The organism is Enterococcus sp. 12C11_DIV0727, assembly GCF_002148425.2.
GTDB lineage: Bacteria > Bacillota > Bacilli > Lactobacillales > Enterococcaceae > Enterococcus_L > Enterococcus_L lemimoniae.
Map to the genome: position 1 here is coordinate 173,015 of NZ_CP147248.1, position 57,671 is coordinate 230,685.

Annotated in this window: 58 protein-coding genes, 1 pseudogene and 1 riboswitch (1 of these 60 cut by a window edge); of the genes and pseudogenes, 45 read left to right on the top strand and 14 right to left on the bottom strand. The window is 37.5% G+C overall.

What is annotated here, in order from left to right; genetic code table 11:
* The first annotated feature begins 109 nt into the window (after positions 1 to 109).
* From A5866_RS00855 to scrK, 7 genes and pseudogenes are all read left to right on the top strand, one after another.
* A complete protein-coding gene (locus tag A5866_RS00855; protein WP_086281648.1) occupies positions 110 to 976 on the top strand; it encodes a class II fructose-bisphosphate aldolase in 867 nt (288 codons plus the stop codon).
* A 408-nt stretch (positions 977 to 1,384) separates the two neighbouring features.
* Positions 1,385 to 2,665: a UDP-N-acetylglucosamine 1-carboxyvinyltransferase gene (locus tag A5866_RS00860; RefSeq protein WP_086444640.1), complete on the top strand. Its 1,281-nt coding sequence runs from the start codon at positions 1,385 to 1,387 to the stop codon at positions 2,663 to 2,665.
* Positions 2,662 to 3,954 (top strand): transcription termination factor Rho, encoded by a 1,293-nt coding sequence (gene rho, locus A5866_RS00865; protein WP_086281646.1) that lies wholly within the window; start codon positions 2,662 to 2,664, stop codon positions 3,952 to 3,954. Before A5866_RS00860 ends, rho begins: the two co-directional genes overlap by 4 nt.
* Before the next feature lie 98 nt (positions 3,955 to 4,052).
* Positions 4,053 to 4,322, top strand: coding sequence for a type B 50S ribosomal protein L31 (locus tag A5866_RS00870; protein ID WP_069654216.1), 270 nt, complete (start codon positions 4,053 to 4,055; stop codon positions 4,320 to 4,322).
* A gap of 198 nt (positions 4,323 to 4,520) precedes the next feature.
* Positions 4,521 to 7,151, top strand: coding sequence for an HAD-IC family P-type ATPase (locus tag A5866_RS00875; protein WP_086281645.1), 2,631 nt, complete (start codon positions 4,521 to 4,523; stop codon positions 7,149 to 7,151).
* Positions 7,152 to 7,463: 312 nt separating this feature from the next.
* Complete coding sequence (locus tag A5866_RS00880) at positions 7,464 to 8,504, top strand: aldose epimerase family protein (protein WP_176332566.1); 1,041 nt, start codon at positions 7,464 to 7,466, stop codon at positions 8,502 to 8,504.
* Between the two features lie 54 nt (positions 8,505 to 8,558).
* Positions 8,559 to 9,433 (top strand): annotated as a pseudogene (scrK, locus tag A5866_RS00885) (fructokinase ScrK).
* A gap of 85 nt (positions 9,434 to 9,518) precedes the next feature.
* Here scrK and A5866_RS00890 read toward each other — a convergent pair.
* Positions 9,519 to 9,965: a VOC family protein gene (locus A5866_RS00890; RefSeq protein ID WP_086444639.1), complete on the bottom strand. Its 447-nt coding sequence runs from the start codon at positions 9,963 to 9,965 to the stop codon at positions 9,519 to 9,521.
* Between the two features lie 84 nt (positions 9,966 to 10,049).
* Between A5866_RS00890 and A5866_RS00895 the strand changes: the two genes are divergently transcribed.
* The 3 genes from A5866_RS00895 to A5866_RS00905 all read left to right on the top strand — a co-directional run bounded on the left by A5866_RS00895 (position 10,050) and on the right by A5866_RS00905 (position 12,067).
* Positions 10,050 to 10,991 carry a helix-turn-helix transcriptional regulator gene (locus tag A5866_RS00895; RefSeq protein WP_086444638.1) on the top strand — a complete coding sequence of 314 codons (942 nt, stop codon included), beginning with the start codon at positions 10,050 to 10,052 and terminating at the stop codon, positions 10,989 to 10,991.
* A 124-nt stretch (positions 10,992 to 11,115) separates the two neighbouring features.
* Complete coding sequence (locus A5866_RS00900) at positions 11,116 to 11,715, top strand: alpha/beta hydrolase (protein ID WP_086444637.1); 600 nt, start codon at positions 11,116 to 11,118, stop codon at positions 11,713 to 11,715.
* Positions 11,716 to 11,812: 97 nt separating this feature from the next.
* Positions 11,813 to 12,067 carry a YtxH domain-containing protein gene (locus A5866_RS00905; RefSeq protein ID WP_086281640.1) on the top strand — a complete coding sequence of 85 codons (255 nt, stop codon included), beginning with the start codon at positions 11,813 to 11,815 and terminating at the stop codon, positions 12,065 to 12,067.
* 107 nt (positions 12,068 to 12,174) lie between these two features.
* Here the strand turns inward: A5866_RS00905 and spxB are convergent, their stop codons facing one another.
* A complete protein-coding gene (gene spxB / locus A5866_RS00910; protein WP_086444636.1) occupies positions 12,175 to 13,902 on the bottom strand; it encodes a pyruvate oxidase in 1,728 nt (575 codons plus the stop codon).
* Positions 13,903 to 14,062: 160 nt separating this feature from the next.
* Here spxB and A5866_RS00915 point away from each other — a divergent pair, with 160 nt between their 5' ends.
* Positions 14,063 to 14,881 carry a ZIP family metal transporter gene (locus A5866_RS00915; RefSeq protein WP_086445528.1) on the top strand — a complete coding sequence of 273 codons (819 nt, stop codon included), beginning with the start codon at positions 14,063 to 14,065 and terminating at the stop codon, positions 14,879 to 14,881.
* A 53-nt stretch (positions 14,882 to 14,934) separates the two neighbouring features.
* On the opposite strand, the gene A5866_RS00920 is transcribed toward A5866_RS00915, so the two are convergent.
* Entirely contained in the window at positions 14,935 to 15,393 is a 459-nt protein-coding gene (locus A5866_RS00920) for an S-ribosylhomocysteine lyase (RefSeq protein WP_086444635.1), read from the bottom strand.
* A gap of 93 nt (positions 15,394 to 15,486) precedes the next feature.
* The gene (locus A5866_RS00925; protein ID WP_086444634.1) at positions 15,487 to 17,133 is read right to left on the bottom strand and encodes an alpha-keto acid decarboxylase family protein; all 1,647 of its coding nucleotides are present in this window, start codon (positions 17,131 to 17,133) and stop codon (positions 15,487 to 15,489) included.
* A 235-nt stretch (positions 17,134 to 17,368) separates the two neighbouring features.
* On the opposite strand from A5866_RS00925, the gene A5866_RS00930 reads away from it, so the two are divergent.
* From A5866_RS00930 to A5866_RS00960, 7 genes are all read left to right on the top strand, one after another.
* A complete protein-coding gene (locus A5866_RS00930; RefSeq protein ID WP_086444633.1) occupies positions 17,369 to 18,424 on the top strand; it encodes an aspartate-semialdehyde dehydrogenase in 1,056 nt (351 codons plus the stop codon).
* A gap of 663 nt (positions 18,425 to 19,087) precedes the next feature.
* Positions 19,088 to 19,960 carry a 4-hydroxy-tetrahydrodipicolinate synthase gene (dapA, locus tag A5866_RS00935; RefSeq protein WP_086281635.1) on the top strand — a complete coding sequence of 291 codons (873 nt, stop codon included), beginning with the start codon at positions 19,088 to 19,090 and terminating at the stop codon, positions 19,958 to 19,960.
* 31 nt (positions 19,961 to 19,991) lie between these two features.
* The gene (locus A5866_RS00940) at positions 19,992 to 21,680 is read left to right on the top strand and encodes a ribonuclease J (RefSeq protein WP_086281632.1); all 1,689 of its coding nucleotides are present in this window, start codon (positions 19,992 to 19,994) and stop codon (positions 21,678 to 21,680) included.
* A 242-nt stretch (positions 21,681 to 21,922) separates the two neighbouring features.
* Entirely contained in the window at positions 21,923 to 23,104 is a 1,182-nt protein-coding gene (locus A5866_RS00945; protein ID WP_086281630.1) for an AI-2E family transporter, read from the top strand.
* 161 nt (positions 23,105 to 23,265) lie between these two features.
* On the top strand, positions 23,266 to 23,829 hold the full coding sequence (gene amaP / locus A5866_RS00950; protein WP_086281628.1) for an alkaline shock response membrane anchor protein AmaP: 564 nt from the start codon (positions 23,266 to 23,268) through the stop codon (positions 23,827 to 23,829).
* A 12-nt stretch (positions 23,830 to 23,841) separates the two neighbouring features.
* The gene (locus A5866_RS00955) at positions 23,842 to 24,075 is read left to right on the top strand and encodes a DUF2273 domain-containing protein (protein WP_086281626.1); all 234 of its coding nucleotides are present in this window, start codon (positions 23,842 to 23,844) and stop codon (positions 24,073 to 24,075) included.
* A gap of 25 nt (positions 24,076 to 24,100) precedes the next feature.
* Positions 24,101 to 24,523: an Asp23/Gls24 family envelope stress response protein gene (locus A5866_RS00960; RefSeq protein ID WP_086444632.1), complete on the top strand. Its 423-nt coding sequence runs from the start codon at positions 24,101 to 24,103 to the stop codon at positions 24,521 to 24,523.
* A gap of 166 nt (positions 24,524 to 24,689) precedes the next feature.
* On the opposite strand, the gene A5866_RS00965 is transcribed toward A5866_RS00960, so the two are convergent.
* Positions 24,690 to 25,148: a methylated-DNA--[protein]-cysteine S-methyltransferase gene (locus A5866_RS00965; protein ID WP_086444631.1), complete on the bottom strand. Its 459-nt coding sequence runs from the start codon at positions 25,146 to 25,148 to the stop codon at positions 24,690 to 24,692.
* A gap of 90 nt (positions 25,149 to 25,238) precedes the next feature.
* Between A5866_RS00965 and A5866_RS00970 the strand changes: the two genes are divergently transcribed.
* The 8 genes from A5866_RS00970 (at position 25,239) to A5866_RS01005 (ending at position 32,061) form a co-directional block, all read left to right on the top strand.
* Positions 25,239 to 26,618: a bifunctional metallophosphatase/5'-nucleotidase gene (locus tag A5866_RS00970; protein WP_086444630.1), complete on the top strand. Its 1,380-nt coding sequence runs from the start codon at positions 25,239 to 25,241 to the stop codon at positions 26,616 to 26,618.
* A 34-nt stretch (positions 26,619 to 26,652) separates the two neighbouring features.
* On the top strand, positions 26,653 to 27,312 hold the full coding sequence (locus A5866_RS00975; protein ID WP_086444629.1) for a YutD family protein: 660 nt from the start codon (positions 26,653 to 26,655) through the stop codon (positions 27,310 to 27,312).
* Positions 27,313 to 27,318: 6 nt separating this feature from the next.
* Positions 27,319 to 28,089 (top strand): TIGR01457 family HAD-type hydrolase, encoded by a 771-nt coding sequence (locus tag A5866_RS00980; RefSeq protein WP_086444628.1) that lies wholly within the window; start codon positions 27,319 to 27,321, stop codon positions 28,087 to 28,089.
* Position 28,090: 1 nt separating this feature from the next.
* Positions 28,091 to 28,738 (top strand): TIGR01906 family membrane protein, encoded by a 648-nt coding sequence (locus A5866_RS00985; RefSeq protein WP_086444627.1) that lies wholly within the window; start codon positions 28,091 to 28,093, stop codon positions 28,736 to 28,738.
* A 184-nt stretch (positions 28,739 to 28,922) separates the two neighbouring features.
* A complete protein-coding gene (locus tag A5866_RS00990) occupies positions 28,923 to 29,558 on the top strand; it encodes a MarR family winged helix-turn-helix transcriptional regulator (protein WP_086444626.1) in 636 nt (211 codons plus the stop codon).
* A 223-nt stretch (positions 29,559 to 29,781) separates the two neighbouring features.
* On the top strand, positions 29,782 to 30,351 hold the full coding sequence (locus tag A5866_RS00995; protein WP_086444625.1) for a DUF1836 domain-containing protein: 570 nt from the start codon (positions 29,782 to 29,784) through the stop codon (positions 30,349 to 30,351).
* On the top strand, positions 30,344 to 31,201 hold the full coding sequence (locus A5866_RS01000) for a DegV family protein (RefSeq protein WP_086444624.1): 858 nt from the start codon (positions 30,344 to 30,346) through the stop codon (positions 31,199 to 31,201). The genes A5866_RS00995 and A5866_RS01000 overlap by 8 nt, the downstream gene beginning before the upstream one ends.
* Positions 31,202 to 31,392: 191 nt before the next feature.
* Complete coding sequence (locus A5866_RS01005; RefSeq protein WP_086444623.1) at positions 31,393 to 32,061, top strand: MIP/aquaporin family protein; 669 nt, start codon at positions 31,393 to 31,395, stop codon at positions 32,059 to 32,061.
* 58 nt (positions 32,062 to 32,119) lie between these two features.
* Here the strand turns inward: A5866_RS01005 and A5866_RS01010 are convergent, their stop codons facing one another.
* On the bottom strand, positions 32,120 to 32,887 hold the full coding sequence (locus A5866_RS01010; protein WP_086444622.1) for an SDR family NAD(P)-dependent oxidoreductase: 768 nt from the start codon (positions 32,885 to 32,887) through the stop codon (positions 32,120 to 32,122).
* 98 nt (positions 32,888 to 32,985) lie between these two features.
* On the opposite strand from A5866_RS01010, the gene A5866_RS01015 reads away from it, so the two are divergent.
* Entirely contained in the window at positions 32,986 to 33,351 is a 366-nt protein-coding gene (locus A5866_RS01015) for a MerR family transcriptional regulator (RefSeq protein ID WP_086444621.1), read from the top strand.
* 49 nt (positions 33,352 to 33,400) lie between these two features.
* Here A5866_RS01015 and A5866_RS01020 read toward each other — a convergent pair whose 3' ends face one another.
* Complete coding sequence (locus A5866_RS01020; protein WP_086444620.1) at positions 33,401 to 34,360, bottom strand: S66 family peptidase; 960 nt, start codon at positions 34,358 to 34,360, stop codon at positions 33,401 to 33,403.
* Between the two features lie 185 nt (positions 34,361 to 34,545).
* Here A5866_RS01020 and yycF point away from each other — a divergent pair, with 185 nt between their 5' ends.
* The 7 genes from yycF to A5866_RS01055 all read left to right on the top strand — a co-directional run bounded on the left by yycF (position 34,546) and on the right by A5866_RS01055 (position 42,442).
* Positions 34,546 to 35,250 (top strand): response regulator YycF, encoded by a 705-nt coding sequence (yycF, locus tag A5866_RS01025; RefSeq protein ID WP_086281602.1) that lies wholly within the window; start codon positions 34,546 to 34,548, stop codon positions 35,248 to 35,250.
* 6 nt (positions 35,251 to 35,256) lie between these two features.
* Positions 35,257 to 37,086 carry a cell wall metabolism sensor histidine kinase WalK gene (gene walK, locus A5866_RS01030; protein WP_086281600.1) on the top strand — a complete coding sequence of 610 codons (1,830 nt, stop codon included), beginning with the start codon at positions 35,257 to 35,259 and terminating at the stop codon, positions 37,084 to 37,086.
* A complete protein-coding gene (locus tag A5866_RS01035; protein WP_086444619.1) occupies positions 37,083 to 38,390 on the top strand; it encodes a YycH family regulatory protein in 1,308 nt (435 codons plus the stop codon). Before walK ends, A5866_RS01035 begins: the two co-directional genes overlap by 4 nt.
* The gene (locus A5866_RS01040) at positions 38,390 to 39,271 is read left to right on the top strand and encodes a two-component system regulatory protein YycI (RefSeq protein WP_086281598.1); all 882 of its coding nucleotides are present in this window, start codon (positions 38,390 to 38,392) and stop codon (positions 39,269 to 39,271) included. Before A5866_RS01035 ends, A5866_RS01040 begins: the two co-directional genes overlap by 1 nt.
* Before the next feature lie 53 nt (positions 39,272 to 39,324).
* The gene (locus A5866_RS01045; protein ID WP_086444618.1) at positions 39,325 to 40,131 is read left to right on the top strand and encodes an MBL fold metallo-hydrolase; all 807 of its coding nucleotides are present in this window, start codon (positions 39,325 to 39,327) and stop codon (positions 40,129 to 40,131) included.
* 552 nt (positions 40,132 to 40,683) lie between these two features.
* A complete protein-coding gene (locus tag A5866_RS01050) occupies positions 40,684 to 41,586 on the top strand; it encodes a permease (RefSeq protein ID WP_086444617.1) in 903 nt (300 codons plus the stop codon).
* Positions 41,587 to 41,599: 13 nt separating this feature from the next.
* Positions 41,600 to 42,442, top strand: a complete 843-nt coding sequence (locus A5866_RS01055; RefSeq protein ID WP_086281592.1) for a TIGR03943 family putative permease subunit — start codon at positions 41,600 to 41,602, stop codon at positions 42,440 to 42,442.
* 161 nt (positions 42,443 to 42,603) lie between these two features.
* On the opposite strand, the gene A5866_RS01060 is transcribed toward A5866_RS01055, so the two are convergent.
* The 3 genes from A5866_RS01060 to A5866_RS01070 all read right to left on the bottom strand — a co-directional run bounded on the left by A5866_RS01060 (position 42,604) and on the right by A5866_RS01070 (position 44,402).
* On the bottom strand, positions 42,604 to 43,035 hold the full coding sequence (locus A5866_RS01060) for a GNAT family N-acetyltransferase (protein ID WP_086281590.1): 432 nt from the start codon (positions 43,033 to 43,035) through the stop codon (positions 42,604 to 42,606).
* An 81-nt stretch (positions 43,036 to 43,116) separates the two neighbouring features.
* Complete coding sequence (locus A5866_RS01065; protein ID WP_086281588.1) at positions 43,117 to 43,593, bottom strand: threonine/serine exporter family protein; 477 nt, start codon at positions 43,591 to 43,593, stop codon at positions 43,117 to 43,119.
* Between the two features lie 56 nt (positions 43,594 to 43,649).
* On the bottom strand, positions 43,650 to 44,402 hold the full coding sequence (locus A5866_RS01070; RefSeq protein WP_086281585.1) for a threonine/serine exporter family protein: 753 nt from the start codon (positions 44,400 to 44,402) through the stop codon (positions 43,650 to 43,652).
* Positions 44,403 to 44,617: 215 nt separating this feature from the next.
* Here A5866_RS01070 and A5866_RS01075 point away from each other — a divergent pair, with 215 nt between their 5' ends.
* The 6 genes from A5866_RS01075 (at position 44,618) to argF (ending at position 49,914) form a co-directional block, all read left to right on the top strand.
* Complete coding sequence (locus A5866_RS01075; protein ID WP_086281583.1) at positions 44,618 to 45,316, top strand: DUF554 domain-containing protein; 699 nt, start codon at positions 44,618 to 44,620, stop codon at positions 45,314 to 45,316.
* Positions 45,317 to 45,395: 79 nt separating this feature from the next.
* Positions 45,396 to 45,785, top strand: a complete 390-nt coding sequence (locus A5866_RS01080; RefSeq protein WP_086281581.1) for a GyrI-like domain-containing protein — start codon at positions 45,396 to 45,398, stop codon at positions 45,783 to 45,785.
* Positions 45,786 to 45,964: 179 nt separating this feature from the next.
* Positions 45,965 to 46,996: an N-acetyl-gamma-glutamyl-phosphate reductase gene (gene argC / locus A5866_RS01085; RefSeq protein ID WP_086444616.1), complete on the top strand. Its 1,032-nt coding sequence runs from the start codon at positions 45,965 to 45,967 to the stop codon at positions 46,994 to 46,996.
* Positions 46,997 to 47,048: 52 nt separating this feature from the next.
* Positions 47,049 to 47,801, top strand: a complete 753-nt coding sequence (gene argB / locus A5866_RS01090) for an acetylglutamate kinase (RefSeq protein ID WP_086281576.1) — start codon at positions 47,049 to 47,051, stop codon at positions 47,799 to 47,801.
* Positions 47,798 to 48,949, top strand: coding sequence for an acetylornithine transaminase (locus tag A5866_RS01095; protein ID WP_086281574.1), 1,152 nt, complete (start codon positions 47,798 to 47,800; stop codon positions 48,947 to 48,949). The genes argB and A5866_RS01095 overlap by 4 nt, the downstream gene beginning before the upstream one ends.
* A 29-nt stretch (positions 48,950 to 48,978) precedes the next feature.
* The gene (argF, locus tag A5866_RS01100; RefSeq protein WP_086281572.1) at positions 48,979 to 49,914 is read left to right on the top strand and encodes an ornithine carbamoyltransferase; all 936 of its coding nucleotides are present in this window, start codon (positions 48,979 to 48,981) and stop codon (positions 49,912 to 49,914) included.
* Between the two features lie 36 nt (positions 49,915 to 49,950).
* Here argF and A5866_RS01105 read toward each other — a convergent pair whose 3' ends face one another.
* A complete protein-coding gene (locus tag A5866_RS01105; protein ID WP_086444615.1) occupies positions 49,951 to 50,571 on the bottom strand; it encodes a class I SAM-dependent methyltransferase in 621 nt (206 codons plus the stop codon).
* Between the two features lie 255 nt (positions 50,572 to 50,826).
* Here A5866_RS01105 and A5866_RS01110 point away from each other — a divergent pair, with 255 nt between their 5' ends.
* The 4 genes from A5866_RS01110 (at position 50,827) to A5866_RS01125 (ending at position 53,030) form a co-directional block, all read left to right on the top strand.
* Positions 50,827 to 51,096 carry an IreB family regulatory phosphoprotein gene (locus tag A5866_RS01110; RefSeq protein ID WP_010760982.1) on the top strand — a complete coding sequence of 90 codons (270 nt, stop codon included), beginning with the start codon at positions 50,827 to 50,829 and terminating at the stop codon, positions 51,094 to 51,096.
* The gene (gene ruvX, locus A5866_RS01115) at positions 51,093 to 51,521 is read left to right on the top strand and encodes a Holliday junction resolvase RuvX (protein ID WP_086281568.1); all 429 of its coding nucleotides are present in this window, start codon (positions 51,093 to 51,095) and stop codon (positions 51,519 to 51,521) included. Before A5866_RS01110 ends, ruvX begins: the two co-directional genes overlap by 4 nt.
* A gap of 45 nt (positions 51,522 to 51,566) precedes the next feature.
* Positions 51,567 to 51,875, top strand: a complete 309-nt coding sequence (locus tag A5866_RS01120; RefSeq protein WP_010760984.1) for a DUF1292 domain-containing protein — start codon at positions 51,567 to 51,569, stop codon at positions 51,873 to 51,875.
* Between the two features lie 369 nt (positions 51,876 to 52,244).
* Positions 52,245 to 53,030: a hypothetical protein gene (locus tag A5866_RS01125; RefSeq protein WP_086444614.1), complete on the top strand. Its 786-nt coding sequence runs from the start codon at positions 52,245 to 52,247 to the stop codon at positions 53,028 to 53,030.
* A gap of 73 nt (positions 53,031 to 53,103) precedes the next feature.
* Here the strand turns inward: A5866_RS01125 and A5866_RS01130 are convergent, their stop codons facing one another.
* From A5866_RS01130 to rnhC, 3 genes are all read right to left on the bottom strand, one after another.
* Positions 53,104 to 54,285: an FtsW/RodA/SpoVE family cell cycle protein gene (locus A5866_RS01130; RefSeq protein ID WP_086281563.1), complete on the bottom strand. Its 1,182-nt coding sequence runs from the start codon at positions 54,283 to 54,285 to the stop codon at positions 53,104 to 53,106.
* On the bottom strand, positions 54,282 to 55,463 hold the full coding sequence (locus A5866_RS01135; RefSeq protein WP_086281561.1) for an FtsW/RodA/SpoVE family cell cycle protein: 1,182 nt from the start codon (positions 55,461 to 55,463) through the stop codon (positions 54,282 to 54,284). The genes A5866_RS01130 and A5866_RS01135 overlap by 4 nt, the downstream gene beginning before the upstream one ends.
* 276 nt (positions 55,464 to 55,739) lie before the next feature.
* A riboswitch (M-box (ykoK) riboswitch) is annotated at positions 55,740 to 55,909 on the bottom strand.
* Between the two features lie 255 nt (positions 55,910 to 56,164).
* Positions 56,165 to 57,094 carry a ribonuclease HIII gene (gene rnhC / locus A5866_RS01140; protein ID WP_086444613.1) on the bottom strand — a complete coding sequence of 310 codons (930 nt, stop codon included), beginning with the start codon at positions 57,092 to 57,094 and terminating at the stop codon, positions 56,165 to 56,167.
* A gap of 330 nt (positions 57,095 to 57,424) precedes the next feature.
* On the opposite strand from rnhC, the gene rimP reads away from it, so the two are divergent.
* Positions 57,425 to 57,671, top strand: partial view of a ribosome maturation factor RimP gene (rimP, locus tag A5866_RS01145; protein WP_086281557.1) — the 5' portion only. 227 nt of this gene lie beyond the right edge of the window; the window shows 247 of its 474 coding nt (coding positions 1–247); its start codon is at positions 57,425 to 57,427; its stop codon lies beyond the right edge, outside the window.

Sequence of the window (57,671 nt, forward strand, 5' to 3'; positions counted from 1 at the left end):
AAAAGTCAATTTTAGTAGAAAAGTACTAAAAAGTCTGCTAAAATGTAACTGTTGGTTAAGGATGTCCTTAACAAATAAAGTTTTTTTAAAACTTAGGAGGAATTTTATTATGCCATTAGTATCAGGAACAGAATTTCTTAAAGCAGCTCGCAAAGGCGGCTACGGTGTCGGAGGATTCAACACAAACAACCTAGAATGGACAAAAGCGATTCTTGAAGCAGCAGAAGCTAAAAAAGCGCCAGTTTTGATCCAAACTTCTATGGGTGCGGCTAAATACATGGGCGGATACCAAGTATGTTACGATTTAGTAAAAGACTTGATCGATTCAATGGGCATTACTGTACCAGTAGCGCTTCATTTAGATCACGGTGAATACAAAGATGCATTAGAATGTATCGAAATCGGCTACACTTCAGTTATGTTTGATGGTTCTCATTTACCATTTGAAGAAAACATCGAAAAAGCCAAAGACGTTGTTGCTAAAGCACACGCTAAAGGTGTTTCTGTAGAATGTGAAGTTGGTTCAATCGGCGGCGAAGAAGACGGAATCATTGGTTCTGGCGAATTAGCTGACGTTCAAGAATGTGTACAAATGGTTGCTACAGGTATTGACTACCTAGCATGCGGAATCGGTAACATCCACGGTTCATACCCAGACAACTGGACTGGTTTAGCATTTGACCACTTACAAGAAATCGCTGACGCTGTTGGTGACATTCCATTAGTATTACACGGTGGATCAGGTATTCCTTTAGAACAAGTTCAAAAAGCAATCTCAATGGGCGTTTCTAAAATCAACGTTAACACTGAGTGTCAAGAAGTATTTGCAGCTGCAACTCGTAAATACATCGAAGAAGGCAAAGATCTTGAAGGTAAAGGATTTGACCCTCGTAAATTATTAGCACCAGGAACAAAAGCTGTTACTGAATTAGTTGAACAACGTATCGAATGGTTCGGTTCTGCTAACAAAGCATAATTTAGTTCTAGACTAGTAAAAAAGAGGCCGAGATAAAAGCGTTTAGATCCGAGAAATAAGAAGAAATTCACGGAAATTGCTCTTGAAATTTTTGTGAATTTCAGCTTATTTCCGAAGGAGCTGCTTTTTTCTCGCCGTTTATTCGGATTTAGAGAGTGAAACAAAACTGATCTTTAGTTTTGTCCGCTCTCTTTTTTTTATTTTAAGATTTTTGTTGCTCAGCGATTTTTATAGGCAAGTTTCCTTTTATTTACCGCTAAAATGATATAAAAACGAATAAATGATGAAAAACAAGCAAATGCGAATGGCTGTTGGCTTTTTTATTGTTCCTTAATATGTTAGAATAGTTTGGGTATATTACAAAAAAAATAAAACTTTTTGTTTTACATAGATAGGTGAGAATAATAAATGAAAAAAATCGTAATCAATGGTAATCGTCCATTAACAGGAGAAGTATCTATCAGCGGAGCAAAAAACAGTGCAGTAGCATTGATTCCCGCAGCGATCTTAGCTGATTCACCAGTAACATTAGATGGTGTACCTGATATTCAAGATGTTCATTCATTAATTGAAATTTTAGAAATCATGGGTGCTAAAACAACCTTTACTGACAATACACTCGTTATCGATCCAACCGAAATCGTTTCTGTTCCGATGCCAAAAGGCAAAATCAATAGCTTACGTGCTTCATATTACTTTATGGGCTCATTATTAGGAAAGTTTGGCGAAGGTGTTGTTGGCTTACCTGGTGGCTGTTATTTAGGGCCTCGTCCAATTGATCTTCATATCAAAGGCTTTGAAGCTCTTGGTGCAAAAGTAACGAATGAACATGGTGCGATGTACTTAAGAGCTGAAGAGGGACTTCAGGGAACAAGAATTTTCATGGATATGGTTTCAATTGGCGCAACAATCAATGTGATGCTAGCAGCTGTTAAGGCAGAGGGCAAAACGATCATTGAAAATGCTGCTCGTGAACCAGAAATCATTGATGTTGCAACGTTGTTAAATAATATGGGTGCCAACATCCGTGGTGCTGGAACCGATATTATCCGCATCGAAGGTGTTGAGACGCTGCATGGCTGCCGCCATTCGATTATTCCGGATCGAATCGAAGCAGGGACTTATTTAGCTCTGGCTGCTGCAATGGGTGAAGGAGTAAAAGTTCGTAATGTCATTTACGAACATCTAGAAAGTTTCATTGCTAAATTACAAGAAATGGGCGTTAAGATGACGATCGAAGAAGATATGATCGAAGTTCATCCATCTCATGATTTGAAGATGACAACCGTTAAGACCTATCCTTATCCAGGTTTTGCAACTGATTTACAACAACCAATCACACCTTTGATGATGAAAGCTAAAGGGACTGGCGAAGTGATTGATAGTATCTATGCACAACGAACAAAACATATTCCTGAACTTGTGCGGATGGGTGCAGATGCGTCGATCGAAGGTAATATGATCGTCATCAATGGACCAACGCAGCTCCATGGTGCCGAAGTAGTAGCTTCAGATCTTAGAGCAGGTGCTTGTTTAGTGATTGCTGGCTTGATGGCTACAGGGACTACAACAATTTATAATGTAGAATACATTTTACGTGGTTATGACCACATTATTGAAAAATTAACGGCACTTGGTGCAGATATTCAAATGATCGAAACGGAAGAAGAAATCGAGGTGGCTAAATGAGTGACTATTTAACGATGGCGGAGCTTGAAAATAGTACATTGAAAGATATCTATTCTTATGCTAAAGAATTCAAGATCCCTTATTATAGTCAAATGAATAAAAAAGAACTCTCTCTAGCTGTTATTCGCGCACAAGCTGAGAAACAAGGATTTTTCTTCATGGAAGGAATCCTTGATATTGTTTCTCAGGATGGCTATGGTTTTTTACGACCAATCAATTACGGACCGAGTGCAGAAGATATCTATATCTCATCTTCTCAAATTCGTCGTTTTGGCTTACGAAATGGTGATAAAGTTGCAGGAAAAGCACGTCCACCTAAAGAGTCTGAACGTTATTATGGGTTGATGCATGTTGAAAGTGTCAACGGGAAAGATCCAGAAGAAGCAAAAGAACGCCCGCATTTTCCAGCCTTAACACCGCTTTACCCCGAAAAACAAATCAAATTAGAAACAACTCCTGGTAGATTATCGACACGCATGATCGATATTTTTTCTCCTGTTGGTTTTGGTCAACGCGGTTTGATCGTAGCACCACCTAAAGCAGGGAAGACAAGTGTCTTAAAAGAAATTGCCAATGGTATTTCAGAAAATTATCCTGATGTAGAATTGATCCTTCTTTTGATTGATGAACGACCAGAAGAAGTCACTGATTTAGAACGTAGTGTCAATGGTGACGTAGTTTCTTCAACTTTTGATCAGCAACCACAAAATCATACACGAGTTTCCGAATTGGTTTTAGAACGAGCGATGCGTTTGGTTGAAGACAAACGCGATGTGGTGATTTTGATGGATAGTATTACGCGTTTAGCGCGTGCGTATAACTTAGTGATCCCAGCTAGTGGACGTACACTTAGCGGCGGGATCGATCCAGCAGCGTTTTACAAACCAAAACGTTTCTTCGGTGCTGCTAGAAATATCGAAGAGGGCGGCAGTTTAACGATTCTTGCTACAGCTTTAGTGGATACAGGAAGTCGTATGGATGATGTTATTTTCGAAGAATTTAAAGGAACGGGTAATATGGAGTTGCACTTATCTCGTGACTTAGCAGATCGCCGTATTTTCCCTGCAATCGATATCAAAAAATCGGGTACACGTAAAGAAGATTTATTAATGTCTGCTGAACAGTTAGAAGAAACATGGAAATTACGTAACCATATGACGGGTGATTCTTTAGAATATACCGAGCAATTCGTCAAATTCTTACGCAAAACAAAAAACAACCAGAAATTCTTTGAAGAATTTCATGATGTTTCCTTTGGGAGACAAGCCAAAAAAAATGTTAAAAGATAATTGCATCGATAAACGAATCATGCTATTATAGTACTGTTGTATATCGACAAATAAACTCTGATGCAGCAAATGGATCAGGGCAAAGGAGCGAAAAGACTATGAAACAAGATATCCATCCAGAATATCACCCAGTAATTTTTATGGACTCAACTACAGGCTTTAAGTTTTTATCAGGTTCTACTAAGCACTCTGATGAAACAGCTGAGTGGGAAGACGGAAACACTTACCCAGTAATCCGTGTCGAAGTTACATCTGACTCTCATCCATTCTATACTGGACGTCAAAAATTTACACAAGCAGACGGACGTGTGGACCGTTTCAACAAAAAGTATGGTATCAAAGATGCCAACGCCAACCCAGAAGGTTAATTCAAACAGCAATGTTGATAAGACTCAACTCATTTATGAGTGGGGTCTTATTTTTTATGGACCTATTTCAATGAGTTGCGGTCAATGAGTGAAGAGATTTTAGCATTTTCGTTAAGACAAGGGCTTTTTGTTATGAATTATTCCTCTAGTTTTGTACACTTTAATAAAGTATTTCGACACTATTGAGGAGGAGATGTTATGAACTGGTATCAAATGACAACCGAGCAAGTGTTAACGACACTAAAATCAGGTTTAAATGGACTCGACAGAACTCTGAGAAAAAAGAAACAAGAAGAAGGCAGTAATACACTCTCAAAAGAAAAAGAAACAAGCAAGCTGCAAAAATTTCTTCATCATTTTCATGATTTGTTGATTTATGTATTGCTTGTATCAGCTATCTTAAAAGGGGTCAGTAGTCAGTTTATTGATATGTCGATTATTTTATTGGTGGTAGTCATTAATGCGATTATCGGTTATGTCCAAGAAGCGAAAGCATCCGATTCTTTAGAAAGTCTCACTTCAATGATGAGTTCAGAAGCAGTTGTATTAGTGGAAGGTGAAAAAGAAACGGTTAAAGCAGAAACTTTAGTTCCAGGCGATATTGTCTATTTAAGTCCAGGTGATATTGTGCCAGCAGATCTTCGCGTAATTGAAGCCTATAATTTAGTGATTGATGAAGCGATGTTAACTGGTGAGTCAACGCCTGTTGAGAAAAATAATCAAACACTTCAAGAAGATGCAGATTTAGGTGATCACACCAATATGGCTTATTCAGGTACCTTGATCAATAGTGGAACGGGTAAAGGGATCGTGGTTCAAATTGGTGATCAAACTGAGATTGGAAAGATCAATCAGCATTTGAAAAATGTAGGTAGTAACGAGACACCATTGATCAAAAAGATGAAACAGTTAAATAAACAAATCTTTCTATTTTTAATAGCTTTGATCATTTTTCTGGTCCTGTTCAGTTTATTTTTCCGGGATCTATCGGCTAGTGAATTACTTTCTTCAATGATTGCTTTAGCTGTTTCAGCTGTGCCGGAAGGATTACCGGCTGTATTATCTATTATTTTATCAGTCGGTGTCACCAGAATGGCCCGTCAACACGCGATCATCAAAAAGATGCCAGCTGTTGAAACATTAGGCAGCATGGGCGTCATCTGTTCTGATAAAACTGGAACGCTGACAAAAAATGAGATGGAAGTTGTAGCACTTGTTACATCAAAAGAAACGATCGATACCACCGTCAATGGTGCTGAATCAGAGACTATGCGTCAAGTTGAACAAGATAAGTCCTTGAGAAAAATGGCAGAAATCGCTTCGTATTGTAATGATACAAAAATTACGTATAAAAATGGCGTGAGAGAAGTGATCGGCAATCCAACTGAAGGTGCTTTACTGGATTGGGCTAATCATATGGCTCTTGTAGAAGAAGAGCATGATATTAGTAAAATTCCGTTTGATTCAACGTATAAATATATGGCGACACTAGTAGATATTCAAGGTAAACGTTACATTTATTTAAAAGGTGCGCCAGATGTTTTGCTAAATATGGTCGATTATCAACTTTCTGATGATAATACGGAAACGTTTGATGAAGACTATTGGCAGCAAAAAATCAGCCAACAAGCAAGAAAAGGACAACGAATTTTAGCGGCTGCTTTTAAAGAAGTCACGCAAGCACAAACAACACTTGCCCACGAAGATTTACACAGTGGCATGATCCTGGCTGGTTTATTTGGGATCATCGATCCTCCAAAAAAAGAAGCGATCGAAGCCGTTCGAATCAGTCAACAAGCAGGTATTTCAGTAAAAATGATTACAGGTGATCACAAAGATACTGCAGTGGCCATAGCCAAAGAAATTGGTCTTGAAAACTATCAAAATGCTTTAGTAGGCCAAGACATTGAACAGCTTAGTGATGAAGAATTAGCAAAGGTTGTTCTATCGAACGATGTGTATGCTAGAACAACACCAGAGCATAAACTACGTTTAGTTAACGCTATTCAAAGCAATGGGCAAATTGTCGGGATGACTGGAGATGGCGTCAATGACGCTCCAGCGCTTAAACAAGCAGATATTGGTATCGCTATGGGAATCAAAGGAACAGAGGTAACGAAAGATGCGGCTGATATGGTTTTAGCAGATGATAACTTCGCAACGATCACTGTTGCGATTAGAGAAGGTCGACGCGTTTACGAGAATTTGAAAAAAACAATTTATTTTTCTTTACCAACGGCTTTTGCGCAAGGTCTGTTAGTAGTTGTTTCCTTGTTATTAGATAGACCACTACCGTTGACCTCTGTCCAAATTTTATGGCTGAATATGGTGACTACAATCACATTGTCCTTTGCTTTAGGGTTTGAACCGTTAGCAAAAAATGGCATGAATCAGCCACCTCGTGATCCAAAGGAAAACATTTTAGATCGATATGCTGTTTTTCGTATCGTTTACGTCTCACTTTTATTAGCTGCTTTAGGTTTTTTAGTCAATGGATTTTTAGAAGGTCGCCATGCATCAGAAGCAGTTATGCAAACGACATTGATTACTACAATCGTGTTTGGTCAAGTTTTCTATATGATTAATTGTCGGGAAATTTATCGATTTTCGATCAATAAAAGTATATTGGCAAATAAAGTATTGTGGTTGTCCTTGCTAATTCTAGTCATTTTGCAAGCTTTGTTGATCTATACACCGATCATACATCTAGCACTCGGAACAGCAACGATCGGTTGGCCGTATATAAAATTGGCCTTACTTTCTGGAGTTGTTGTGTTTATAGTTGTCGAGCTTGAAAAATTGATTACACGAAAATTAAAAAAATCATAACATTTAACGAAGCTAAGCTGAAGTGTTTAGCGCCCAGCGAACTGTGACTATTGTTTATTCAGGTATAGAGAGCGAAGCAAAACTGATCTTTAGTTTTGTTTCGCTCTTTTCTATTGTTTGTTTAAAAATAAAAAAAGTCATCTAGGGTTTTAGGGGAGGAAAGTTATTAGTTGTTATAAGTGCAACGTGACAAAAAAATTGTAAATCTAAACAAAAGTCGTTTAAAATGAAGCTTAAAGAAATTAATGCTGTGAAAGATGATAAAATAGTTTTAGTTACTCAATTGAAAAATTGATTTCAAACGAAAGAGAGATGACAGTATTGAATATTAGTAATCAAAAATTTGGAGAAAACGCTATTTTGTATTCGCTTACGAATGATAATGGTTTGACGATGAAAGTCACGAACTTAGGTGCTAGAATCGTTGAGTTGATCGTACCAGTTAAGGGAGAGCAACGCAATATTATTTTAGGCTTTGATTCTGCGGAAGAATATGTGGCGAAAGATATGTATTTTGGCGCAACGATTGGGCGGGTTGCGGGAAGAATCAAGCATGGCTCGTTTTCAATAGATGAGCATAACTATCAGTTACCGATTTCTCCAGAAAATGGTCATACTTTGCATGGTGGTTCAAAAAGCTTTGAGTCAAGGATTTGGGAAGCGGAGATAGCAGAAACCAATGAACAAGTTTCTGTATTATTTTCTTATCTGAGTACTGATGGAGAGAATGGTTTTCCAGGAGAATTACAAGCACGTGTGACGTATACACTAACTAATAATAATGAATGGATTCTAGATTACTATGCTAAAACAGATCAACCAACGCTTTATAACCCAACGAATCATGTTTATTTCAATTTAACTGGGGATGTCACGCAACCCGTTGATCAACATTCGCTATTTGTTGATGCCGACCGATTCGCTGTAGTTGCTAACGATACAACCGTTACGGGTGAACTGAGCTCAGTTACAGGAACGCCTTTTGATTTTAGAAAGCCGCAGAGCATGAAGCAGGTATTTCAGACAGCCTATGAGCAAAATCGTTTAGTAGGTGGATTGGATCATCCGTTTATTTTGAATCAGACTGGTTTTGATCAGGCACAAGCAATGATTATAGCACCACAAAAGGACCTGACGGTTGAAATGTACACGGATCGCCCGGCAGTTGTGATTTTTACAGCACAATTTGGTGATAATGGGCCAGAGGTTCGAGGGCAAAAATTAGTCAGTCATGGTGGGATTACGTTGGAAACCCAAGTTAGCCCAGGAGCTGTTGAATTTGAAGGATTTGGTGATATTCTATTACGTCCAGAAAACCCCTATCAAAGTCGAACCCTATTTAAAATTAAGTAAAAGTATCAAGTTCATACTCAATTGAAGGATAAACTATATTTAGGAGTGACCAAAATGACAGAGAAGTTTTTAGGAAGTATTGAAGCAGGCGGCACAAAATTTGTATGCGGCATAGGGAATGACCAACTTGATATTATTGAAAGAGTCAGCTTTCCGACGACAACACCTGAGGAAACGATGGCTTTGGTGATTGTTTTTTTAAGAAATACCCCTTAAAAGCAATTGGGATCGGATCTTTTGGACCAATCGATATTCATAAAGATTCAGCAACTTATGGTCAGATTACGTCTACTCCGAAATTAGCTTGGCAGGATTATGATATTGTTGGTGCCATGAAAAAAGAATTTAATATACCGATTGCTTTTACAACGGATGTCAATGCAGCAGCTTATGGAGAATATGTGGCGGGCGCTGGTAAGGGATTATCTAGTTGTGTCTATTATACAATTGGGACTGGCGTAGGTGCTGGTGCCATTCAAACCGGTTCTTTTATCGAAGGGTTTAGTCACCCTGAAATGGGACATATGATCGTAAAACGTCATCCAGATGATTCATTTGAAGGAAGCTGTCCATTTCATCGTGATTGTTTAGAAGGGATGGCGGCAGGTCCTACAATCGAAAAAAGGGCTGGGAAAAAAGGACAAGAAGTAGCTGAAGATGATCCGATTTGGACTATTGAAGCTTATTATGTTGCTCAGGCAGCTTATAACACAACCTTGATGCTTGCGCCAGATGTGATAATTTTAGGTGGCGGCGTGATGAAACAACGCCATATGTTGCCAAAGGTCCATCATGAATTTGAGAAATTGGTCAATGGATATGTAAAAATACCACCGTTGGAACAATATATCGTAACACCAGCATTAGAAGATGATCCAGGAACGATTGGATGTTTAGCATTAGCTAAAAATGAACTACAGAAATTATAAAAAAATAGTAGCAAAACATAAGTAAGCAGCTATGGCGAACAATCACATAGCTGCTTACTTTTTTATTTTTAGCTGTAGTGATAAATTAAAGCATTAACCGCTTATCGTGCATTAACTGGATCTGTATACCAAAAGGATCTTCAACAATACCGTAGGCTCCGCTAAAGACATTTTGACTCAAGGAAGTGATGATTTTTACCCGGCCATCTGAGACTAGGCTAGAATAAAATGTTTGTATTTCAGCTAAATCAGCGCTTTGAAGACATAAAGAAAAATTATTGCCAAGCCTAAATGTTTCTTTAGGATCCATTGAATTTTCTGCGATCATAATCTTGTTTTTACCAACTTGTAAAACAGAATGCGAGAGAAAGTGTTTCGTTTCTTCTGTTACCTGAAAGCTAGGGTCTTTTTTAGCCATCTGTTCATAGGTTACGACGAATAATTCTTTAGCATCTAAATGCTTTTTATAAAAAGCTAAAGCTTCTCCAGCACGTCCATTCATTGATAAAAATACAGCAATTTCTAAAGTCATCTAAATTCCTCATTTCTTTTATTTTCTTGACACGTTTAGTATACTGTTTAAAGGTATCATAATATGACACTTATAGGAGGCGTTATGAAAAAAGCAGAACGCATTAATGATATGATCCTTTTTCTAGCGGATAAAAATAGTTTCAATTTAAAAGAATTAATGAATCGATATACTATTTCAAAAAGTACTGCATTACGAGATGTACAGTCCCTTGAAGAAATCGGATTGCCAATTTATTCAGAGCTTGGTAGATACGGAAAATATCAACTATTGGATACTCGAATCATTGCGCCGGGTCTATTCACGGAAGGTGAAATTTACGCCTTATATTTCGCCTTATTAACGCTAAAAAGTTATCGATCTACACCTTTTAACGTGGAAGTTACTACGCTTGAATTAAAATATAACCAGGTTCTTCCAACTAAACTGCAACAAGAACTTTTATTAATGAACAAAATCATCTCTCTTGAACAAATCAATCATAGTAACACTAGTTTGTTTTTAAAAGACATCGTTAAAGGTATCCTTCGCGAAACGGTTTTTACTATACGCTACCTGAAAAATCAAGAACAACAGTCGATGACAGTTCAATTTATCCAGCTTTCTTCTAAATTTGGCCAATGGTACGCTAAAATCTGGAACATGGAAACCAAAAAAATTCGAGTGATTCGCTGTGATAAAATCCAAGAGCTAGCTGAAACAGATGCTTTTGAACCAAGACTGCTAGAAGAGCTATTAAAAGAAACCGCAACTTTTTATCAAAAAGTTCCATTACGTTTATTTTCAATTGAAGTTGATGAAAAAGGTAAGGATATCTTTTCAAAGGGACATTATCCATCTATGACAATCGAACCCTACCAGAAAAATTATCTCATTAGTGGTCAGTACCAAGCGAATGAGGAAGACTTTATCATGGACTATTTGCTTCAGTTTGGTCAATCAGTTCTCCAGATCGAACCGCTCCACTTACAAAAGAGGATTTTAAAAAGAGCCATTGCTATCGCTGATTATTGGCAACAGCTGTAAAGTTGTCTGAAGAGGACAAATACAAGCAAACATGTTAAAATGATATTATTGCTTACTAAAAGTAAGCATCTGACAAATAATAAAAGGATGATTCTAAAGTTAAATTGGAAGGATGAGGTTGAACATGCAGTACATATTTGAAGAAGGTCAAGCGCAAGGGAAAAAGTTATTATTGCTTCATGGAACCGGTGGCGATGAAACGTCATTACTAGAGATTGCTCATTACTTAGATGAAGGAGCAACCGTGCTGTCTTTTCGTGGAACAATTCAAGAAGCTGGAATGAATCGTTTTTTCAAACGGAATGGTTTAAATCAATTTGACTTAGTTAGTCTGGAAGCTGAAAGTGATCGACTGCTGCAAATGATCCTATCTGTCAGTGAAGAAAAAAAGATATCAGTAGAAGATTGGACCATTGTTGGCTATTCAAATGGCGCCAACATCGCAGCTCACATGCTTTTAGAACGTCATTTTGCGATTAAGCAAGCCATTTTGTTTCACCCAATGTCTTTAGGTGTAGATACACAAAAATTCTCACTCTCTGAAAAGAAACTGTGGCTATCGATCAGTGAAAACGATCCGATCATTTCGGCAGAAGCGTTTGATCAGTTAATTCAACAGCTAGAAAAACGTCAGGCAAACCTCACGATTACGTCAACAAGTACAGGGCATCAACTAACAATGGATGAAATCAATCAGGCTAAAAAATGGTTGAGTGAACATTAAATAGTAAGTTATTAAGAGCAAAGCGAATCTTTTGTAGCAAGTTTAAAATGATGTTATGCTAGTCATGTAGTATAAATTAACTAGGAGGGATTTTCACATGGCAGATTTAAATGGACGCTTTGATGATGCAAAAGACAAAGTTGAAGGAACAGCAAAAGAAGTTCAAGGTAAAGTAACAGATGATAAAGGCAAAGAACTTGAGGGCAAAGCGCAATCAGCTTTTGGCGATGTTAAGGACAAAGCTCGTGATGCCGGTGATGATATCAAAGAAGGCGCTGAAAAATTAGGCGACAAAATCAAAGAAGGCTTTGAAGATATCAAAGAAAAATTCCATAAACATGATGATAAATAAAAAATAAACATGAGGCGGGAGCAGAAGGTTTTCCTTCTGCTCCCACCGTGTATTCGTATTTAGTGTGTGAACCAAAAGTGATTTTCACTTTTGGTTCACACACTTTTTTAGTTTTTCAATAGTTGTTTCAAAACGGGCATATCATGAACCTCGTATTTTTCTTTAAACGCATTGATTTCATTCTCACTAAATTTTTCAGGATCTAACACTAATTCTTCGACAGGTAAAGGACGAGTATTTCTAATTTTTACATCGATCACAACTGGGCGCAGGCTTTTTTTAGCAGCTTCAAAAGCTGGTTCCAATTGGCTGTATTCAGTAATAGTAAAGCCCTGAGCCCCAAGTGCTTCAGCAACTTTGCCAAAATCGGCTCCTTCTAAATAGACTCCGAATTTCTTTTGTTCACTGTCTTCTTGCTCTGCTTCAATAAAGCCAAAGGAGTCATTTGAAAAGACTACGTTGATGATTGGTAATTTGTATTTTACTTGGGTGATGATATCCTGCATGACCATGGCAAAAGCCCCATCGCCACTTAAGGTGAAGACTTGACGATCAGGATAGCTAAGCTGAGCGGCAATTCCTCCAGGCACACCGTTGCCCATTGTAGCGAACCAACCAGAAGTTGTGAATTTTTGTTTTCCGTTCATCTCTAAAAGCCGAATCGCATGGATTGTAGTATTGCCGACATCTGTAACAAAAATTGCCTCCTTGTCAGCAATTCGCCGGATTTCTTTAAACACAGGCTCCACTCGAAGTGGCTGATCTGCGTTGTCATTAAAGCTTCTTAACCAAGAGACCCAATTCACCTTATTTTTTTGATTGGCTTTTAACCAACGATCGGCTGGACGGGATTCACCTAGTTCGACCATTCGTTTTAAGGCTTCTTTAGCATCACCTAAAATGGCAACATCTGTCTTATGCCGACGACCGAATTTAGTCGAATCGATATCGATTTGGATGAATTTAGCATTAGGATTGAAGAAATAAGCAGCAAAAGGAAAGTCACTACCTGCAAATACGATCAAATCCGTTTCAGCTAAGGCTTCATTAGCGGGTTTAGTTGCAACACGAGCAGCAAAGCCAAGAAAATTTTCATATGCATCAGGAACGATTCCTTTACCTAAAACAGCGGAGACAACCGGCATTGAAAAATGTTCAGAAAAGGCTTGGATTTCAGGCCAACCGTTACGGGTTCCTTGTCCAATATAAAGAACTGGCTTTTCCGCAACTTCAATCAATGAGACGGCTTTTTTTAGATCGGTGTAATGTGGCATGACTAAACCAGTTCGATGATTCTTAGCAGTTGAAATGTCTTGAACAGGGATCTCTTTTGTCCCAAAATCAACAGGGAGCGTGACCACTGCAACACCATTGTTTTTATAAGCCGCTTTGATTGCTTCATCAATAACATGCGGTAAACTTTCTGGGGTCATAACAGTTCGATTATAAACACTAACATCAGCAAACATTGGGTTTTCGTTTAATTCTTGGAAGGAATTGTAATTCATAGAACTTGTAGCTACTTGGCCTAAAAGTGCTAAAACAGGAACGTGGTCCATTTGAGCATCATATAATCCATTGATCAAATGAGTTGCACCAGGACCAGCAGAACCAAAAGCCACACCGATTTTTCCTGTCAGTTTAGCATCAGTTGCGGCCGCTAGTGCACCGACCTCTTCATGGCGAACTTGAATATAGTTGATTTTTTCCTTTTCTTGGTATAAGGCATCCATGGTGGAATTGAAGGAGCCACCTGGAATTCCATATATATGGTCGATATCCCAACTTTCTAAGACTTTGATCATTGCAACAGCAGCGTTGATTGTTTCTGTCATTTTGCTCACTCCTTTTCTTAATTTTCCTTCTATATAAAGTATACTCTTTCTAGATTTTTGCACCAAATGAAAGCATTTTTCACTTTAGGCGTGGTCATAAAATCATTGGTGTGATAAAGTTAAGGAAAGAAAAGTGTTTGAGGAAGATGGGGTGTTCATCATAACGAGTTGGCTGTTATCTTTAGAAGCTTGGCAGCAGGCATTAGTGGGGACAGGTTTTACTTATTTTATGACAGCTTTGGGCGCTGGGTTAGTTTTTTTCTTTAAAGAGATCAAAAAAGATATTCTTAATATGATGTTAGGCTTCGCGGCCGGTGTGATGATTGCGGCTAGTTTTTGGTCACTATTAGATCCTGCAATCAAACAAGCAGAAGAAAATGGCAGTATTGCATGGCTAGTTGTTAGTTTTGGATTTGGCTTAGGTGGTTTATTTTTATACATTGCAGATAAAACGTTACCTCATATGCATTTTGGTCCAAACCATGAGAAAGAAGGTCTGCCTAGTCATTTAAAACGGACGATTTTATTAGTATTCTCTATTACATTGCATAATATTCCAGAAGGGTTAGCTGTTGGGGTGGCTTTTGGTGCTGCAAATTCAGCTGATGACCCAAAAAAAGCGGTACTTGCGGCCATCTCTGTGGCGTTGGGAATCGGTATTCAAAACTTTCCTGAAGGTGCAGCTGTTTCGATTCCATTAAGACAAGAAAATTTAAGCCGGAAAAAAGCATTTCTTTATGGACAAGCTTCAGGTATTGTCGAGCCGATTGCAGGAATTATCGGTGCGGTTTTAGTGACCAAAGTGACATTATTGTTGCCGTATGCTTTGGCATTTGCCGCAGGTGCAATGATTTACGTAGTCGTTGAAGAATTGATCCCAGAGGCGCAACAGACTGTGACTAGTGAGCGGCACTTTGCTGTTTTTGGTTTGATGCTGGGCTTTATTATTATGATGATTTTAGATGTAGCTTTAGGCTAAAAAAACAGCCAACCTTACTCATTAAGGTTGGCTGTTTTTTTTGGGAACTTATTTTACAAGATTCGTTCAAAGGGATCTAAACTAATCCCTTTTTCCAAAACAATCTTCGCATATTCTTGTGCAGAAAATAAAGAATGGTCTTTATAGTTGCCACATTCTTTTGCTGATACTGCTGGAACGAAATCTGTCTCAGCGATAAAGTTCAATACTTTTACCAAAGCATCGCGGATTTCTTTTGGCGAATGTTGGTTCCACATGATCATATAAAAACCAGTACGACAACCCATAGGTGAGATATCGATGATGTCTTCTAAGTGATCACGTAAGTTCACTGCTAATAAATGCTCTAAGGTATGAACTGCAGCTGTTGGTAATTCATCTTCATTTGGTTGTAAGAAACGTAGATCGTATTTTTCGATCAAAGCCTCACCATTTTTTTCAGTACCCGCTAAACGAACATAAGGCGCTTTAACGGTGTTATGATCTAATTCAAAACTTTCAACACGTGCCATAAGTATTCACTCCTTCAAATTAAGTAAATGTCGCTTTTAACTATAACAAAATACCTTGGAATGTCAATAGATTCAGGTAGCATGATCGATGTTTTAAGCATTTTGTTTGGCAAAGATCTTTCCTAATTTTTTTAATAACTCAGGTGCATCCTCTTGATCCATCACTACTTCGATCCATTGCATTCTTTCTGTATCGTTTCTTGCGGTCTTCATGACCTCATCAAGTTCAATTTCAGTGGAAACTTTGTACGTTGCAACAGTTTGTTCGGTTCCGCCAAAGACGAAAGGTAGTTTTTGATAATCCCACATTGGAATATCATTGTACTGTTCTGTGGCACCATGGATTTCCCGTTCAACTGTATAGCCGTTGTTGTTGATTACAAAAACGATCGGTGCAAGTTTTTCTCTGATAGCAGTTCCTAGTTCTTGAACGGTTAATTGCAATGAACCGTCGCCGATAAATAATAGATGGCGACTGGCTTTATTTGCAAGTTGACTCCCTAAAGCAGAGGGAAAGGTATAGCCAATCGAGCCCCATAGAGGTTGGCTAATGAAATGTACGGCTTTTTTTAGCGGCACATTTGTTAAACCGAAGAAAGAAGTTCCCTGCTCGCCAATGATCGTATCACCAGAGATCAAAAACTCTTCCACCATTTTCCAGAACTGTTTTTGTGATAAGTTTTCGTCGGCTATGGCTAGGTTTTCGGTTCGTTTTACTGGAATTATTTCCCCTGTAAATCTGGAGAAAGAGAGTGTGGCTAAGGCAGAAACAAAATGATCTAGCTGGACTTTTTCTTGTTGATCCCCATAAAATAAGACTTCGGTACTACCAATTGAGATAATTTGCTGATCGGTAAAGCCAAAACTAAAGCCGGAAGTTGCGGAATCAGTCAATTTTGCTCCTAAAAGTAACACTAAATCAGCTGTGTCAACACGGCTTCTAAGGGGTTCGTCTGTTGTTGAACCAGTGTATGTGCCTAAATAATGGGCATCATCTTCATTAAAAGCACTTTTTCCCAGTGGTAGCGTCGTAATCGGTAGGTTAAATTTTTGAATAAAGGCATCTAATTGCTGCTCTATATGGTAGCTTAAAATCTCATGCCCTGCAATGATAACCGGCCGTTGAGCTTGTTGTAAGGCCTGTTCCACTTTGGCTAGAATGGCGGCTTCAACAACGGTTAATTGTTCTGGTTGCGAGTTTAACTTACTTTGAGGTTTGCTGACTGTGATTGTAGCAATATTGATTGGCAAATTAATATAAACTGGCCGTTTTTCGGTTATCGCAATCAGTAAAACGCGATCGATCTCAGTTAAGGCATTGTCTGCTGTTAAGTGAGCGATGCCTGCGGTTACTTCTTCATGCATTTTTTCAAAACGGAGAAAATCACCATCTCCTAAAGTATGATGAACAAGTTTTTTATTTGCTTGAATAGCTGTTGTAGGTGAGCCGACAATTTCGATAACAGGTACATTTTCCGCAAAGCTGCCCGCTAAACCATTGACAGCACTTAATTCTCCAACACCAAAAGTTGTCACAAATGCTGAAATTCCTTTAGTACGGGCGTAACCATCAGCCATATATGCGGCATTTAATTCGTTCGCATTTCCGATCCATTCAAGATCTTCTCTGGCAGTGATATGGTCTAAAAATTGTAAGTTATAATCGCCAGGGACACCGAATATTTCATCGATGCCTAATTCTTTTAAACGGTCTAATAAATAATCCGCTACAGTGTAAATCTGATCATCCTCTTCAAAAAAATTTCTTGCTAAGACAGTATAAATCTGTAAAAAAAATTAGTCGACTAAGTTGCACAGATCCTAAGAAAGGCATTAAAAAACAATTTGAAATGTATTACCGAACATTTCCTGAAAATAAAGCAAAATCCTTTTACTTCCTATGTAGTAAACGCCAATATTGTGGTAAAATAGAAAAAGCAACTTTCTTCAGGAATTTGAGAGGAGATTAATAAGTATGAAAAAAATGTATAATGTTGCCGTGGTAGGCGCAACTGGTGCAGTAGGCACTAAAATGATCGAAATGTTGGAAGAAAGCTCATTACCATTGAATCAGGTGAAACTTTTAGCTTCAAAACGTTCAGCGGGAAAAGAAGTAACGTTTAAGGGCGAGACCCTTGTAATCGAAGAGTTAGTACCTGAATCATTTACGGGTGTGGATCTTGCTTTATTTAGTGCCGGTGGCAGTATTTCAAAACAGTATGCGCCAGAAGCTGTTAAACGGGGAGCAGTTGTTGTCGACAACACAAGTCATTACAGAATGGATCCGGAAGTTCCTTTAGTGGTACCAGAGGTTAATCCACAAGCGCTAAAGCGTCATAAAGGAATTATCGCTAATCCAAATTGCTCAACGATCCAGATGATGGTGGCGCTTGAACCAATTCGTCAAGCCTATGGATTGGATCGTTTGATTGTTTCAACTTACCAAGCTGTTAGTGGAGCAGGGATCAATGCAATGGAAGAGCTAAAATCACAAGCGTTAGCCTATATCGATGGAACACCAGCTGAACAGCTAAAGGCTGAGATATTACCTAGCGGTGGTGACAAGAAGCACTATCCGATCGCATTCAATGCGTTACCTCAGATCGATGTTTTTGCAGAGGCTGATTACACGTATGAAGAGTGGAAAATGATCAATGAAACGAAAAAAATCATGGAAGACGATAGTATTAAGGTCGTTGCGACATGCGTGCGGATTCCTGTTTTATCAGGTCATTCTGAATCAATCTATATTGAAGTCAAAGAAGCTGGCTCTGATGTGAGCAAAATCAAAGAATTGATTGCCAATGCGCCAGGGGCTGTTTTACAAGATGATCCAAGTCAACAGCTCTATCCACAAGCCTTAACAAGTATCGATCGTAAAGAAACCTTTGTAGGTCGAATTCGTCAAGATATTGATATCGATAAGGGCTATCATATGTGGGTCGTTTCAGATAACTTGTTAAAAGGTGCGGCTTGGAATTCAGTTCAAATTGCTGAGACTTTGCATGAGATGGATTTGGTTAGAGTGTAGAGGGTAACAGTTGGTATGTTGTTGCTTTGAAACATGTCAAGAAACACAACGAAGAGCTGAGTTGATGTTGAATGATACAAGGTGACTGGAAGGAACGTTGCTTCCTTCTGATGTTAAGTTGTTGAAAAGTACAAGGTGAAGCGAAGCGGAACGTTGTTACCATATCTAGCTACACGGGCTAGCTCTTCGGAAAAAAGATAAAATCTGCCTGTGGCAAAAAGCGCCACAAACATATTTTCCTATTTTTCTGTCAGAGCTGAACGAGCCCGCTACGCTTTTAATATTATCTAGCTTCAAGAGCTAGCTTTTCGGGAAAAAGATAAAATCTGCCTGTGACAGAAAGCGTCACAAACATATTTTCCTATTTTCCTGTCAGAGCTGAACGAGCCCGCTACGCTTTTAATATTATCTAGCTTCAAGAGCTAGCCTTTCGGGAAAAAGATAAAATCTGCCTGTGATAGAAAGCGTCACAAACATATTTTCCTATTTTCCTGTCAAGGCTGAGCGAGCTCTTTCAGCTTTTAATGTCATCTGGCTGCACAAATCAATCCTTAGGAAAATAGATAAATTGTCAGTGAAACAAAGAACGTTTCAATGCCAATTTCCTAATTTTCTACAGGATTAAGTGATTTGTTCCGCTTTTAAATTAGGAGGTAAGTAAGTATGAATTTAGAAAATGCAACGATAATTACAGCAATGGTCACCCCTTTTGATGAAAGTGGCGCAATTGATTTTGCTAAGCTGCCTCAATTAGTAGACCATTTGCTTGATCATCATACAGAAGGAATTATTTTAGCTGGTACGACCGGAGAGTCACCAACGTTAACGCATGATGAAGAGATTGAGTTATTCAATGAAGTGATTCGTTTGGTTGATGGACGAGTACCGATCATCTGTGGTGTGGGAACCAATGATACTCGGGATTCTGTTGAATTTGTGCAGGAAATCTCTGCGATTAGAGGAATCGATGCTGGTTTGGCGGTTGTTCCTTACTATAACAAACCGAATCAAGAAGGGTTGTATCAGCATTTTAAAGCGATTGCTGAAGCAAGTGATTTGCCAATCATATTGTATAACGTTCCAGGAAGAACAGTTGCAAGTCTTGATGTAGCGACAACTTTACGTTTAGCTGAATTGGATAATATCATTGCAATCAAAGAATGTTTTGGTTTAGATGCGTTAACTGAGTTGGTAGAAAAGGCGCCAAAAGACTTTTTAGTGTATACTGGAGAAGACTCCTTAGCTTTTTCAATAAAAGCAATAGGCGGACAAGGGGTAATTTCAGTAGCTAGCCATGTATTTGGTACTGAAATGTACGATATGTTCCAGGCGCTAGATCACGGAGAAATCAAAAAGGCTGCAAGCATTCAGCGTCAGTTACTACCTAAAATGAATGCCTTGTTCTCAGTACCATCTCCAGCACCTGTAAAAGCAGTGTTAAACCAAATGGGCATTTCCGTTGGCGATTTACGTTTACCTCTTGTACCATGTACTTCTGAAGAAAAGGCGAAAATTTTAAGCATACTGGATCTTTGATTCAGTATGAGAATATAGAGAGGTGAAATGAGTGAGTACAATAAAAATCGTTCCATTAGGCGGCGTTCGTGAAAATGGTAAAAATATGTACATCGCAGAAGTGGAAGATGAAATTTTTGTACTGGATTGTGGATTAAAATATCCAGAAAATGAGCTATTAGGGATTGATGTGGTAATTCCCGATTTTACGTATTTGGTGGAAAATATTGACCGTGTTGCAGGTATTTTCTTAACACATGGTCATGCCGATGCAATCGGAGCATTACCGTATCTTTTATCGAAAGTTCATGTACCAGTATTTGGTACGGCATTAACGATCGAGTTAGCAAAATTAAACGTAGGAGATCATGCAGATTCAAAAGATTTCAATGATTTCCACGTAGTCGATGCCCATACAGAAATCGACTTTGAACATGCTACGATCAGTTTTTTCCGCACAACACACACGATTCCGGATTCAATCGGAATCAATTTAAAGACCAAAGAAGGCAATATTGTTTATACAGGGGATTTCAAGTTTGATCAAAGTGCGATCCCAATGTATGAAACGGATTTTGGTCGTCTGGCAGAGATTGGCAGAGAAGGGGTTTTAGCATTACTAAGTGACTCATCTAATGCTGAAAATCCGGCTCAAGTAGTTTCTGAATTACAGATTGCAGACGAAGTTTTTGATACGATTCGTTACTGGGAAGGCCGCATTATTGTGGCTTGTGTAGCAAGCAATCTTCAACGTGTGCAACAAGTTTTAGATGCCGCACATCGTTCTAATCGTAAAATTGTTTTAACAGGTCAAGACTTCCAACGTATTATTAATACAGCAATCAAATTGGATAAACTAAAATTACCAAGTGAAGATTTGATTATTAATGTAAAAGATATGAAAAAATATCAAGCAGATCAGCTGGTGATTTTAGAAACTGGAACAATGGGTGAACCAATCAAGTCACTACAAAAAATGGCAAATGGAACACATCGTGTGATCAAAATCAAAGAAGGCGATTTGGTATACATTACAACAACGCCGACCACTGCGATGGAAACAGCTGTTGCTAAAACAGAAGACATCGTTTACCGCGCAGGTGGTGTAGTTAAACAGATTTCTGATAATATGCGTGTTTCAGGTCATGCAAGTCCCAATGACTTACAGCTGATGTTGAATTTGATGAAACCTAAATATTTTGTGCCGATTCAAGGTGAGTATCGTCAATTAGCTGCTCACGCTGATCTAGCCCATGAGCTAGGTATTCCATACAAAAACATTTTTATTACTGGACGAGGAGATATTCTTGAATACAGTAAACAAAAAATGAATGTTGCTGGGAGTACAACGGCTGATAATATCATGATCGATGGTATTGGTGTGGGGGATATAGGAAATATTGTCCTTCGTGATCGTAGAATCCTATCTGAAGATGGTATTTTTGTAGCAGTCGTTACGATCAATCGTCGTGAAAAACGCATTGTTTCACCTGCTAAAATCACTTCAAGAGGCTTTGTTTATGTTAAAACAAGCAAGGACTTGATGAAAGAAAGTAGTAGTATCGTGACAGAGATCGTTGAAAAACATCTTGAAAGTAGCGATTTTGAATGGAGCAAATTAAAACAAGATATCCGCGAGCAATTGAGCCGTTACTTGTTTGAACAAACAAAACGCCGCCCTGTGATCCTTCCAGTTATTATGGAAGCAACACAACGCAAAGGACGTAAAGCAGCAAATTAATCAATCGATCACTCAGTTAGCTATTATGACTGAGTGATTTATTTGTTTAAGCAGAAAGATGACTAATTTTTTACAGATACTGATTTTTTAGTTACAATGAAGTGATGAAGTTATCTAGCTTAGCAGACTAACTCTTTCAGCTTTTGCTTTGAAACACAGTGAAAGAAATGAACTGATGTTGAAAAGTACAAGCTGAAGTGAAGCGGAACGTTGTTACCATTGTAAAATAAGGAGGGAAGTTCATGGAGAAGAAACAAGAAACACGTTGGATCAAATTTCTTGGTGGTAAAAATTTATTATTCACGTTAGTTGCCTTGTTATTACTTGGTGCAGTGATTTTTATTTTTCATCAAGTTGGTTTTATTTTCGGGCCGATTGGTGTGATATTTAAAACGATTATTGGTCCAACGATTTTAGCATTGATTTTATATTATTTATTTAATCCAGTGGTCAATTGGCTAGAAAAACATAAAGTAAAACGTGTTTATGGCGTTTCGGCGATCTTTATTGTATTGATTACATTGATCGTCGTAGGAATCATTCTGGTCGTTCCGATTTTGCAAAAACAAGTTGATGGATTAGTCAAAAGTTTTCCGCAGTATATGAATGACCTAAACAAGATGGTCACGGATTTTTTCCATAACTCTGCATTAGAAAAACCGTTAGCCAATGCTTTAGATAGCATCCAAAAATGGTTTGACAATGTGTCTGATGGAATTGGTAGTTACTTTAGTAAGGCAGTGGAAGGGGCATCTACCGTATTTTCTACGTTAACAGGTTTTGCTTTAGTGATGGTGACCGCACCCATTATTACTTTTTTCCTATTAAAAGATGATCAAAAATTTTTCACCTTTGTTTTGAAGATTTTACCGCCCCGTTTTAGAAATGATGCCAAAGAAATCGGAGCAACCATGAGCAGTCAGGTTGGTGCTTATTTAAAAGGTCAGATTCTTGTTTCAATTTCGATTGGTATTTTAACGTTTATTGGTTTCTGGCTGATCAAGGTTCCGTATTCTGGAACGTTGTCGATCATTGTTGGTGTGACGGCTGTGATTCCCTATATTGGGCCAGTGATTGCCTTTATTCCGGCGGCAATCGTTGCTTTGATGGTTTCTTTCGGGATGTTTATCAAAATGACGATCGTTTGGATGATTGTTCAAATGTTGAACGGTCATTTGATTTCACCTCAAGTGATGGGGAAAAAGCTAGTTGTTCATCCATTAACGATTGTGATCGTATTGTTAGTGATGGGAGATTTATTAGGGATGTTCGGCCTTATTTTTGGTATTCCACTTTATGCGATCGCTAAAGTGTTGGTTACTTATATATTCCGTAAATTCAAGCAACGCTATAATCAATTTTATGGTGATAGCGGTGAATATGAAGATACTGAATTTTCAAAAGAAGAATATCTTGATGAATAGTTAAAAGAGCGCAAGTGAGTGGGAATCATTCAGCCAGTATATGCTGAACGGGTATCCACATGCTGGTGCTCTTTTTTTAAATCGTATCTTTTGTAATACTTTTTTTTAGGCGTTACAATTTAATCAACAGGAAAATAATATGTACATAAGGAGGGAAGTATATGAAACGATTACTGAAGACTATTTTTATGCTGATCATCGTGCTATTGTTTATTGGAACATTAGGGGTACTCAGTCAGCTGATCGACATTCCTTGGTTGACCGATCAAGTAGACTCGCTTTTATACAGCTATCCTTTGGGTAAGTCTCTTTTTGAAGGTATTTTACTCATTTTAGGGGGACTTTTGCTTCTTAGTCTGATCATTGTTTTTTCCGTATCAGGACGAAGAAAGCATTTAGTAGTGAAATCTGGTAAAGATCGAATCGACATTCCGAAAAGTACAGTAATCCAAATCGTAGAAGATACCTATAGTACGATTATTCACCCAGATAAAACGAAGTTGACTGTTAAAATCAAAGGCAAACAAAAAGTTGCTGTCAACGTCAGAGTCGATGTTAGAAGCAAAGAACGCTCTCGTCCGTTGGCAGAAGAAATCAAGGAACAATTACAACAATCATTGTCAGCTGCACTGGAATCGATTGATAGCCGAGTAACTGTTCAATTAAGAGAAAAAGATCCAATAGAAACAGGGGCATTTGGTAAAAAACAATCACGGGTGATTTAGGAGGGACAAGCCATGAATCAAGAGAAAAAAGATTATTGGATGAACGAACTGAGACCTTATCGTTTTCGGATAATTTGGACGACGGTATTTTTCTTACTCGCATTGATTTTGCTGTGGATTGGTTTTGGTAAGACACTTGTCTTGTTGATTTTTGCAGCAATCGGCTATATTATCGGAAAAATGCGGGATGAAGATTTAGATATTTATTCCTTGATAGATTCAGTCAGGTCTATGATCGGAATTTAAAAATAAGGTTAAGGAGTGAACGCAAATGACAGAAGCAGTACAAAATAATTCAAGTGCTTTAAAAACAAAGTTGACATTTGATGATGTAGTCATCAAAAAAATCGTAGGTGTGGTAATATCTGATAGCGATGGTATTTTGGGCTTGAGCGGTAATCTTTTTACTGATTTTGCTGATCGTTTTAGAGACAATGAAGATGTGACTAAAGGGATCGGTGTTGAAGTCGGTACCAAACAAGTGGCTGTCGACGTATCCGTGATCTGTAAATATGATGTAGCGATCTCAGAAGTTTTTGATGTTACTGTTGAAAAAGTCAAAGAAGCGATCAAACATATGACGGGCTTAGAGCTAGTAGAATTTAACATGAATGTCGATGACGTTATGACAAAAGAGCAATATTTGGAAAAATATCGTGGTAAAGATAGTGAAGAAAATAAGAAAGACAACTAGTCGATTTTTTTAATTTGTGCATTCTAATGAGACAACAACAAAATCAATGAGGTTGGGACGGAAATCTTTGAAATGTAGTTAGTGATTTTTTTGTTTCCACTGTTTATTCGGATTCTACGTAATAGGGCCATAACTCTATGAGTTATGGCCCTATTACGTGGACTTTTTAAATAGAGACATTTTCTACATGGAGTAAAAAACGTTTGATATCAAGCCTAGCTTGTTCAGAACTACCTGAATAGCCAGTCAATTTTCCGTTTTTGCCGATTACTCGATGACAAGGAACGATGATCGGAATCGGATTTTTACTATTTGCCTGACCAATTGCTCGAACAGCTTTTGGCGAATCAACAGCTTGAGCAATATCTAAATAGCTACGGGTCTCACCATAAGGAATTTGATAAAGAGCTTTCCAAACATTTCTCTGAAATTTAGTGCCGCCGTGAATGGATAAAGGGACAGTAAAACAAGTGCGTTGACCAGCAAAATATTCTTTCAGCTCTTTAGCAGCGTGTTCTGTAAATTGATTGGTTTGATGCTGTTTTAGTTCAGAAAAAGAGATAGTAGTTAGACCTTCATGGTCGGCATCTAACCAAATAGAGCCAAAAGGAACATTAAGTTTCATTATTTTCTCCTTTATTGTGTGGTTACTTTATTATACTTCATCTGGAAGTGTGGTACTATATTTTTATATATAGAATTTGGGGGCGATAGAATGGAAGAAATCGTCATCTTTCACACGAATGATTTACATTCACACTTAGAAAATTGGCCTAAAATCAGAAGATATTTACGCTCTCAAAAAGCACAATATGAGCTGGCAGGTAAAACAGTTTTGACTGTGGATTTAGGCGATTTTGTCGATCGTTGGCATCCGTTGACAGAAGCTACTGATGGTCAAGCAAATGTAGAATTGATGAATGAGATCGGTTATGATGCCGCTACAATCGGCAATAATGAAGGCGTAGGGAATTCTAAAGAGCAGCTGAATCATTTATATGATCATCGGCATTTTGATGTATTATTAGGAAACTTGTTCGATTTAAAAACCGGTCAAGCACCTGACTGGGCAAGCCCTTATAAAATTATAGAAACTAAGTGTCATACAAAGATTGGTTTGATTGCATTAACAGCGCCATTTCCTTTAACCTATAGACCAAATGGCTGGGATATCCGATCTACGAAAGAGACCTTACCAGCATTGATCAGAGACGTTCAGCCCCAATGTGACGTGCTTGTTTTAATGAGTCATTTGGGGATTGACGAAGATATTAAAATCGCCAATCAATTTCCCGAAGTCAATGTATTACTAGGGTCACATACGCATCATTTATTTAAACATGGGGAAAAAATCAATCGTACACAACTTTCTGCTGCTGGTAAATTTGGCTATTATATTGGAGAGGTTCATTTAAGCATTGAAAATGGTAGGATTATTCATAGTGAAGCCAAAGCAATCCCGACTAGTGATTTCCCACTAGCATCAGAAGACCAACGAGAAGGTGATGACTACTTGGCTTTAGGACATCAACTGTTGAAAGCACAAAAAATTGCTGAAATAAAACAACCATTGCTGGTTGATTTGAATGCTGAACAACCGTTGATTGTAACGACCTTAAAAGCAATAAAAGAAAAAGGCCAGACAGAAGCTGCAATTTTAAACAATGGCCTATTTTTATCTGATATTCCAAAAGGAATCGTGGATGCAGACCAACTTCATGAAAGTCTGCCTCATCCAATGCATTTGATTCGGGTGACTTTATCTGGGACAGAATTGCTTCGAATGATCCGAGAGATGGAAAAAAATCGCAATTATCTAAGAATGTTTCCGATTACTGGAATGGGTTTTCGCGGTAAAGTTTTTGGAGAGCTTTACTATGATGGCATAACGTATGAGTTGCAAAAGCAACAAGTGCTGTGGCAAAATCGACCAATCGAGCCGCTAGGTGAATACACTTTCACAACAGTCGATCACTTCATGTTTATTCCGTTTTTCCCAACGATCGAGCTTGCGGGCAAGGTGGAGTTTATTTTCCCAGAATTCCTCAGAACGGTTTTAGGGAACTACTTGAACACGCACTACCCAATCCAATAAAAACAAGGTATAATAAACTTTAGGCGGTGAAAAAATGACAGAAAAAGTAAATAAACCATACAAATCAGCGAAACCAGCTAAACATAAAGAAGAACCAACAGCAACGTTAACAGAAGAAATCACAGCTGTTCTTGAAGAGATAAAAGAAGAACCAGTCAAAGAAAAGAAAAAAGGTGAAGTTGTCACACTGGTAGACGAAGTTCATGTAACAATCGGTGAACGCCAATACCTTTTGGTGAAAAATCATCGTGAAGCTTTTGACGGCGAGCGTTTGGGCGAGCGTTTTAGTGATGTTCTTTCCAGATATGATTATATTGTCGGTGATTGGGGATATGACCAGCTTCGCTTAAAAGGTTTCTTTAATGAGTCAAATCGGAAGGCTGCACCTGAGCAAAGAATCGATACATTAGAAGATTATTTATATGAATATTGTAATTTTGGTTGTGCTTATTTTGTGATTGAACGAGTAGGTGGCAAACGAGAAAAACAACAAACTCGCCGTAAGAAACCAAATAAAAAGCCAATCCACCAAAATCAAGCTCATACTGAAGAAAAACGAGTTCCAGTTAACAATAAAACCAAACCGGTGATAAAAAACCGTAAAGAAAATGAACCCCAAAAAGCAGTTATTGGTAAGCCAAAAAGTGAGGCTGCTAAAGGTCGCTCATTTACTATTCGCCAACGTGAGGAGTAATCATTTGTGGAAAAACATTACCAAGGGTATTTAATTGATTTAGATGGTACGATTTATCTAGGAAAAGAAGTAATTCCAGCAGGTAAACGCTTTGTTGAGTGTCTACAGGAATTAGCGTTACCATTTCTTTTTGTGACCAACAATACGACTAAAACACCAGAAGCGGTTTCCGAGCGATTAGCGCAAGAGTTTGATATTCATGTTTCAGCTAAAACAGTCTATACTGCTAGTCTTGCAACGATCGACTATATGAAAGAGCAAGGAAAAGGCAACCGTGTTTACGTGATTGGGGAATCTGGATTAGTCGATTTGATATTATCGGCTGGTTTTGTTTGGGATGAAGAGACACCAGATTATGTGGTAGTTGGTTTGGATACCGATATTAATTATGAAAAATTTGCAACGGCGGCCTTGTGTATCAGAAATGGTGCGACGTTTATCGGTACAAATCCTGATAAAAGCATTCCAACTGAGCGTGGCTTATTACCTGGTGCCGGCTCATTTATTTCATTAGTTCAAACAGCAACACAAACGGATCCAATCATGATTGGAAAACCAAATGCAATTATTATGAATGAAGCCTTGAAAGTGATGCAACTAGACAAAGAACAGGTAGTAATGGTTGGTGATAACTATGAAACGGATATTCAATCGGGCCTTCAAAATGGGATTGATAGTTTATTAGTTTTATCCGGCTTTACAGCAAAATCAGCAGTTCCTAGTTTACCTGAACAGCCAACCTATGTTGTCGATTCGCTAGATGAATGGATTTTTTGAGATGAAAAGGAAAGAGCAAAGCTGGGTTTGGCGTGAGCGCGCTGGAATTGTCTGTTTGATTTTGACGATCATCTCTTTGAGTATTACGTTAACCATTAATTTTCGACCATTGTATATGATCGATATCGACGTACTAAATATTTTAGATTATGTTTCACTTGATAAAGCAGACTTGTTAAAAAATTATGGGGAATTAATGTCCTATCTAAACAATCCATTCAATCACACACTGCAATTATCAGATTTTCCTGTATCAAAAAGTGGTGCCTTTCATTTTTATGAAGTCAAAAGACTTTTTTTACTCTGTTATGGCGTACTGATTGTTACGATAATTCCCAGTGGCTTCTTTATTAAGCGTTTGATCAAGGATAAACGAGTGTGGCGCTTGATTCGTCCATTTCAATGGGGAATGATCATTCCTGTGATTTTTGGAACGATCATGGCCTTTGGTTTTGATCAATTTTTTGTGGCCTTTCATGGTGTGTTTTTCAATAATGATGATTGGTTATTTGATCCTGTGACGGATCCAATCATCAATGTATTGCCAGAAACATTTTTTATGCATTGCTTTATTCTCTTTTTTGTTTTACTAGAATTATGTTTCTTGATTGGTATCCTTTTTGGGAAACGAGAATTAAAAAAAATATAATTACTGGATTAAGTTGCTAGAAGTAGACTGTAAAGTTTGCTTCTAGCTTTTTTATGTAGGTAGCTTTGTAATATTCTTTTACTGCATAATAAAGTGAAAAATTAAATTATTGACATTTTAAGCAGGTGCCTTTATAATATGGAACAGGTACCTGATTTATATTTTTTTAATGGAGGAATCGATTATGGAAGAACAATCATTGATGGAACAGTTTCTAAGGTTACAAGGGATGATGCAAAGATATTTTATGAAACGTCGTAGAGAACATGGACCTTTTGGAAATCCTCATCGAGGACAAGGCAGAGTTTTAAGCTTGCTAAAACTCAAACCTGAAACAACCCAAAAAGAATTGTCTTATTTGTTGGATATGCGTCCTCAATCGTTAGGTGAATTGCTAGCTAAATTAGAAAAAAATGGGTACATTAGCCGAGAACCACTTGAAAGCGATCGCCGTGTAATGGTGATTCGTTTAACTGAGGCTGGTATGGCAGCAGCTGATAATAACGATCAAGAAGAAGCGACGATCTTTGATGTATTGACTGAGTCAGAACAAGAATCGTTTAAAATCATCATAAGTAAACTACTTGATGCCTTGGAATCTGAGATACCAGAAGAAGAACGTGGTTTTAAAGGACACCATATGCACGGTCGCGGTAGACATGGTGGTCCACGACACGGTTTTAATAATGGAAAAATGGGACGTGACTTTGATCCACGGGAGATGTTTGGTGGACCTGGTTTTCCTAAAAATGGAAAATTTGGGTTTGACCCATCAAAAGAAGCAACTGATGAGGAAGATGATGGGTTTAGTGATTTTTAATAAATAGCGATAAAAATCAGCATAAGCTAGGACAGAAGTGTTTACTTCTAAGCGTTGAGAATGGCACTTGTGATCCAGCTAGATGTTTGTAATTCGGATGTGAGACAAAAGTGATTGATCCTTTTGTCTCACATTTTTTAATTTTTTATCTAGTTTCGATAACTAGATTGAATGTTTTTGAAAAAAATGTTAAACTGTTTTAGTAAGTAGAAGGAGGGGTCTTGTGAATGAAATAAAATCCTCTTTACGAGTTTGGGGAGAAGAGTTAGTAGACGTCCACTTGCCAAGATGGCATGAACTACCTGAATTAGAACTATATATGGATCAAGTCATCACACTTGTAGAGCGATACTTATCTCCAGTTATTTTAAAAGAAAAACATACATTGTTGACTTCATCAATGGTCAATAATTATGTCAAGCTGGGCTTGATTCCAGCGCCTAATAAAAAACGCTATAATCAAAAACACTTAGCATTTTTAATTGCAATCACGTTATTAAAACAAGTACTGACAATCCCAGAAATCAAGCAGGGCATCCTTTATCAAGGTGCAGCTGTTGGAATCCGAGAAGCGTATAATTTATTTTGTGAAGAACAAGAAGCAGCGATTGCTGTTGTGGTTGCACAAGCTTTAGGGAATGAATCTGTGGCAGCATTTGATCAGCAGATACCTGTAGAATTTTTGATTGTAAAAGGTGCAACATTGTCATTTGCAACGAAGTTATTCACTGAAAAGGTAATTGAGTTAGCTCAAAAAAACTTAAAAGAAGATGAGGAACAATCGAATGAATAAAGAAAAAATTGCTCTATTAGTAGACTCAGGAACAGATGTACCACAAGAATTAGTGGAACAATATGGCATGTATATGATTCCGTTACAAATTATCTATAAAGATCGTATTTATACGGATAAGGTAGATATTACACCAGAAGAAGTATACGAACGTTTACCGATTGAAATTCCAAGCACTTCTTTACCAGATGGCGAAACGATTACTAAGATTTTTGAAAAAATTAAAGCAGATGGTTATGAAAATTTACTGGCTGTTACGATTTCTAGTGGATTGAGTGGAACATTTAACGTGGTACGTTTGATTGCAGAAGATTTTGAGGGGTTAGATACCTTTGTTTTAGATACAAAAAATATTGGGATCGGTAGTGGCCTCCAGGCAATCGAAGCAGCAAAATTGATTGAAGCAGGTCATTCATGGGATGAGCTTAAAACGAAATTAACAAATGACGTAAAAAAAGCCAAAGTCTTTTTTAATGTAGCAACATTAGAATATTTACAAAAAGGTGGACGAATTGGATTAGTGGCTTCAATTTTAGGAAATGCGTTAAAACTAAATCCAATCATCTCGTGTAATAGTGACGGTGTCTATCACACTGTAGCGAAAGCGCGTGGTAGAAAGAAGAGTCTAGATAAAACCTTTGAATTAATCAAGGCGTTTATTGGAGAGCATCAGAAGTTTGTATTGGCGGTAGCGCAAGGACAAGCTGTAGAAGAAGCGGAAGCTTTTTATGAAAAGTTGAAAGCAAACTTCCCTCAGGCAGAAAAAATTTATTTTGGAACGATTAGTCCTGCCTTAGTCGTTCATACTGGACCAGGACTATTAGGAATCGGTATCCAGCTTTTAGATTAAAAAATCAATACCAACAAAGGAGTGTTTAATAAATGCTTTTTGTTGGTAGTTTTTTTATTTACCTCTTATCATTATGTTCATCAATCAAATTGAAATATTACTCATTAAACTTTCTCTCAATTTTAGTTGAAATTATCACGAAAATTTTCATGAATGTGATAATCTGTTTAGAATAAAGTGAAGGGAGGGAAATCTATGAAAAAGCAATTGCAGAATGTCTTGGAACATTTATCTTAGTTTTCTTTGGTACAGCAACCGCAGTTTTAGGTGGCGGGATTGAGGGGATCGGTACGACGGGGATTGCTTTAGCTTTCGGTTTGACGATCATTGCAGCAGCTTACAGCATTGGTACAATTTCAGGTGCGCATTTGAATCCAGCAGTTTCATTAGGAATGTGGGTCAATAAACGAATTTCAACAATGGACTTACTTTATTATATCGTGGGACAAATCGTTGGTGGTTTGATCGCGTCATTTGCTTTGTTAACAGTTTTAAACGCTTCTGGCAAAGAGACAACAAACTTAGGCCAAAATGCTTTTGGTGACTTAAGTGCTTTTGGTGCTTTAATGGTAGAAATTATTTTAACCTTTATTTTTGTTTTAGTTATCATGACTGTAACGAGTGCTAAAAAAGGCAATGCGAACCTTGCAGGCATTGTCATTGGTTTGACGTTAACAATGATTCACTTAGTTGGTATTCCACTAACTGGTACATCTGTTAACCCAGCCAGAAGTTTAGCACCAGCGATTTTTGTTGGCGGTGAAGCATTATCTCAAGTTTGGGTATTTATTGTAGCTCCGCTAATTGGTGGTCTACTTGCAGCTTTAGTCGGCAAATACTTACTTGATACTGAAGACTAAAGTAGTCTAAAAACACTTGCCTGATAAAAAAATTGTCAGGTAAGTGTTTTTTTAGCTTTTACATATTTTTCATGCCTGTTTGGTAATGATCGAATAAAGGGTCAGATAAAGTGAAGGTAAAGGTATCTCTATCAACATGACCAACTACTTTGGGACTAAGATAAAGTTCAATCAGAAATTGAGCCATCTCTTTTGCGGTATGGAAGGTTGAAAAAGCTTCAGTGTAGTCATAAGACTGCGAACCATTTGCTATTTGTGCGAATTCAGTTTCTGTCGCTGCTGGTGCTAAGACTTTCACTTTCAAAGGAGCGCCTTTTGCTTGTAACTCTAAAGCAAGTCCTTCGGTAAAAGCACTGACATAAAATTTAGTTGCGCAATAAGTGACAGCATTCGGAACATTTTTATACCCGCCAGCAGATGAAAGATTAATCAATTGGGTATTTTCTACATTTTCGTAGTCTGTAACATATAGCGTAGAAAGTAACGTCAATGCTTCAACGTTCAGCTGTAACATTTGGCCTACTTTATCTAAATCTTGCTTTGCTACGGTATGATAATAACCTAAGCCGGCATTATTGATCCAAGTCTCGATAACATACTTTTTTAAATCAGCATATAAGGTCAGAACAGATTCTCTTTGTGATAAATCTGCTACTTTGACTATGACCTCTAAATCAGGAAATTCTGATACAATTGCTTGTTTTAATTGATCAAGCCGCTCTTTTCTTCGAGCAATCAAAATCAAATTCTTGCCTAGTTTGCTAAACGCTTTTGCCGCTTCCAAACCTATTCCAGAACTAGCTCCTGTGATCACTGTATACTTCATAAATTTTTCCTCCTAATAATTTATTTTGGTGGTACAATCAAAGTATAAGGATTAGAGTAGGCTCTATAGCAAGCATAAACTAAATAAGGAGTGAAAAAATGTATACAATCAGTGAATTTTCAAAAAAAATTGGCATAAGTGAATATACATTAAGGTATTATGAAAAGGAAGGACTGATCGAACCATCTAGAGATCAGCATAATTATCGGATGTATGGTGATCAAGATATTGAGTGGGCAAGTTTTGTGATAAAATTAAAAAATACAGGAATTGAGTTAAGAGAAATCAAAAAATACACTGAGTTAAGAAAAATCGGTGATTCAACGATTTCTGAGCGAAAAGAATTACTATTAAACCATCGAGTAAAAATTCTAGCTGAATTTGAAAAAACAAAAAGTCACCTACAATTATTAGATGATAAACTTGCCTTATATGATCAAATGGAAAAAGAGTATACTAACTAACCCCAATGTGCACAACACGTCTAGTGAAAGCATCATTGGGGCTTTTCATTTAAAAAAAGGTGATTTTTTGCTGTTTCGTATCAACTGTAGCGTTATCTCCAATTGGAATTGTAAAAATCGGTTGTGTATGACCAAAATTCATATCGTAAATTACAGGTATTTCTCGTAATAGCGGATACTTTGCCAAAATGGTCAAAAGACGTTCTTCCGTCATTTCAGTTTCTTGAGGAAAACGGCCAATGAGTAGCGCTTGCGGATGTTTGACAACTTGAAGTAAAGCGGCTAAACCACGAGCAAAATCATGATAGTCATCTTCCTCAGCACTTTCGATAAATAAAATTGAACGTTCAAGTTCAGGCAAGAAGCGTGTTCCAAAAAGTAATTGGAACGTACCAAGATTACCACCATAGCAAGTCCCAGTGACAGGCTTTGAGTGACTATAAATTTTCCATTCATTGGCATGTAAGACCCGTTGTGGTTCAGCTAGATACCATTCGTCTTGACTCCAGGTTTTAGAAGCGGATAATTCAAAGGCATCTTCTGTAGCCGTTGCCTGTAAAAAAGCTAACGTCTGATAAGGCTGAAGTTCCTCCATTTGAAAACTGGAAAAATGAGGGCCTACATAAGTCAACAGCTTGGTTTTAGTAGTAATCGCATTACATAAGGCTGTGATGTCGCTATACCCACAAAAAACTTTTGGATGACGTTTGATTAATTCAAAATCCAAATACGGCAGTAATTCATTACTATTGAATCCGCCGATCGCTGTAAGTATTCCTTTGACGTTATCATCTGAAAATGCTTCATGGAGGTCTTTTACCCGACTCATGATCGAAGATGAACCAAGAGAGTCTCGTTCGGTTGTGTGTTCAGAAAAGGTTACCGTAAAGCCCAAGGCATTTAATTTTTCCGTGGCTGCTTGAATACCAAAGTCAGTTAAATGTGAAAAACTGCTAGATGGAGCAATGACTCGAATCTCATCGCCAGCTTGTAATCGTGGTGGTTTCATTTTATCGCTTCCTTTAAACATCTTATACTCAATTATAGTCAGAAACTCAGTGTTTTTGCAAGATATAGATGAGAAAGAGCAAGGTCTCTTTATGTCAAAGATGAAACAGTGGACAAAATAAGGTATAATGGGAGAGAATATGATTAACGAATCTAATGATGAAAGAAAAAAGAGGTGTCTCTTATATGAAAAAAATATTAGTTGTAGATGATGAAAAGCCGATTTCAGAAATAGTGAAATACAATCTTACAAAAGAAGGATACGAAGTTTTTACAGCGTATGATGGTGAAGAAGCTGTTGAGAAGGTTAAGGAAGTGGAACCAGATTTAATCATTCTTGATTTGATGCTACCGAAAATGGACGGTTTGGAAGTTGCTAGAGAAGTGCGTAAGACCTATGATATGCCCATTATTATGGTGACTGCTAAAGATTCTGAAATCGATAAAGTGTTAGGATTAGAGCTAGGTGCGGATGACTACGTAACAAAACCATTTTCAAATCGTGAACTAGTAGCCCGTGTGAAAGCTAATTTACGTCGTGGCGCATCTAGTGCTAAAGAAGCAGAATCAACGACACAATCAGAATTAACGATTGGCGATTTAACGATCCATCCAGATGCTTATATGGTCTCAAAACGTGGTGGTAAAATTGAACTGACACATCGTGAGTTTGAATTACTTTATTATTTAGCGAAACATATCGGACAAGTGATGACCCGAGAACATTTATTGCAAACTGTTTGGGGCTATGATTATTTTGGAGACGTTCGTACCGTAGATGTGACTGTTCGTCGTTTGAGAGAAAAGATCGAAGACAGCCCAAGCCACCCAACTTACTTAGTAACACGTCGTGGGGTTGGGTATTATCTACGAAACCCTGAACAGGAGTAATGATATATGAAGAAAAAAGTTCACTTTTTTCAATCGGTAAACTTTAAGATTGCGCTATCGTTTATTTTACTGTTATTGATTGCGATTCAAATTATCGGTGGTTATTTTATTCGAGAGTTAGAGTCAACAACAATCAGAGACTATAAGAAGAATGTTGACTCTCAAGTGACCCAATTAACAAGTACTTTGAGTGCTAAGTTAGGTGAAAAAGATCGTGATCGAACAGAAATCGATGCGAATCTGAAAAAAATATTGAGTGATTTCTCTGCCTCTGATACGATCGAAGCTCGTGTTGTTGATGACAAAGGAATCGTCAGAGCAACCAGTGATCTGAATCAGCAAGGAATCGTTGGAAAGAAAAATGATTACCGTGACTTGAATGATTTCAGTGCAAAAAAATATTCCGCAATGGATAATGATAAACGTGTATATATCAATGTTCAGCCTATCCAATCCCCGACTGGCGATACAGTCCTCGGGGTTCTTTATGTTAAAAGTAATACCGAAGGAAAATATAAGGAAATCACAGATACTGCCCGAATCTTTTTTACAGCTTCCGTTATTGCGGGAGCAATTTCAATCATTGTTACACTATTGATTGCACGATCAATCACTCAACCAATCGGTGAAATGAGGGAGCAAGCTTTGCGGATTGCTAAGGGTGACTATACGGGGAAAGTCAAAGTCTATGGAAAAGATGAATTGGGACAATTGGCTGAAACCTTCAATCAACTTTCCGAGCGAATCGAAGAAGCGCAAGAAACGATGGAAGCAGAGCGGAATCGTTTAGATAGTGTGTTAGCCCATATGACGGATGGGGTTATCGCAACAGATAGACGAGGAAAAGTCATTACGATCAATGAAATGGCACTTTCTTTACTAAATGTAAAAGACGAAGATGTTATTGGTTCTTCTTTGCTAGAACTATTAGATATAGAAACAGACTACACTTTGCGAAAATTATTGGAAGAACCAGAAGAGATCTTGATCGATCGTTCGTTATCTTCAATGGAAGAAGATCAAATGATCATTCGAGTCGATTTTGCGATGATCCGTAGAGAGTCTGGTTTTATTACTGGATTGGTTTGTGTGCTGCATGATGTAACAGAACAAGAGAAAAACGAACGTGAACGCCGAGAGTTTGTGTCTAACGTTTCTCATGAACTACGAACGCCGTTGACAAGTATGCGCAGCTATATTGAAGCATTGAGTGAAGGGGCATGGGAAAATCCTGAGATTGCGCCTAATTTCTTAAAAGTGACATTGGAAGAAACGGACCGTATGATCCGAATGATTAATGATCTACTGAATTTATCACGAATGGATTCTGGCAATGGTGAGTTGCAGCTAGAGTATGTAAATTTCAATGAGCTGATCAATTTTGTTTTAGACCGTTTTGATATGATGGTAGAAGCAAACGAGAAAAATTACACGATTCATCGTGAATTTACCAAACGTGACCTGTGGGTTGAATTAGATACAGATAAAATAATCCAAGTTTTGGATAATATCTTAAATAATGCTATCAAATATTCGCCAGATGGAGGCGCAATTACGTGTCGCTTACTTGAAACCCATAACAATGTTGTGTTTAGCGTAACGGATCAAGGACTAGGTATCCCCAAAAAAGATGTCCATAAAGTCTTTGAACGTTTTTATCGTGTGGATAAAGCGCGTGCCAGAGAACAGGGTGGAACTGGTCTTGGTCTGGCTATTTCAAGAGAAGTAGTCAAAGCACATAATGGTGCGATTTGGGTTGAAAGTCAGGAAGGTCAAGGATCTACCTTTTATATATCCTTACCTTATGAACCTTATGAGGAGGATTGGTGGGAATGAAAATAGCAGAAAAAATTGTGAGGATCGGTTTAATTTTTTTAGTATTGCTCAGTTTGTATCTTTCATTCACCATTTGGGTCAGCTCTTCGAAAAAAGAAGCACCAGATAAAAATGACTCACAAGTTGCTACAACCGTAATTAATGAACGAATAGATACTGATGTATTTTTACCCTTACGTTTGGTTCGTATGCAAAATGGAAAATCAGAAATGAATAATAGTGAAAATTTAATTACCAACATTCAAAATGAAATCAAACATAGTTCTTTTGGAAAGCTAACCCAAACGGTCAGTGGGGATTCAGATCAATTTGAAAGTTATTTATCAATGGATCAGGGCTTTGAACTGCTTTATGAAGGAGCTTTTTTGTTAAACGAATATATTTCGGTCTATAATTTAGACCTTAAATTGACGGATATCGGAGTGGATGAAATTTACTTTACTTGCATTCAAGTGGACTTAACTCAAAATAAGATTCGCTTCCTAGATTTTAATCGTAAAGACGTTTATGAAGCACCGATCACTATTAATAGTGAGAAGGTTCAAAATTTGATGAATAAAGTCGGGGTACAATATAACCCGATTTCAGAACAGCAAGTAGTTTCTGGCAAACATTATTATTTGTCAGAAGACTTAAAGATGAAAAAATACAGTTATATTTTGGCTTCCCAACCTGTTACTAAGTTTCGCAATGCTTTTTTCTCTAATGCTGAAGATATCCAGACAAATGAAGATAGTCAAGACTTATCTTATACAAGCGGCAGTGAACGTTTGACAGCAGATGAAAAACTCGGCACGATTCATTTTAACGGAGATATCGAAGCCCGAACGGCGCAGGATAATATTTATTCTGACAGTTTCAAGTATATCAAAAAACTTGGAACAAATATGGGGAATATTCGTTATTTTGATCGGACTAATGCGGAGATCAGTTATCGAACATTTGTAGAAGGTTTTCCAGTTTTCAGTGAAAATGACAAAGGACAGGTTCGCATTACGATCGGTAACGATCAAGCAGAAAAATCAAGTGTCGTTATCGAAACAAGTGTGGATACGATCCAAGTGCCGATTCCTTCAGAAGAAGAAGTGGATTTAAAGGGTACTGAAAATTTATTAGAACAACTAACTGTCAACGGCGCCGATCAGTCAAAAATCAGTTCGATGGTGATTGGATATACTTGGCATAAAATCGAAGAAGTAACCCAAGTGGTTGATCTGACTCCAGAATGGTATATTCGCTACGAAGATAAGTGGTATCCAGAACGAGAATTACTGGAATATCTAGCGAAGTTGGAGGTGGAATAATGGACTTCAAACGAATCGAATGGATTTTTTTCTTAGCTTTCTTGGGGTTGAATATGTTTCTTTTTGGTATCTATCAAGAAGGGTTAAAGGAAGAAAACAATGTTTCTTTCTCTGATCAAACGGATAGCATCGAAAAGCGACTTGGTAAAGATGGTATTACCTATAAAGGTACACTTTCAGGAGAGAAAAAGGAAGGCTATTATCTAAGTGGAGAACAAACCAATTTCTACGATGAAATTCAAAAAGAACGTGATACAAGAGATCGTAATTTTTTTAAAAACGGGATCGAACTGTTGGATAATTCATTGACTGTTTATCCTCAGATGAATTATGCTCAGACGAGTTACTTTATTGATGAAAAAAATGTCGAAAAATCATTAGAAGCGTTTTTGAATGATAAGGACAGTGTTTTATTTGGAAACCAGTATCGCTATTTGTCTGATTTCTCTAATTTAGATGGAGAATTCCCAGAGATAGTTGTTTCTCAAAGTTATAAGAATATTCCATTTAAAGATGACACTGCTCAGATTTCATTAAAATTAGAAAAATCAGATGAATCGGACAACATCCACAAAATTTACAAATATACTCAAACCCATATTCAAGGGATCGAGGAATTACGTGATAAGACTGATTTATCCTCTGAACGTGATGCTATTGAAACGCTGTATATCAATAACAAGATTCCAAGTAATGCTAAGATCACGTTTATGAAGTTAGCTTACACGAGAATTTATAAAATTCGTGAGAAAAATGTTTATGTACCAGTCTGGTTCATCGGAATCAAAGCTAGCGGTAGTAATTTGCAGATCGAACAAGTAAATGCTATGAGCAATACGATCATCACGAATAATATAGTCCCAAAGGTGGAAAATCAGTAAGGATGGTTGTATAATAGGTAGCTGTAGACTAATGAAGGGAAGCGAATAGAAAAATGAGTCAAGAAAAAGCATTTAACATCAGCATTCTTGCCAGCGGCAGTACCGGTAATTCCCTTTTTATTGAAACAGAGAATAAGAAGCTACTTATAGATGCAGGACTAAGTGGGAAAAAAATCACTTCCTTATTGGCAGAAGTGGATCGTAAACCAGAAGACTTAGATGCTATTTTAGTGACGCATGAGCATCGGGATCATATTCATGGTGTTGGTGTACTGGCTAGAAAATATAAATTAGATGTTTATGCAAATGAAAAAACATGGGCAGCCATGGATCCATTGATCGGTAATGTGGCACTTGAGCAAAAACATATCTTTGATATGGGGAAAGTATTAACATTTGGCGACATGGATATTGAAAGTTTTGGTGTTTCTCATGATGCAGCTGCGCCACAGTTTTATCGTTTCTATAAAGATAATCGTTCATTTGTAATGTTGACGGATACGGGTTACTGTAGTGATCATATTCGTGGGACGATCAAAGATGCTGATGCTTATTTGATCGAAAGCAATCATGAATTAGAAATCTTACGGATGGGTCCTTATCCTTGGAGTTTAAAACAACGAATACTTGGTGATAAAGGTCATTTATCAAATGATGATGGCGCCTTAACAATGTCTGAAGTGATCGGAGACCAAACGAAACGAATTTATTTAGGCCATTTAAGTAAAGAAAACAATACGAAAGAACATGCTAGAATGGCAATGGAGTCGATTTTAGCTGAAAAGGGTCTAGGTGTGAATTTTGATTTTAATGTTTATGATACTGATCCTGAGTCAGCTTCAGAAATGTTTGCAATCTGATACACGGTAGGGAAGACAAAATCGCTTTTTGATTTTGTTTTCCCTTTTCTATTATTTAGTAAAGTTATTATAGATGTTTTAATAAACTCGATCTTGGCTTGTTTTTTTTAAATGGCTGCAGTATAGTTAACTATATTTTTGAATGTGAAAAATCCATTATGAAAGATGCAGTGGTGGCTGTTTTTCAGACAAGGCTGAACGAGCTCGCTTCGCTTTTGCTTTGAAACACAGTGAATAAAATGAACTGATGTTGAAAAGTACAAGGTGAAACGAAGTGGAACGTTGTTACCATATATTATCTAGCTACACGAGCTAGCCTTTCGGAAAAAAGATAAAAATAGAATGTGACAAAAAGCGTCACAGTCAATTTTTCCTATTTTTCTGTCAAGGCTGGATGAGCTCGCTTCGCTTTTATGATTATCTAGCTGCGTGGGCTAGTATCTCGGAAAAAAGATAAAATCTGTGTGTGGCAAGGAACGCCACAACATATTTTCCTATTTTTCAGTCGAGACTGAATGAGCCCACTACGCTTTTATTGTTAGGAGGAATTTGATGTTTCAGTTTTTACCTCATTCAGTTTTACAAATGGGTACTATTTTTTTGTCGATCGTGATCGAAGCTTTACCGTTTGTGATGTTAGGTTGTGTCATATCGGGCACTTTATATGTATTTTTAACGCCAGACAGAGTTAAAAAGTTATTACCTAAAAATAAATTTTTATCGATCATTGTTGGGAGTCTACTGGGGTTCTTTTTTCCTTCTTGTGAGTGTGGTATTGTACCAATCGTTCATCAGTTTGTGAAAAAAGATGTGCCGACTTATACAGCTTTTGCGTTTATGATCACAGCACCGATCATTAATCCAATTGTGCTTTTTTCAACCTATATCGCCTTTGGGAATTCCTTTAAATTTGTGATTTGGCGGGTTCTTGGTAGTATGCTGGTAGCATTAGTTGTTGGTGTTTGGTTGGCTTATATCAATAAGGAACCGATTCTACAACAAACAGAAATTGCGGCTTGTAGGATAGAAGAAACAGAGCATCATCATGAAACAGAAGGTTTTTGGCATAAGTGTTGGTCGGTGTTGACACACGGAATAGATGAATTTTTTGATACAGGGCGTTATTTGATTTTTGGTTCTCTGTTAGCGGCAGCTATGCAGACTTATTTACCAACCGGTGCGATTTTACAGTTAGGCCATACTAAGCTTTTAGCGATTCTGGTTATGCTTGTGTTAGCAGCTACGTTGTCATTGTGTTCAGAAGCAGATGCGTTTATTGGTTCTTCTCTATTAAGTTTATTTGGAAATGGTCCAGTTGTCGGGTTCTTGGTTTTTGGTCCAATGGTGGATATCAAAAATCTGTTGATGATGAAACGCTATTTTAAAACGTCGTTTATGTTAAAATTTGTTGGGATCGTAACAGTCGTAGTCAGTCTGTATGCACTAGCGATTTGAGGAGGGAAGCAAGATGATCAGATTTTTGATTTTAGTGGGTTATACTACATTAATGATGTATCTACAAGTTTCAGGTAGATTGAATCAATATATAAACGTCCATTATCGTTATTTAGCTATTTTATCGATGGTGCTTTCTTTTGTGCTCGCAATCGTGCAGCTGATTTTATGGAATAAAGAAGCGGATCAAAAGCCGCATGAGCATCACCACCATGATGAACACGATCATGGTTTAAATAAACCTTATCAACGTGGGATTGCCTATATATTACTGGTGTTACCTTTAATAGTCGGATTTTTATTTCCAACAGTTAGCTTGGATACGTCGATTGTTGAAGCAAAAGGCTTTAATTTCCCCTTGAGTAAAGAATCGGTCGGTGATCCAGATGTTGAGACACAATATTTAAAACCAGATACGAGCATTTATTTTGATAAAACAGATTATGATAAGCAAATGAAACAAGCGCTAACGAGGTATATTAAAGACGATCATGTCACTGTAACTGAAGAAAATTATTTAGAAGTGATGGAACTGATCTATAATTATCCAAGTGAATTTATTGGAAAAACAATTAGCTATAAAGGATTTGCGTTTAACTCGACGAAAAAAGAGCAGTCTGATGTGTTTGTGTTCCGATTTGGAATCATTCATTGCGTTGCAGATTCTGGAGTGTTTGGGTTACTGACTCATATGCCAGAAGGCCAGACCTTTAAAAATAATGACTGGGTAGAATTGACTGGAACCATTCATTCTGGGTACTATGCCCCCTTTAAACGAGACATTCCTGTTGTAGATGTTACAAAAGTCAAACAAGTTGAAAAACCAAAAAATCAATATGTTTATCGATCATTTTAAGGTTGATCCAGAAACGTTTAGGACAGAAAAATAAGCCAGCATTCATGAAAATTGTTTTACCAATTTTTGTGAATGTTGGCTTATTGTTGCTTCTGCTTTTACCGTTTATTCGAGATCAGCGCGTTTAACAAAAAGAGAACTGACTTTTGTTGCAAACTTATCTATTTTTCCCAAATAAGCTGGTATTCTAGCTCACCTGTCGTATCATCTAGTTGTTCGTTCACCAATTGAAAGTCGTGCTTTAGATAAAAATTATAGGCCGGTTGATTTTTAGCATAGACTGAAAGGGTTAGCGTACTATGAGCATTTTTTGACTCATTCAAAAGCTTTTGGCCAATGCCTTGATTACGATAGTCATGTTGTACAAAAATGCCGGCAATATAGGTTTCACTGATCCCTACAAAACCTGTGATTTTATCCTTATCACGATGGACGTAGAGCTCGGCTAAAGGTAATGCTTCTTTTACCTCAGCAAAATGGTCTTGCCAATAAGCACTTGGGATAAAAGGGTGGGCCTCCTGATTTGCTGCTAGCCAAATCGTTAAAATTTCTTCCAATTCATTCGTAGTTAAATTCTCTATTTTTGTGATCATTCTTCTTATCCTTTCTGTTTTATCATAACGAAAGAACAATTAACGCACTCATCAAGCCACCTCCTGCTTTATTATCAAATGTTATTTTTCTTCTTTTTTTCTAATTAAACCTACGAGCTCTCGTTTTTCTCTAAAGTTTCTGATATTATGATTCAAAACCTCAGATAATACTAACCCTAATGCAATTGCCCCAGCGATCATAACCGCTTGTACCGCAGAATAAGCAGCTGTTTCGTAGTTGCCAATAACTAAATTGCGGACGGCCTGATAAGCAAGACCACCAGGCACTAAAGGAACCATTCCGGGAATATTGAAAATCGTAACAGGTAGCTTGAGGAGCCGTGAACAGACAAAACTAACAGCCGCCACACTCAATGCTCCGAGTAAGGAACCTAAAGCGGCAGTAGCGCCTAATTGAACAGAAAACCAATAGAACATCCAACCCGATGCTCCTGATAAACCACAAGCAATCAGCGAGCGTCTGGGAACATTTGTAATAATGGCATAGGCTGCTGATGCTAAAAAACTAAATGAAAACTGAACCAGTAAATGAATCATATCAAAACCTCCGAATTCTTATAAAATAAGAGGGACTATTTCCGTAAATTAAGTTTCTAGTAAAATAATTGAAAGACAAAGGCAATCGCGAATCCGATCATAGAAGCTGTCATCATGGCTTCAGTCCCTCTGGAAACACCGGAAAGATAATGACCTGCTAAAAGATCTCGCAAGGCATTGGTCATTTGAACCCCTGGGACAAGGGGCATAACACAGCCGATAATAATCATATCTTGATTAACACCTAATCCACTTTGGCTGCTTAAAAGAGCCGCACAGCCAATAAAAAAGGCTGCTAAAAACTCTGAAAGAAATTTGATCCTTAAGACTTTTAAGCTGAAGTAATAAAGACTATAGCCTAATCCTCCGATCAAACAAGTTAAAAACAAATCAGCCCAAACGCCGCCAAACAAAATCATAATTGTTCCACTGACTACAGCTGCACTGACGAATCTCATCCATAAAGGGAAAAATTTTCGTTCTTGCTCTAAGGTTTTTAGTTTTTCTAAAAGTTCATCTAGTGTGAAAACGCCTGTTACATATTCTCTTGATAGTTGGTTGATTGTAGAGACTTTTTCTAGATTGATCGAGCGATTTAAAATTTGAACCATCCGAATTGTAGAAGTGCCGTCTAATCCTACGAAAAGCCCAGTTTGAGTAACGTAGCTGACTAAGCGATAATCACCTGACGCTAATGCAATACGACTCATAGTATCTTCAACCCGATACATTTCCGCATCGCTTTCCAGCATGATTTTTCCTGCCAGTAAGCAAGTTTCTAAGACTTTTTCTGTATCTATTGTCGCCATTTATTTTCCTCACTTTTAAGTTCTATCTTATCTAAACTTAGTATAGTTGATTGTAACTAGAAAAAACAGCATGGAACAGTAAAAAGATCCATATTTATCAATCATTCTGCACAAATAATCGACTGTCTATCCGTAATAAAATTTATTATCACTTTAAGCTTACTTATCGTATAATAGAAAAAAGTATGAAAAATTAGGATGATGGGGATGAATAAATGATTTTATTGGGGTCTTTGATCAATGGGTTAGCGATTGTATTTGGGAGTTTATTAGGAGCTATTCTACGAAATATCTCAGAGAAAATGAAAGATACTGTAACGAAAGGAATCGGTCTAGGTGTATTAGTTTTAGGTATTCAGATGGCCTTTAAAACATCTTCATTTATCGTGATTTTGATTAGTTTGTGTATAGGTGCAATGGTAGGAGAAGCGTTAGGTATCGAAAATAAGATGAATGAGTTTGGGTTGAAACTGGAAAAACGTTTTGCCAAACCAGGAAGTAATTTTGCTGATGGATTTGTGACTGCTTCGTTGATCTTTTTAATTGGTTCGATGGGAATTATTGGTGCAATTGAAAGTGGTGTAGCAAATAATCATCAAACGCTTTTTACAAAAGCTGTGATGGATGGTTTTATGTCGATCATGCTGACAGCTACATTAGGCGTAGGGGTTCTTTTTTCTGCGGTCCCTGTTTTTTTGTATCAAGGAATTATCGCCTTATTTGCAAGTGTTATGATGCGTTATATTCCAAAAGAACTGCTAGATTTATTGATGGGAGAAATTAGTGCGATTGGTGGGTTAATGATTGTGGGCATTAGCTTGAATATTATGGAAATCACCAAAATTAGAGTCTCCAATTATTTACCAGGACTGCTCATTTTGATTGGGATCATTACGTTACAGTTTTATTTTTAAAAATGGATAAAAATGATGACAGACAGTTGTCATCTTTCTTGTGTTATGCTCATTTTATAAATTAGATGGAGTGATAAAAATGACCGTTCAATTAACTGAAAAAACAATTAAAGGCAACAAAATCCGCACAAATAATCACCGTTTAGATGAAATCATTGCGTTGTGGAACAAGGTACCTGCGATGCATTTAGTTGGAGATTTTTATGCAGTTTATTCAAACTATGAAAGTAATTTTAAAGGTGATTATGATTTGTTAGTTGGAAGTGAGCAAGCTGAATTTCCAGAGACGACTATCATTCAAGCTGGAACTTATGTTGAAATCCCAGTAGAGGTTGCAAGTCCAGAAGGTGTAGGAAGGGCTTGGCAGAAAATTTGGGAAGATGAAGCCTTAGAAAAGCAGCGGACCTACAAAAGTGATGCTGAACATTATAAAGCAGATGGGACGATCGTGATTTACCTTTCTGTATAAATAGAAAAATCAGGATGACGAATTTCACGTTATTCCTGATTTTTTTATTTGCACAAATGTATATTTATTTATTTTGGTTGAATAAATTAATAAAAAACCATTGACTTGTATAATCAGAAAACTTATAATATGAAAAACAGTACCCCTTAAAAAAACTAAAAGGAAAAGAAGTGAAGTAAATGAAGGTCTCAATTATTGGTGTAACAGGTTATAGCGGGTTAGAGCTATTGCGCTATCTTAGACAGCATCCAGCTGTCGAGGTTATTTCTATCCATAGTCATTCGATGAATAAAAAATCATTAGAGGCTATTAATCCACATTTGAAACAACTTATTTCTTTACCTTTAGAAGAAATCAATCCGGAAAAAATCATGAATAAAAGTGATTTAGTCTTTTTTGCAACCCCATCAGGTATTTCCAAGGAATTGGCTCTACCGTTTATTAAGGCAGATTTTCCAGTGATTGATTTATCAGGTGATTTTCGTTTGAAAGAACTGGATGCCTATGAGACTTGGTATGGTTCCTCTGCGGCACCGCTAGATCTGCTGCAAAAATTTGATTATGGTTTGGCAGAATATCGAGATAACCCTCAAGCAAAATGGATCGCTAACCCAGGCTGTTATGCGACTGCAGCAGAATTATCTTTAGCGCCTTTATTGAAAGAAAATAAACTTGATGTAGATTCGATCGTGATCGATGGAAAATCAGGCGTTTCAGGTGCGGGTAAAGGATTATCGCAAATAACTCATTTTTCTGAAGCCCACGACAATATGACAATATACAAAATGAATAGCCACCAACATATTCCTGAAATTGTTCAGCAATTAAAGAAATGGGCGCCCACACTTGAAGTAATCCAGTTCTCAACATCCTTGATTCCAGTGACGCGAGGAATATTTTTAACCACGTATGCCAAATTGAACGAACCGATTTCTGACGAGGAATTAGTTGATTTGTATGGCACGCATTTTGAAAATAGCCCTTTTGTACGAATCCAAGCAGTTGGCCAATATCCAGTTCTAAGACAAGTGATCGGCTCAAATTATTGTGATATTGGTCTTGCCTATAATCCGCAAACCAAGATGGTCACGATTGTAACGGTGATTGATAATTTAGGAAAAGGGGCAGCCGGACAAGCCATTCAGAATTTAAATATTTTTGCAGGGTTTGATGAACGTTGCGGCTTAGATCTTTTGCCGATTTATCCATAAAAAGGTTGATTTTAACTAGTATGCACGAGTAAAAAAAGAGGGAGCGACAAGCATGAAGAAGGTCATTGTTATAAAAATGGGTGGAGTAGCCAGTGATAACTTAACAAAATCATTTTTTGAACAGGTCGAACATTGGCAAAAAACAGGAAGAAAAATAGTGATCGTCCATGGTGGCGGACATTATATTTCTGAGATGATGCAGCGTTTGAATGTGCCGGTGATGATCCAAGATGGGTTACGGATCACAACGGAAGAAACGCTAAAGATTACGCAAATGGTTTTGATTGGTCAAGTTCAGCCGATGATCACAACACACTTTCAACAAGAAGGATTTTCTGTAGTTGGTTTAAATGCTTCTTGCGGTCAAATCATTACCGGAACATTTCTAGATAAAAATACATTAGGAGCGGTTGGGGAGGTCACACAAGTAGATACTGAATTGTTAGAACATTTACTTGAGACAAAACATATTCCGATCATTGCTCCTTTAGGTTTAACAGAAACAGGAGAATGGCTAAATATCAATGCTGATCATGTCGCCTGTAAAGTAGCCGAAGAGTTACAGGCAGAAAAATTGTACTTATTAACAGATGTACCCGGTGTGAAAAAAGAAAATCACTGGTTAAAGGAAATTACCACAAGTGACGTCCCAAAATTAAAAACAGCCAATATTATCAAAGGCGGGATGTTGCCAAAATTAGAAAGTGCGGTCACAGCTATCAAAGGCGGCGTAAAGGAAGTTCATATCACAAACCAACTTCAACATGCGGGGACCATTATCAAGTCAAAGGAGGTTTTTGCATGAGTTACTTATTTCCAAATTATCAAAGAAAAGAGCTAGAGCTGATCAAAGGAGCTCAAAATACACTGACTGATCGCTCTGGGAAAAAGTATCTTGATTTTACTAGTGGTATTGGTGTGATGAATTTGGGGTATAATGATCCTGAGTTGAATCAAGTCTTGCAAAATCAAGCTAGTCTTTTATGGCATACGCCTAACTTATATGAGAATCAGCTTCAAGAGCAGACCGCTGAACAATTAGCGAACAACAAAGAGTATGTCAGCTACTTTTGTAATAGTGGGGCAGAGGCGAATGAAGCCGCAATCAAACTAGCTCGCAAGGCAACTGGCAGAAGTAAGATCATAACCTTTACAAATTCTTTTCATGGTCGAACATATGGTGCAATGAGTGCAACAGGTCAAGCCAATATTCATGCTGGATTTGAACCATTAGTACCTGATTTTGTTTATTTACCCTTTAACGAGCTTGAGCCTTTAAAAGCAGAAATCAATCAGCAAACAGCAGCTGTTATGTTGGAATTGATTCAAGGCGAAGGGGGCGTCGTACCTGCAAAGGCGTCATGGGTTCAGTCTGTTCAGGCCCTTTGTCATGAGTTTGGCGCTTTATTAATCATTGATGAAATTCAAACTGGAATTGGTCGGACAGGCACTTTATATGCTTATGAGCAGTATCAGATTGAACCAGATATTTTTACTTTAGCCAAAGGATTGGGTAATGGAATCCCCGTCGGTGCAATGCTAGGTAAGACTATCTTAGCAGAATTTTTTGGACCGGGTAGTCACGGTTCCACTTTCGGTGGTAACAAGTTAGCCATGAGTGTGGCAAGCCATGTTGTGACGCGGATTAATCAGCCTGATTTTCTTCAGTCAGTTCAAACAAAAGGAGCACAATTATATTCTGGTTTAACGAAAATCGCCGAAAAAAATCAGCAGATTATAGCGGTGCGTGGGAAAGGTCTAATGTTCGGTATTGAGTTAGTCAATCAAAATACGTTAAAACAAGTATTAGATCAATTAGAATCAGAAGGCTTACTTGCATTAAAAGCAGGTCAAACTGTGTTGCGTCTCCTGCCTCCATTAACGATCACAAAAGAAGAAATCGATCAAGGGTTGAGCATAATCGCTAACGTGTTCAATAACTCAGCTTCATAAATAACTCTATCGAAAAAGGAGAATAGTAAATGATAAATTCATTGTACGGCAAAAGTATTTTAAATTTAACTGAGTTGACTAAAGCAGAATTTTTGTCAATCATCGAACTCGCTGTGGCAATAAAAGCGAAGCCAGAAGCCTACCGAGGTGTGTTAGCAGGGAAGATTTTGGCGATGATCTTTGAAAAAAATAGTACTCGAACGCGGGTTTCTTTTGAATCAGGAATGATTCAACTTGGCGGACAAGCGATTATTCTAGATTCAAAAAGCACGCAAATGGGCCGAGGGGAACCGATCAAAGATACGGCAAATGTTATGTCTAGTTATGTGGATGCGATCATGATTCGCACTTTTTCAGATCAAATGGTTGCCGAACTTGCTGCAGAAGCCTCGGTTCCAGTAATCAATGGCTTGACTGACGATCATCATCCGTGTCAGATCTTAGCAGACTTTCAAACCATTTACGAACAAAAAGGCAAGTTGGCAGGGCTTAAATTAACTTATATAGGGGATGGGAATAATATGGCCCATTCATTTTTAATTGGTGGTAGCTTAGTTGGGATGGATGTGACGATTGCAACACCTAAGGGCTATGAACCCAAGGCAGAATATGTAGCGTTAGCTAAAAAAAATGCCCAGCTAAGCGGTAGTAACATAGAGATTTTAACAGACCCAGAGCAAGCAGCCAAAAATGCTGATGTTTTAGTGACAGATGTTTGGGCAAGCATGGGGGATGAGTCAGAACAAAAAGAGCGTGAAGCGATCTTTAAGTCATTCCAAGTTAATAATCGGTTAGCTGTTCAAGCGAAAAAAGATTACTTATTTCTCCATTGTTTACCTGCTCATAGAGGTGAAGAAGTAGCAGCTGATATCATTGATGGAACCCATTCTGCAATTTATCAAGAAGCCGCAAACCGTTTGCATGCCCAGAAGGCTTTGCTAGTTAAAGTGATGACTAATTTATAAAAGTGAAATGATGCAAAGCGATAGATTCGTTTTGCATCATTTTTTTTTAAAACTAAACATAGTCCATTGATCTGTTGTTTCGTGATTAACAATTGAAAAGCCTAAACTTGACATATAAGCTTGAAAATCGACATTTTTTTTTAACTCTGGTAAAAAGTAACTGATTTTGGCTGTCTCACAAGCAAATACGATCATTCCATCTACTTTAAGAACACGATGGATTTCATGGAGAGCTTGGTCTAAATCATCCCAGTGAAAATGTGTTTGGAATGCGGTGACTAGATCGAACGTTTCGGAGCTAAATGCAAGTTTGTGAACATCCATTGTTTTAAAGTGGATCGCTCCACCCGAGTATTTCTTGATTGCTTGAGAAATTGCGGCTTCAGAAAAATCAATTCCAGTGACAGTTAATGCCTTCTTTTGGTTAAGCAGATATGCGCTTGAACGACCATTCCCTACACCGATGTCCAAAATAATCGAATGATCGGCTAACTCCACGCGATTCATTGTCCACTTCACTAAAGGCAGATAAACGGCATTCCAAAGTCGCATCATCAAAATACCTAAAACCCCAGTTGGTTTTTTCGATTGCTTCAATAAAAGTCCAAATAGACAGATTAATAACACGACGATTACAATACTGATATTGAGAAACATGAGAAAACTCCTTTATTTTATCTTTAGCACTTTAAAATAGTATACAATAAAAAAACAGTCGTTAGAAAAGAACCGCGATTATTTTACCTAAAATTACAGTAAAAATACTTTTATTTGCTGAATAATCATCCAATTCTGTTAAAATTAAAGGAAATCTTTAATATATAGCAGAAAATGTTAAGTTTTGTTTGTAGTTTTGCCTTGTTTTTAGTAGAATGAAACTGTATGAATAGAATAAAAGTGAGGTGTAGATAAATGGGTTTTACAGATGAAACTGTACGTTTTGATTTTGATGACAGTCGTAAGAAGGAAGTAAGTGAGACTCTGGCTACTGTATACAAGGCTCTAGAGGAAAAAGGATATAATCCGATCAATCAGATTGTGGGCTATTTGCTTTCTGGAGACCCGGCCTACATTCCTCGTTATCAAGACGCTCGAAATTTGATTCGTCGTCACGAACGAGATGAGATCATGGAAGAGCTGGTTAAATATTACTTATCTGATCACGGAATCACTATTCGATGAGAGTAATGGGACTTGATGTTGGGTCAAAGACTGTAGGAATCGCTGTTAGTGATCCATTTGGCTGGACAGCTCAAGGTGTTGAGATCATTCGGATCAATGAAGAGCAGGAAGAATTCGGCTTCGAACGGTTAGCAGAATTAGTTAAAGAATATGAAGTGACTCGCTTTGTGGTGGGATTACCAAAAAATATGAACAATACGATCGGACCAAGAGCAGAAGCTTCAATGGCTTATGGAAAAAAGATCGAAGAGCTGTTTCAAATCCCTGTTACCTATCAAGATGAGCGTTTAACAACGGTTCAGGCAGAACGTATGTTAGTTGAACAAGCCAATACTTCTCGAGCGAAAAGAAAAAAAGTAATCGATAAAGTAGCTGCTGTCATGATTTTACAAAATTATCTAGATGGCGCTGGCAATAAAATTTAAACGACTTGTTAGAAAACAAGTGTCAGATAAAAGGAGAGCATAACAATGGCAGAAGAGCATAACCACGATCATGACCACGAAGGACATGAGCACATCACGTTAGTTGATGAACAAGGAAACGAAACACTATACGAAATCCTTTTAACAGTTGATGGACAAGAAGAATTCGGTAAAAATTACGTACTTCTTTACCCAGCAGGTGTTCCAGAAGAAGAAGATGTTGAATTACAAGCCTATGCTTACATCGAAAACAACGAAGGAACAGAAGGCGAATTACAACAAATCGAAACAGACGCTGAATGGGATATGATTGAAGAAGTTTTCAATACATTCATGGCGGAAGAAGAAGAATAGAGTTTAATAAAGAGCTGAGTCTGCATCTTGTAGATTCAGCTCTTTTTATTTTACCGACTATTCTAAAAAAGAACTTTCCAGAAGCAATCATAGATAGTTGTCATTACCTTTAATCGTTTTCTCATATTTATATTTTCCCTAGCATATGCTAAACTGAATAAGAAAATATCTAAGTTAGAAAAGCGATTTTGAAAATCTAATTCAAGCAGAAAAGATGCTAATATACATTATCAAGCACTTACTATGTCTTATGGATTAAACGGCTGTACTTTAGCTGAGCGAGCTGAAATTATTTCACTTAAGCAAAGGATTGCAAATAGAAAAAAGGGTCTATGAATTACTTGATATATTAAAAAAAGGGGTTTAGCTATGAAAAAAATGATTATTTTCTCCAGTACATTATTAGTAGTTACACTAACAGGGTGTTCTTTGGATAAAAAGAATACGTCTTCTATGGATTCATCAAATACTGGGATGACTACTTCTGAACAAGAACAAGTACGTACTTCCAAAAGGGAATATGCTTCTCTTGTTGGACTGTGGGAATGTTTAGATGAAGCAGGGAAAGGCGACGAAGTGACGATCAAACAGAATGATGCTGGTATAACGATTCAATATGCTGGCGAGGATGAGACAGTGACAAAATTTACTGAAAAAAAAGTAGAAAAAAATAGCATCTATTTTAGATTTGAAAATAAAAAGGATGAAATGGCCTACATGATCGATTTGAAAACAGACGGAACGATTATTCTTAATCGAGGAACCACTAATCCTGAAATGACAGGGTTAAGTAAGCCAATGGAATACAAAAAAATAAAGAATACTACCGATGAAAAGCCAACAACCAATAAAAGTGAAAGTAATTTTACTTTACAAAAAATAAAAGAACAAGTAGAAAAAACTGGCGACTTCGAATTGTTTAAAAGGGAACCAGGGTTTGAGGATAATGAGTTTAAAGTATTGGCAGTTCAAGAGAATGATGGCTATAGTTTTATTAGCGGACCTGACAATGGGGAACCAGCAGCGGTTGTTCAAGATGAAAGTGGCAATACAATTCGGGAAGACAATCCATCAACTGACCCCAGAGCAACTACCCTTAAAGAGGCAAGAGAATTGATTGAGACATTGAAAAATAAACAAATAAATCAGAAGTAAATGATTGTCCACGTTTGTTTCTATAGATAAAGAGCTGAAATGCTGTATAGCGTTTCAGCTCTTTATATTGTCATCACGGCTCAATTTCATTTTTTTCTTTCTGATAATACATCGAAAGAATCAAACCAATCCCAATAAAATTAGCCAAATAAGCAGTTCCCCCCTGACTAATAAAAGGTAAAGGAATCCCAGTCAGTGGTAGTAAACCAATATTGGAACCGATATTTTCAAGAATATGAAATAAAAAATACATAATAACACCAGTGGTAATATAGGCATAAAATTCACGTTTTGCATGTAATGTACAGATCAACATCTGATAAATCAGATAGAAGAATAATAAAATCAACACACAAGTACCGACGAAACCAAAAGCTTCCCCAATTACAGTGAAAATCATATCTGATTCTCGCACAGGTACATAAATCTGCAAGTTTGTCAGTCCTTTTCCGAACAGCTCACCTGAACCAATAGCGGTCAAACCTCGTGCTTGCTGAAATGAAATAGAATCCGCATATTCAAAAGGATTGAGCCAGGCGTGAATTCGATTAAATTGGTACGGTTTGAAATGTAAGAACGAAAGAATCCGTTGCCCTCTTTCAGTCAACACCAATAAAATACCGCTGACGCCAAGTATTCCTATCAGACCAAAGCCAACACTCAAAATTTTCCAAGAACAGCCGGAAACCAGCACGATGCCGAGAAAAATGGATATAAAAACTAAACTAGTTCCAAAATCTTTTTGATAAAACATCAAAGCCAAAACGGGCAAACTAACCAAAAATAATTCACCCAGTAAGCGAAAATCTTCTTTTAAACTAGAGGAGCTTGCAGGATGTTGTCTTCTTCTTGTCACGATGTAGGCTAACATCAAAATATAGCCAAGCTTCATAAATTCTGATGGTTGAAACGAAACTGGGCCCAATCTGAGCCAACGTTTGGTTCCGGTGGCAGCAGCCATAACTGGGTCATGAAATTTTATAAGCAATCCTGATAAAAACAGCGATAAACCATAAAAAATGGGTGTTAATTTCCATAAATATTTTATGGGGATAATCATCGTAACAAACATTGTCCCGATTCCTAAAATAGTCCATAAAAGCTGCTTTTTCAATAATGGAGCAATAGATTCAACAGTCGGATCAGCATAGAACGCGCCATACTGTGCAACAAAACCAATGAGTATCAAAAGAAAAACGGGTAAGAGGAGGGCGTAGTTTACGGGTTCGTTAGTTTTAGCGATTGTTTTTCTCATACGTTTTCTCCTCGTTGGCGATCCCATTCTCGAATTTCTGAGCCTCGGGCGTTTAACGCAATGCCTAGTGTCGTACTCAGAATCAGCAAGCTAGATCCACCATAACTAATAAAAGGAAAAGTCAGTCCCGTCATTGGAATATAGCCTAAAAGACTACCGACATTTACAGCAACTTGAAGGCAAATCAAGGTGCCACAACCAATATAAAGGTAAGAATAATAAAGATTTTTTGATTTTATAGCTAAAAGGAACAAGCGAGCGGCGATGAAGAAAACTAAAAATAAAATCCCCAAAGAAAAAATTAATCCCAGCTCTTCAATACAAATTGCAAAGATAAAGTCTGTATCTGCTGCGGGCAAATAGCCTTTTTTTTGAATGCTGTTGCCAAGACCACGTCCCCAGAAACCGCCATTATGCATTGCGTAGTAAGCGTTGGATGTTTGAAAACCTTTACCCGTTGGATCGATAAAAGGATTTTGCATGACCTCAAAACGAGTAACTAAATAACTGAATTTTTCAGGCATCCAGTCAGTTGGAATGGAAAGCAAAAGGACGGTTCCCAAGCGTTTTATTACGACAAAACCAAGTAGGGAAAGTGACATAAACAACGGAGAAAGACCGCTTGATAAAAACAAAACTGAAACCAAAATAAAAATCATGGATGCCCCGGCGATATTAGGTTGAAGTGCGACTAGCAACATGAAGAAGCAGCAAATCAATAGTGAACGCTGATGGTTTTTGAATGAAAAGGGAACTAAACGATCATTTTTCGCAAGGTGAGCTGCAACATAAAGAATCAGTATTAGTGGAACTAACTCGGAGGGTTGAAATAATAGCACTCCTAAGTTGATCCAACGTTTAGCGCCGCCAACGCTAGTACCAATCAGTGGTAAGGTCACTAACGTTAAGAAGGTCAATACAAGTAAAAGGCTGATAATACTTGGCTTGCGAAAGACATTTAAATTGATTCGATAAACAAATGCCATACAAATTAAACTAAAAAGAAAGTAAGTTGTTTGTTTGATGGCTTTGCTAGCTGTTCCAAGATTGCTGTCTAATAAGTGATAAGAGCTAGAACTGTAAACCATTAAAATCCCGATAATACAAAGAATAAAGTATGGGGTTAGGATGTAAAAGTCTAAATAATGTAATTTGGATAAACGTTTTGGTTGATTCATTTTTTATTCCTCGCTAATCATTTTATTGATCATCAAATAAAGTGTGCATTAGGAATCGACTTAGATGTCGTTAAAAAAGTTTTTTCTGCTGTAAACAATGAAGTGTCTTACTTACTTGATAAAGAAAAATAGAGTAGCTTGCTCGAATTTCCTTTATTCCAACCTAGTTTCACCCCCAAAACCTATAGAATACACTGTCACTATTTATCAAAACAAAAAAACTTCGCTTAAATAACTCAGCGAAGGGGGATTGATTTCAGCACAAATAGAGCTTTCTCATCATTCTCATCGTTGAGTTTTAGCACTATGAAACGTAAAAAGCAGAGCTTTTAGCTACTTTGTGAAAAGCCTTAATTCGACAATTCCTGTCCTACCCATTCCTGTCTTTCGACATTTTTGAGCAGTAGCCTGTGTTTTCATAGGAGCCTCACCTAACAAGTTATTTAGATCGCCTTAAATATAGTGAATATTTAAGGAGAAGTCAATTGGGTAAAGGTTAATTTTTTTATAAGTATAGAAGTAAAGAGCAACATGTATTTTGATTTGACGGGAATCTGGCTGTTCTTGTTTGCTTGATTGCTCGTTGCTATTTAATGACTAACTTTATATTTTCTTAATCTTAAAATGATAAATGACATAGCTACAACGTAAATAAGATAAAAACAACCCAAGATAGATTTCTAGTCTGTCTTGGGTTGTTTTTATCTTTTGGCAGCAATTTTTTTTGCTTTTTCTGTATTAGCAAAGTGAAGTTTTACATATTTACTTAATAATTCCATACCACCTTTAGCCAAAACGTTTGCGGCCACTTTATCCGAAGTTGCTCCAGCTCCTGATGGGACTTTCATGCCTAATTCTTTTGATTCTTTATCTAATTCCTCTAAAAACGCCGCACGACTGATGATCGAGGCCGCTGCTACCGCCACATGGTATTGTTCCCCTTTAGTGATAAAATAAAGCTTCTCACTGACTTGATTTTGTTCATTTCGTACATATTTTTTGTAGTTTGCTTCTGGCGTAAATTGATCGATCAAGATTGCTTCTGGTTTCGTCGGTGCAAGCTCATTTAAGAGTAAGTGGATTGCCTGATTATGCAAGGCAACTTTCATATGGACTGCATTGTATTTTGGTTGGATTTGATTGTATTTTTCTGGCTCTACGATCAGAAGTTTGTAAGGAATCAACTCTTTAATAACAGATGATAACTGAACGATTTGAGGATCAGTAAGCTCTTTTGAGTCTCTTACGCCAAGAGCTTTTAATTTTGTCACCATGGTTTTATCGACATAGGCCGCACAAACAGTGACCGGTCCAAAATAACTACCATTACCAACTTCATCACTCCCTAAAACAGAAAGCTGACTGAAATTTGCCGGAAGTGTACTGCTTTTTTTGGAAGGTGAAGCTGACTGTTTGCTTTGAGTAGGCTGCCCCCATTTAGCAGCTATTTTCTCAGCATCTGGACCTTGAAAGACAATTTTGCCAGAAGTATAGGCTGTAATCGTTGTGTTGCCAACTTTGGCAACAAAGTCAGAGTAAGGAACGTGTCGATTTAAACGATGTTTCTCGTAGAATGAGTTCATTTTTTTTATTGTATCTTTGGTTACTTTGATTACCTGAGTTTGGGACATAGTGGTGCTCCTTTCGAATCTTCTTATCTATAGTAAAGCAAAAGAATAAAAAAGTGAAGTAGGATTCTTTGGTGAAAAGTAAAAAATGTATCGAGATTAATCGCGTTTTAATAACGTATATTTGAGTTTCCCGAAGATCTATGGTAGAATACATTATAAGTAATGATACTAGTTTGAGTGAGCGGATTTCTGCTCACTCTTTTTAATGGAGTAACATAGGCGAGACGTGTGATAAAAGGTTGCTATATGTCATTTCTGATTGTCTAGTTGCATGAATTAGGATTTCTAAAAAACTAGTACGTTATATAAATCTCGAAGGAGGCGAAAATTTTGAGTAGTGTTGTGGAAACTGTTACCGAGTTAGTCACGCCGATCTTAGAAAAACAAAATTTTGAACTTGTAGAAGTAGAGTTTGTCAAGGAAGGAAGAGACTGGTTTCTCCGTGTCTTTATTGATAAAGAAGGCGGGATCGATATCTTAGACTGTGCACTTGTTAGTGAGCAACTAGACGAAAAACTTGACGCTATGGATCCTGATCCGATTCCGCAAGCATATTTTCTGGAAGTGTCCTCTCCGG

Coding starts and splice junctions, on each gene's coding strand:
- A5866_RS01065 (WP_086281588.1), bottom strand. CDS start 43,593: ATGATTCATTTACTGGTTCAGTTTTCATTTAGTTTTTTAGCATCAGCA.
- A5866_RS01035 (WP_086444619.1), top strand. CDS start 37,083: ATGAAAATAGCAGAAAAAATTGTGAGGATCGGTTTAATTTTTTTAGTA.
- rnhC (WP_086444613.1), bottom strand. CDS start 57,094: ATGTCCCAAACTCAGGTAATCAAAGTAACCAAAGATACAATAAAAAAA.
- A5866_RS01075 (WP_086281583.1), top strand. CDS start 44,618: ATGATTTTATTGGGGTCTTTGATCAATGGGTTAGCGATTGTATTTGGG.
- A5866_RS00930 (WP_086444633.1), top strand. CDS start 17,369: ATGAAAAAAATGTATAATGTTGCCGTGGTAGGCGCAACTGGTGCAGTA.
- A5866_RS00860 (WP_086444640.1), top strand. CDS start 1,385: ATGAAAAAAATCGTAATCAATGGTAATCGTCCATTAACAGGAGAAGTA.
- A5866_RS01055 (WP_086281592.1), top strand. CDS start 41,600: ATGATCAGATTTTTGATTTTAGTGGGTTATACTACATTAATGATGTAT.
- A5866_RS00870 (WP_069654216.1), top strand. CDS start 4,053: ATGAAACAAGATATCCATCCAGAATATCACCCAGTAATTTTTATGGAC.
- A5866_RS01050 (WP_086444617.1), top strand. CDS start 40,684: ATGTTTCAGTTTTTACCTCATTCAGTTTTACAAATGGGTACTATTTTT.
- A5866_RS01015 (WP_086444621.1), top strand. CDS start 32,986: ATGTATACAATCAGTGAATTTTCAAAAAAAATTGGCATAAGTGAATAT.
- A5866_RS01010 (WP_086444622.1), bottom strand. CDS start 32,887: ATGAAGTATACAGTGATCACAGGAGCTAGTTCTGGAATAGGTTTGGAA.
- A5866_RS01110 (WP_010760982.1), top strand. CDS start 50,827: ATGGGTTTTACAGATGAAACTGTACGTTTTGATTTTGATGACAGTCGT.
- A5866_RS01095 (WP_086281574.1), top strand. CDS start 47,798: ATGAGTTACTTATTTCCAAATTATCAAAGAAAAGAGCTAGAGCTGATC.
- dapA (WP_086281635.1), top strand. CDS start 19,088: ATGAATTTAGAAAATGCAACGATAATTACAGCAATGGTCACCCCTTTT.
- A5866_RS01125 (WP_086444614.1), top strand. CDS start 52,245: ATGAAAAAAATGATTATTTTCTCCAGTACATTATTAGTAGTTACACTA.
- A5866_RS00990 (WP_086444626.1), top strand. CDS start 28,923: ATGGAAGAACAATCATTGATGGAACAGTTTCTAAGGTTACAAGGGATG.
- A5866_RS01000 (WP_086444624.1), top strand. CDS start 30,344: ATGAATAAAGAAAAAATTGCTCTATTAGTAGACTCAGGAACAGATGTA.
- walK (WP_086281600.1), top strand. CDS start 35,257: ATGAAGAAAAAAGTTCACTTTTTTCAATCGGTAAACTTTAAGATTGCG.
- argC (WP_086444616.1), top strand. CDS start 45,965: ATGAAGGTCTCAATTATTGGTGTAACAGGTTATAGCGGGTTAGAGCTA.
- A5866_RS00945 (WP_086281630.1), top strand. CDS start 21,923: ATGGAGAAGAAACAAGAAACACGTTGGATCAAATTTCTTGGTGGTAAA.
- A5866_RS00965 (WP_086444631.1), bottom strand. CDS start 25,148: ATGAAACTTAATGTTCCTTTTGGCTCTATTTGGTTAGATGCCGACCAT.
- A5866_RS01070 (WP_086281585.1), bottom strand. CDS start 44,402: ATGGCGACAATAGATACAGAAAAAGTCTTAGAAACTTGCTTACTGGCA.
- spxB (WP_086444636.1), bottom strand. CDS start 13,902: ATGACAGAAACAATCAACGCTGCTGTTGCAATGATCAAAGTCTTAGAA.
- A5866_RS00905 (WP_086281640.1), top strand. CDS start 11,813: ATGGCAGATTTAAATGGACGCTTTGATGATGCAAAAGACAAAGTTGAA.
- A5866_RS01135 (WP_086281561.1), bottom strand. CDS start 55,463: ATGAATCAACCAAAACGTTTATCCAAATTACATTATTTAGACTTTTAC.
- amaP (WP_086281628.1), top strand. CDS start 23,266: ATGAAACGATTACTGAAGACTATTTTTATGCTGATCATCGTGCTATTG.
- A5866_RS01040 (WP_086281598.1), top strand. CDS start 38,390: ATGGACTTCAAACGAATCGAATGGATTTTTTTCTTAGCTTTCTTGGGG.
- A5866_RS00890 (WP_086444639.1), bottom strand. CDS start 9,965: ATGACTTTAGAAATTGCTGTATTTTTATCAATGAATGGACGTGCTGGA.
- rho (WP_086281646.1), top strand. CDS start 2,662: ATGAGTGACTATTTAACGATGGCGGAGCTTGAAAATAGTACATTGAAA.
- A5866_RS01130 (WP_086281563.1), bottom strand. CDS start 54,285: ATGAGAAAAACAATCGCTAAAACTAACGAACCCGTAAACTACGCCCTC.
- A5866_RS00985 (WP_086444627.1), top strand. CDS start 28,091: ATGAAAAGGAAAGAGCAAAGCTGGGTTTGGCGTGAGCGCGCTGGAATT.
- A5866_RS00975 (WP_086444629.1), top strand. CDS start 26,653: ATGACAGAAAAAGTAAATAAACCATACAAATCAGCGAAACCAGCTAAA.
- A5866_RS00970 (WP_086444630.1), top strand. CDS start 25,239: ATGGAAGAAATCGTCATCTTTCACACGAATGATTTACATTCACACTTA.
- A5866_RS01120 (WP_010760984.1), top strand. CDS start 51,567: ATGGCAGAAGAGCATAACCACGATCATGACCACGAAGGACATGAGCAC.
- A5866_RS01020 (WP_086444620.1), bottom strand. CDS start 34,360: ATGAAACCACCACGATTACAAGCTGGCGATGAGATTCGAGTCATTGCT.
- A5866_RS01080 (WP_086281581.1), top strand. CDS start 45,396: ATGACCGTTCAATTAACTGAAAAAACAATTAAAGGCAACAAAATCCGC.
- argF (WP_086281572.1), top strand. CDS start 48,979: ATGATAAATTCATTGTACGGCAAAAGTATTTTAAATTTAACTGAGTTG.
- A5866_RS00855 (WP_086281648.1), top strand. CDS start 110: ATGCCATTAGTATCAGGAACAGAATTTCTTAAAGCAGCTCGCAAAGGC.
- A5866_RS00960 (WP_086444632.1), top strand. CDS start 24,101: ATGACAGAAGCAGTACAAAATAATTCAAGTGCTTTAAAAACAAAGTTG.
- A5866_RS00895 (WP_086444638.1), top strand. CDS start 10,050: ATGAAAAAAGCAGAACGCATTAATGATATGATCCTTTTTCTAGCGGAT.
- A5866_RS01060 (WP_086281590.1), bottom strand. CDS start 43,035: ATGATCACAAAAATAGAGAATTTAACTACGAATGAATTGGAAGAAATT.
- A5866_RS00920 (WP_086444635.1), bottom strand. CDS start 15,393: ATGGCACGTGTTGAAAGTTTTGAATTAGATCATAACACCGTTAAAGCG.
- A5866_RS01105 (WP_086444615.1), bottom strand. CDS start 50,571: ATGTTTCTCAATATCAGTATTGTAATCGTCGTGTTATTAATCTGTCTA.
- ruvX (WP_086281568.1), top strand. CDS start 51,093: ATGAGAGTAATGGGACTTGATGTTGGGTCAAAGACTGTAGGAATCGCT.
- A5866_RS01045 (WP_086444618.1), top strand. CDS start 39,325: ATGAGTCAAGAAAAAGCATTTAACATCAGCATTCTTGCCAGCGGCAGT.
- A5866_RS00900 (WP_086444637.1), top strand. CDS start 11,116: ATGCAGTACATATTTGAAGAAGGTCAAGCGCAAGGGAAAAAGTTATTA.
- argB (WP_086281576.1), top strand. CDS start 47,049: ATGAAGAAGGTCATTGTTATAAAAATGGGTGGAGTAGCCAGTGATAAC.
- A5866_RS00880 (WP_176332566.1), top strand. CDS start 7,464: ATGACAGTATTGAATATTAGTAATCAAAAATTTGGAGAAAACGCTATT.
- A5866_RS00955 (WP_086281626.1), top strand. CDS start 23,842: ATGAATCAAGAGAAAAAAGATTATTGGATGAACGAACTGAGACCTTAT.
- A5866_RS00875 (WP_086281645.1), top strand. CDS start 4,521: ATGAACTGGTATCAAATGACAACCGAGCAAGTGTTAACGACACTAAAA.
- yycF (WP_086281602.1), top strand. CDS start 34,546: ATGAAAAAAATATTAGTTGTAGATGATGAAAAGCCGATTTCAGAAATA.